Source organism: Actinomadura sp. 1N219, from assembly GCF_044326405.1.
Taxonomy (GTDB): domain Bacteria; phylum Actinomycetota; class Actinomycetes; order Streptosporangiales; family Streptosporangiaceae; genus Spirillospora.
Genome location: NZ_JBIRAY010000005.1, coordinates 447,622 through 503,101, shown reverse-complemented (window position 1 = coordinate 503,101; position 55,480 = coordinate 447,622). Strand labels below are relative to the sequence as shown.

The 55,480-nt window shown below is 72.6% G+C and carries 53 protein-coding genes and 3 tRNA genes (2 of these 56 running past the window's edge); 24 read left to right on the top strand and 32 right to left on the bottom strand.

Features of this window, described 5'->3' with window-relative positions; genetic code table 11:
- The 5 genes from ACH35V_RS19770 to ACH35V_RS19750 form a co-directional block, all read right to left on the bottom strand.
- Nucleotides 1-307, bottom strand: partial view of a TetR/AcrR family transcriptional regulator gene (locus ACH35V_RS19770; protein ID WP_395974138.1) — the beginning only. Its footprint begins 308 nt before the window's first position; only the first 307 of its 615 coding nucleotides appear in the window; it begins with the start codon at nt 305-307; its stop codon lies off the left edge, out of view.
- Between the two features lie 4 nt (nt 308-311).
- The gene (locus tag ACH35V_RS19765) at nt 312-1,094 is read right to left on the bottom strand and encodes a fatty acid desaturase family protein (protein ID WP_395974136.1); all 783 of its coding nucleotides are present in this window, start codon (nt 1,092-1,094) and stop codon (nt 312-314) included.
- Nucleotides 1,091-2,617 (bottom strand): phytoene desaturase family protein, encoded by a 1,527-nt coding sequence (locus tag ACH35V_RS19760; protein WP_395974134.1) that lies wholly within the window; start codon nt 2,615-2,617, stop codon nt 1,091-1,093. Before ACH35V_RS19760 ends, ACH35V_RS19765 begins: the two co-directional genes overlap by 4 nt.
- Nucleotides 2,618-2,759: 142 nt before the next feature.
- Complete coding sequence (locus tag ACH35V_RS19755; RefSeq protein WP_395974132.1) at nt 2,760-3,431, bottom strand: DUF998 domain-containing protein; 672 nt, start codon at nt 3,429-3,431, stop codon at nt 2,760-2,762.
- Between the two features lie 26 nt (nt 3,432-3,457).
- Complete coding sequence (locus ACH35V_RS19750; protein WP_395974131.1) at nt 3,458-4,267, bottom strand: metalloregulator ArsR/SmtB family transcription factor; 810 nt, start codon at nt 4,265-4,267, stop codon at nt 3,458-3,460.
- Between the two features lie 86 nt (nt 4,268-4,353).
- Between ACH35V_RS19750 and ACH35V_RS19745 the strand changes: the two genes are divergently transcribed.
- Entirely contained in the window at nt 4,354-4,773 is a 420-nt protein-coding gene (locus ACH35V_RS19745) for an SAM-dependent methyltransferase (protein WP_395974128.1), read from the top strand.
- 782 nt (nt 4,774-5,555) lie between these two features.
- Here ACH35V_RS19745 and ACH35V_RS19740 read toward each other — a convergent pair.
- The 5 genes from ACH35V_RS19740 to ACH35V_RS19720 form a co-directional block, all read right to left on the bottom strand.
- Nucleotides 5,556-6,164, bottom strand: coding sequence for a TetR/AcrR family transcriptional regulator (locus ACH35V_RS19740; protein WP_395974126.1), 609 nt, complete (start codon nt 6,162-6,164; stop codon nt 5,556-5,558).
- A 90-nt stretch (nt 6,165-6,254) separates the two neighbouring features.
- Nucleotides 6,255-6,461 (bottom strand): hypothetical protein, encoded by a 207-nt coding sequence (locus ACH35V_RS19735; protein WP_395974125.1) that lies wholly within the window; start codon nt 6,459-6,461, stop codon nt 6,255-6,257.
- A 475-nt stretch (nt 6,462-6,936) separates the two neighbouring features.
- Nucleotides 6,937-7,296 carry a hypothetical protein gene (locus ACH35V_RS19730; RefSeq protein ID WP_395974123.1) on the bottom strand — a complete coding sequence of 120 codons (360 nt, stop codon included), beginning with the start codon at nt 7,294-7,296 and terminating at the stop codon, nt 6,937-6,939.
- Nucleotides 7,293-7,565 (bottom strand): hypothetical protein, encoded by a 273-nt coding sequence (locus tag ACH35V_RS19725; protein ID WP_395974122.1) that lies wholly within the window; start codon nt 7,563-7,565, stop codon nt 7,293-7,295. Before ACH35V_RS19725 ends, ACH35V_RS19730 begins: the two co-directional genes overlap by 4 nt.
- Nucleotides 7,566-7,627: 62 nt before the next feature.
- Entirely contained in the window at nt 7,628-7,993 is a 366-nt protein-coding gene (locus tag ACH35V_RS19720; RefSeq protein ID WP_395974121.1) for a hypothetical protein, read from the bottom strand.
- Between the two features lie 311 nt (nt 7,994-8,304).
- Between ACH35V_RS19720 and ACH35V_RS19715 the strand changes: the two genes are divergently transcribed.
- From ACH35V_RS19715 to ACH35V_RS19685, 7 genes are all read left to right on the top strand, one after another.
- Nucleotides 8,305-9,192, top strand: a complete 888-nt coding sequence (locus ACH35V_RS19715) for a helix-turn-helix domain-containing protein (RefSeq protein ID WP_395974120.1) — start codon at nt 8,305-8,307, stop codon at nt 9,190-9,192.
- Nucleotides 9,189-9,452 carry a DUF397 domain-containing protein gene (locus ACH35V_RS19710; protein ID WP_395974119.1) on the top strand — a complete coding sequence of 88 codons (264 nt, stop codon included), beginning with the start codon at nt 9,189-9,191 and terminating at the stop codon, nt 9,450-9,452. The genes ACH35V_RS19715 and ACH35V_RS19710 overlap by 4 nt, the downstream gene beginning before the upstream one ends.
- A gap of 111 nt (nt 9,453-9,563) precedes the next feature.
- Nucleotides 9,564-11,279, top strand: a complete 1,716-nt coding sequence (locus tag ACH35V_RS19705) for an acyclic terpene utilization AtuA family protein (protein WP_395974118.1) — start codon at nt 9,564-9,566, stop codon at nt 11,277-11,279.
- A gap of 56 nt (nt 11,280-11,335) precedes the next feature.
- Nucleotides 11,336-12,874: an acyl-CoA carboxylase subunit beta gene (locus tag ACH35V_RS19700; protein ID WP_395974164.1), complete on the top strand. Its 1,539-nt coding sequence runs from the start codon at nt 11,336-11,338 to the stop codon at nt 12,872-12,874.
- A 35-nt stretch (nt 12,875-12,909) separates the two neighbouring features.
- Nucleotides 12,910-14,910: a biotin carboxylase N-terminal domain-containing protein gene (locus ACH35V_RS19695; RefSeq protein WP_395974163.1), complete on the top strand. Its 2,001-nt coding sequence runs from the start codon at nt 12,910-12,912 to the stop codon at nt 14,908-14,910.
- Nucleotides 14,907-16,061, top strand: coding sequence for an acyl-CoA dehydrogenase family protein (locus tag ACH35V_RS19690; RefSeq protein ID WP_395974117.1), 1,155 nt, complete (start codon nt 14,907-14,909; stop codon nt 16,059-16,061). Before ACH35V_RS19695 ends, ACH35V_RS19690 begins: the two co-directional genes overlap by 4 nt.
- 85 nt (nt 16,062-16,146) lie before the next feature.
- Entirely contained in the window at nt 16,147-17,436 is a 1,290-nt protein-coding gene (locus ACH35V_RS19685; RefSeq protein ID WP_395974116.1) for an RDD family protein, read from the top strand.
- Nucleotides 17,437-17,441: 5 nt separating this feature from the next.
- Here the strand turns inward: ACH35V_RS19685 and ACH35V_RS19680 are convergent, their stop codons facing one another.
- The 6 genes from ACH35V_RS19680 to ACH35V_RS19655 all read right to left on the bottom strand — a co-directional run bounded on the left by ACH35V_RS19680 (nt 17,442) and on the right by ACH35V_RS19655 (nt 24,353).
- On the bottom strand, nt 17,442-18,032 hold the full coding sequence (locus ACH35V_RS19680; protein ID WP_395974115.1) for an AAA family ATPase: 591 nt from the start codon (nt 18,030-18,032) through the stop codon (nt 17,442-17,444).
- Nucleotides 18,029-19,099, bottom strand: coding sequence for an enolase C-terminal domain-like protein (locus ACH35V_RS19675; protein WP_395974113.1), 1,071 nt, complete (start codon nt 19,097-19,099; stop codon nt 18,029-18,031). The genes ACH35V_RS19680 and ACH35V_RS19675 overlap by 4 nt, the downstream gene beginning before the upstream one ends.
- Before the next feature lie 31 nt (nt 19,100-19,130).
- Nucleotides 19,131-19,613 (bottom strand): hypothetical protein, encoded by a 483-nt coding sequence (locus ACH35V_RS19670; RefSeq protein WP_395974111.1) that lies wholly within the window; start codon nt 19,611-19,613, stop codon nt 19,131-19,133.
- Between the two features lie 39 nt (nt 19,614-19,652).
- Nucleotides 19,653-21,137 (bottom strand): LCP family protein, encoded by a 1,485-nt coding sequence (locus ACH35V_RS19665; RefSeq protein ID WP_395974109.1) that lies wholly within the window; start codon nt 21,135-21,137, stop codon nt 19,653-19,655.
- Nucleotides 21,138-21,246: 109 nt separating this feature from the next.
- The gene (locus tag ACH35V_RS19660) at nt 21,247-22,788 is read right to left on the bottom strand and encodes an LCP family protein (protein ID WP_395974107.1); all 1,542 of its coding nucleotides are present in this window, start codon (nt 22,786-22,788) and stop codon (nt 21,247-21,249) included.
- 128 nt (nt 22,789-22,916) lie between these two features.
- A complete protein-coding gene (locus ACH35V_RS19655) occupies nt 22,917-24,353 on the bottom strand; it encodes a GuaB1 family IMP dehydrogenase-related protein (protein ID WP_395974105.1) in 1,437 nt (478 codons plus the stop codon).
- A gap of 635 nt (nt 24,354-24,988) precedes the next feature.
- Here ACH35V_RS19655 and ACH35V_RS19650 point away from each other — a divergent pair.
- Complete coding sequence (locus tag ACH35V_RS19650) at nt 24,989-25,903, top strand: Lrp/AsnC family transcriptional regulator (RefSeq protein ID WP_395974103.1); 915 nt, start codon at nt 24,989-24,991, stop codon at nt 25,901-25,903.
- An 84-nt stretch (nt 25,904-25,987) separates the two neighbouring features.
- Here the strand turns inward: ACH35V_RS19650 and ACH35V_RS19645 are convergent, their stop codons facing one another.
- The 5 genes from ACH35V_RS19645 to ACH35V_RS19625 all read right to left on the bottom strand — a co-directional run bounded on the left by ACH35V_RS19645 (nt 25,988) and on the right by ACH35V_RS19625 (nt 31,531).
- Nucleotides 25,988-27,583, bottom strand: coding sequence for a Na+/H+ antiporter (locus ACH35V_RS19645; RefSeq protein WP_395974102.1), 1,596 nt, complete (start codon nt 27,581-27,583; stop codon nt 25,988-25,990).
- A 35-nt stretch (nt 27,584-27,618) separates the two neighbouring features.
- Nucleotides 27,619-28,491, bottom strand: a complete 873-nt coding sequence (locus tag ACH35V_RS19640; RefSeq protein WP_395974101.1) for a LysR family transcriptional regulator — start codon at nt 28,489-28,491, stop codon at nt 27,619-27,621.
- Nucleotides 28,492-28,574: 83 nt separating this feature from the next.
- Nucleotides 28,575-30,149 carry an MFS transporter gene (locus ACH35V_RS19635; RefSeq protein WP_395974099.1) on the bottom strand — a complete coding sequence of 525 codons (1,575 nt, stop codon included), beginning with the start codon at nt 30,147-30,149 and terminating at the stop codon, nt 28,575-28,577.
- Nucleotides 30,149-30,412 carry a ubiquitin carboxyl-terminal hydrolase 14 gene (locus tag ACH35V_RS19630; RefSeq protein ID WP_395974098.1) on the bottom strand — a complete coding sequence of 88 codons (264 nt, stop codon included), beginning with the start codon at nt 30,410-30,412 and terminating at the stop codon, nt 30,149-30,151. The genes ACH35V_RS19635 and ACH35V_RS19630 overlap by 1 nt, the downstream gene beginning before the upstream one ends.
- A gap of 84 nt (nt 30,413-30,496) precedes the next feature.
- Entirely contained in the window at nt 30,497-31,531 is a 1,035-nt protein-coding gene (locus ACH35V_RS19625; protein WP_395974161.1) for a GDP-mannose 4,6-dehydratase, read from the bottom strand.
- A 171-nt stretch (nt 31,532-31,702) separates the two neighbouring features.
- Here ACH35V_RS19625 and folP point away from each other — a divergent pair, with 171 nt between their 5' ends.
- On the top strand, nt 31,703-32,539 hold the full coding sequence (folP, locus tag ACH35V_RS19620) for a dihydropteroate synthase (protein WP_395974096.1): 837 nt from the start codon (nt 31,703-31,705) through the stop codon (nt 32,537-32,539).
- 5 nt (nt 32,540-32,544) lie between these two features.
- On the opposite strand, the gene ACH35V_RS19615 is transcribed toward folP, so the two are convergent.
- Nucleotides 32,545-33,102 carry a CGNR zinc finger domain-containing protein gene (locus ACH35V_RS19615; protein WP_395974094.1) on the bottom strand — a complete coding sequence of 186 codons (558 nt, stop codon included), beginning with the start codon at nt 33,100-33,102 and terminating at the stop codon, nt 32,545-32,547.
- A 258-nt stretch (nt 33,103-33,360) separates the two neighbouring features.
- Nucleotides 33,361-33,933 carry a hypothetical protein gene (locus tag ACH35V_RS19610; protein ID WP_395974093.1) on the bottom strand — a complete coding sequence of 191 codons (573 nt, stop codon included), beginning with the start codon at nt 33,931-33,933 and terminating at the stop codon, nt 33,361-33,363.
- 297 nt (nt 33,934-34,230) lie between these two features.
- On the opposite strand from ACH35V_RS19610, the gene ACH35V_RS19605 reads away from it, so the two are divergent.
- The 3 genes from ACH35V_RS19605 to ACH35V_RS19595 all read left to right on the top strand — a co-directional run bounded on the left by ACH35V_RS19605 (nt 34,231) and on the right by ACH35V_RS19595 (nt 34,526).
- Nucleotides 34,231-34,302 (top strand) — tRNA-Trp (locus tag ACH35V_RS19605).
- Between the two features lie 15 nt (nt 34,303-34,317).
- Nucleotides 34,318-34,388, top strand: a tRNA-Ala gene (locus tag ACH35V_RS19600).
- Between the two features lie 53 nt (nt 34,389-34,441).
- A tRNA-Ser gene (locus ACH35V_RS19595) sits at nt 34,442-34,526 on the top strand.
- 53 nt (nt 34,527-34,579) lie between these two features.
- Here ACH35V_RS19595 and ACH35V_RS19590 read toward each other — a convergent pair.
- Nucleotides 34,580-35,917 carry a pyridoxal phosphate-dependent aminotransferase gene (locus ACH35V_RS19590; RefSeq protein ID WP_395974092.1) on the bottom strand — a complete coding sequence of 446 codons (1,338 nt, stop codon included), beginning with the start codon at nt 35,915-35,917 and terminating at the stop codon, nt 34,580-34,582.
- A gap of 139 nt (nt 35,918-36,056) precedes the next feature.
- Between ACH35V_RS19590 and ACH35V_RS19585 the strand changes: the two genes are divergently transcribed.
- From ACH35V_RS19585 to ACH35V_RS19565, 5 genes are all read left to right on the top strand, one after another.
- On the top strand, nt 36,057-36,986 hold the full coding sequence (locus tag ACH35V_RS19585; RefSeq protein ID WP_395974090.1) for a LysR family transcriptional regulator: 930 nt from the start codon (nt 36,057-36,059) through the stop codon (nt 36,984-36,986).
- 231 nt (nt 36,987-37,217) lie between these two features.
- A complete protein-coding gene (locus ACH35V_RS19580; RefSeq protein ID WP_395974088.1) occupies nt 37,218-38,018 on the top strand; it encodes a VC0807 family protein in 801 nt (266 codons plus the stop codon).
- A gap of 146 nt (nt 38,019-38,164) precedes the next feature.
- Nucleotides 38,165-39,316 carry an Ig-like domain-containing protein gene (locus tag ACH35V_RS19575; protein ID WP_395974086.1) on the top strand — a complete coding sequence of 384 codons (1,152 nt, stop codon included), beginning with the start codon at nt 38,165-38,167 and terminating at the stop codon, nt 39,314-39,316.
- Nucleotides 39,317-39,489: 173 nt separating this feature from the next.
- Nucleotides 39,490-40,683 (top strand): Ig-like domain-containing protein, encoded by a 1,194-nt coding sequence (locus ACH35V_RS19570; protein ID WP_395974084.1) that lies wholly within the window; start codon nt 39,490-39,492, stop codon nt 40,681-40,683.
- 138 nt (nt 40,684-40,821) lie between these two features.
- Nucleotides 40,822-42,111, top strand: coding sequence for a glycosyltransferase family 4 protein (locus tag ACH35V_RS19565; protein ID WP_395974083.1), 1,290 nt, complete (start codon nt 40,822-40,824; stop codon nt 42,109-42,111).
- 18 nt (nt 42,112-42,129) lie between these two features.
- Here the strand turns inward: ACH35V_RS19565 and ACH35V_RS19560 are convergent, their stop codons facing one another.
- The 3 genes from ACH35V_RS19560 to ACH35V_RS19550 are packed head-to-tail and all read right to left on the bottom strand — an operon-like array spanning nt 42,130 to nt 44,559.
- Nucleotides 42,130-42,639: a DUF664 domain-containing protein gene (locus ACH35V_RS19560; RefSeq protein WP_395974081.1), complete on the bottom strand. Its 510-nt coding sequence runs from the start codon at nt 42,637-42,639 to the stop codon at nt 42,130-42,132.
- A gap of 10 nt (nt 42,640-42,649) precedes the next feature.
- Entirely contained in the window at nt 42,650-43,906 is a 1,257-nt protein-coding gene (locus ACH35V_RS19555) for a sensor histidine kinase (protein WP_395974079.1), read from the bottom strand.
- On the bottom strand, nt 43,903-44,559 hold the full coding sequence (locus ACH35V_RS19550; protein ID WP_395974077.1) for a response regulator transcription factor: 657 nt from the start codon (nt 44,557-44,559) through the stop codon (nt 43,903-43,905). The genes ACH35V_RS19555 and ACH35V_RS19550 overlap by 4 nt, the downstream gene beginning before the upstream one ends.
- A 179-nt stretch (nt 44,560-44,738) precedes the next feature.
- On the opposite strand from ACH35V_RS19550, the gene ACH35V_RS19545 reads away from it, so the two are divergent.
- From ACH35V_RS19545 to ACH35V_RS19530, 4 genes are read left to right on the top strand one after another with little or no spacing between them, the layout of a single operon-like run.
- Nucleotides 44,739-45,290: a hypothetical protein gene (locus ACH35V_RS19545; protein ID WP_395974076.1), complete on the top strand. Its 552-nt coding sequence runs from the start codon at nt 44,739-44,741 to the stop codon at nt 45,288-45,290.
- Nucleotides 45,290-46,336: a peptidoglycan-binding protein gene (locus ACH35V_RS19540; RefSeq protein ID WP_395974075.1), complete on the top strand. Its 1,047-nt coding sequence runs from the start codon at nt 45,290-45,292 to the stop codon at nt 46,334-46,336. The genes ACH35V_RS19545 and ACH35V_RS19540 overlap by 1 nt, the downstream gene beginning before the upstream one ends.
- Before the next feature lie 5 nt (nt 46,337-46,341).
- Complete coding sequence (locus ACH35V_RS19535) at nt 46,342-47,022, top strand: ABC transporter ATP-binding protein (RefSeq protein WP_395974159.1); 681 nt, start codon at nt 46,342-46,344, stop codon at nt 47,020-47,022.
- Nucleotides 47,019-48,230, top strand: coding sequence for an ABC transporter permease (locus ACH35V_RS19530; protein WP_395974074.1), 1,212 nt, complete (start codon nt 47,019-47,021; stop codon nt 48,228-48,230). The genes ACH35V_RS19535 and ACH35V_RS19530 overlap by 4 nt, the downstream gene beginning before the upstream one ends.
- Here ACH35V_RS19530 and xylA read toward each other — a convergent pair.
- The gene (gene xylA, locus ACH35V_RS19525; RefSeq protein WP_395974073.1) at nt 48,223-49,380 is read right to left on the bottom strand and encodes a xylose isomerase; all 1,158 of its coding nucleotides are present in this window, start codon (nt 49,378-49,380) and stop codon (nt 48,223-48,225) included. The genes ACH35V_RS19530 and xylA overlap by 8 nt on opposite strands.
- On the bottom strand, nt 49,377-50,786 hold the full coding sequence (xylB, locus tag ACH35V_RS19520; RefSeq protein WP_395974072.1) for a xylulokinase: 1,410 nt from the start codon (nt 50,784-50,786) through the stop codon (nt 49,377-49,379). Before xylB ends, xylA begins: the two co-directional genes overlap by 4 nt.
- An 85-nt stretch (nt 50,787-50,871) precedes the next feature.
- On the opposite strand from xylB, the gene dinB reads away from it, so the two are divergent.
- Entirely contained in the window at nt 50,872-52,047 is a 1,176-nt protein-coding gene (dinB, locus tag ACH35V_RS19515) for a DNA polymerase IV (protein WP_395974071.1), read from the top strand.
- On the opposite strand, the gene ACH35V_RS19510 is transcribed toward dinB, so the two are convergent.
- Complete coding sequence (locus ACH35V_RS19510; RefSeq protein WP_395974070.1) at nt 51,986-52,822, bottom strand: SDR family NAD(P)-dependent oxidoreductase; 837 nt, start codon at nt 52,820-52,822, stop codon at nt 51,986-51,988. The two genes, dinB and ACH35V_RS19510, sit on opposite strands and share 62 nt — an antisense overlap.
- Nucleotides 52,823-52,905: 83 nt before the next feature.
- Between ACH35V_RS19510 and ACH35V_RS19505 the strand changes: the two genes are divergently transcribed.
- Nucleotides 52,906-53,535: a TetR/AcrR family transcriptional regulator gene (locus ACH35V_RS19505; RefSeq protein WP_395974069.1), complete on the top strand. Its 630-nt coding sequence runs from the start codon at nt 52,906-52,908 to the stop codon at nt 53,533-53,535.
- On the opposite strand, the gene hpaD is transcribed toward ACH35V_RS19505, so the two are convergent.
- Together hpaD and hpaE are read right to left on the bottom strand one after the other, a co-directional pair.
- Nucleotides 53,536-54,552 (bottom strand): 3,4-dihydroxyphenylacetate 2,3-dioxygenase, encoded by a 1,017-nt coding sequence (gene hpaD, locus ACH35V_RS19500; RefSeq protein ID WP_395974068.1) that lies wholly within the window; start codon nt 54,550-54,552, stop codon nt 53,536-53,538.
- A protein-coding gene (gene hpaE / locus ACH35V_RS19495) for a 5-carboxymethyl-2-hydroxymuconate semialdehyde dehydrogenase (protein ID WP_395974067.1) crosses the window boundary here: on the bottom strand, nt 54,549-55,480 show its 3' portion. The gene runs 577 nt beyond the window's last position; only the last 932 of its 1,509 coding nucleotides appear in the window; its start codon lies beyond the right edge, outside the window; the stop codon is at nt 54,549-54,551. Before hpaE ends, hpaD begins: the two co-directional genes overlap by 4 nt.

Sequence of the window (55,480 nt, the reverse complement as noted above, 5' to 3'; positions counted from 1 at the left end):
CGGCGTCGATGTGCCCCTTGTCCTCCATGTCCTCGGCGTACAGGGTGCGGAGGCGGGTGATCAGGTCGGCGGCGTCCGTGCAGGAGCCGAGGGCCTCCTCGTAACGCGCCATCCGGGCCCGGCTCGTGTGCCGGAGCGCCGTGACGAGAAGGGCCTCCAGGTCGTCGAAGTGGTAGTAGATGACGCCCGGCGCGACGCCGCCCGTGCGGGCGATGGAGCGGGCGGTCGTGCCGCCGTATCCCTCGACGGCGAGCGTCCGGATGGCCGCTTCGAGGAGGCGGTTCCTGGTCTCCGCCCGTGGCGCCATGCGCTCAGATCACTTTCCAGGGCTTCACGCCCGCCTCGTCCAGGACGGGGTCGAGGCGGCGGGCGAGCCGCGCGAGATGGTGGCTCGGCACCTGCGGGTACAGATGGTGCTCCAAGTGGTACGTCAACTCCAGGAACAGGGCGGGGACGACGCGTCCGCGCAGCGTGCGGGTCTGCGTGAGCGGCGTGTCCCCGTAGTGCCGGTGCGGCAGGTGGACGGTCAGCAGCGGATACACCCAGCTTCCCACGATCATCATGGCGGCGTACACGAGCAGCCCGCGCGACCACGCGACTCCGGCCGCGACCGCCGCGAACGGGAGAGCCCCCTCTGCCAGCAGCCACAGCCGCTGGCCCGTCCGGCTGCGCCCATAGGCCCACCACCACAGGCGGGCGAGGAAGACCGGGCCGTAGAGGATCGCGCCGAGCGCGGACAGGTCGGCAGGATATCCTTCCGGGTCCTCGTCGCTGGGGAACGTCCGGTGGTGTTGCAGGTGCGTGGTGCGGTAGGCGTGGCCGCTTTCCAGCAGCACGGCGCCCAGCAGGAACAGGGCCCATTCCGTCGTCCGCCTGCCGAGGCCCAGGGAGCGGTGGACGACGTCGTGCGTCGCCGTCACCACCGCCACGAAGATCCCGAACGCGATCAGCGGCGTCGCCCACCACCATCCGGCGAGCCACGCCGCGACGAACAGGGCGATGCCCAGATACGGCAGGGACAGTGTGAGGACGCGGCGCGGGCGCGTCGTGACGAGAAGGTCGGGGCCGAGGTCGGACAGTTTCGGCAAGGTCATCGGGCCACCGCCGTCCGCCCCGCCGCCTTGAGCGCGTCGTCCGCGACGATCCTGCTGCCCAGCGCGCATGCGACCGTGCCGAGGCCGGGCCAGGTGGAGTCGCCGACGAGCCACAGCCCCGGCACGCCCAGCGAATGCGGGACGGCGTTCTGGTTGGCGTTGCCCGGCGACTGGCGCGGTCCGCCTACCGCGCCGCCCGGCCGGAACGCGAAACGCTCGTACGAGCGGGGCGTCCCGACCTCCCAGACGCGTGCCCGCTCGCCCAGGTTGGGATGGACGCGGCGCGCCAGGCCGACGAGCCGTTCGCCGATCGCCTGTTTGCGGGCCTCGTAGTCGGCGTCCGAAAGGTCCTGCCAGCCGGCGAGCCCGGTGTGCGTGGAGATCATGACGGCGCGTTCGCCGGGCGGCGCGCTTTCGGTGTCGCCCGGCGCGGACACCGACACGAACATGTTGTTGCCGTCGCCGAGCGGCCGATCGTAGTCGTCGAGTAGCTGGTGGTGCGTGAATTCCTGCCCGGCGACCTCGTCGTCCGGGACGCCGAGGAACACGACTATCGCGCCGCCCAGGTCGTTCTCGTCCCTCTCAAGGTAGGGGCGGAGCGGGCCCGCGAGGTCTGGGGCGACGCGCGCGGTCGTGGCGGCGGGCAGTGCGCTCACCACCTGCCGTGCGTGGACGAGGCCGTGCCCAGTGCGGACGGTGAACGCTCCGGCCCGTCCGGACACCCGCTCGACGCGGCAGCCGACGCGGAGCCGTCCGCCCATCGTGCGGTAGTGAGCGGTGAAGCGCCGCCAGAATCCGCGCATGCCGCCGTCCGCCCGGGTGAGTCCCGCGCCGCGGATCGTGACGCCGAGCGCCGCGTTGATGAGCGGGGCCCGGTCGACGGTGCTGTGCACCGTGTCCTCCACCAGCATCGACAGCAGCCCGACCAGTGGCGCGTCCCCGCGCAGCCCGTGCCGGACGAGGACGTCCCCGAGCGTGGTGTTCAGGTGGCGGGTGAGCGGCAGGCCGCGCGGGCCGAGCGCCCGCAGGTTGTGCACCGCGTCCGCAGGGCCGCGCATCGGGAGCCGGGCGCCGGAGCGGCTCGCGTCCCAGAAGACGTGGGCGATGCGGTCGAGCCGCAACCAGAAAGCCCGATGCCGGGCGCTGCCGCCCAGCGCCCGCAGCCGTTCGCGATGCCATGCCTGTGTGTCGCGGTAGAGGGTGACCTTTCGGTCCGGCAGCCAGGCGACGTATCCGGGCAGCGCCTCACCGGGGACCGCGTCCATCCCGATGCTGTCGAGCAGCTCCGCGCCGACCCCGCCTGGCTCGAAGTCGACCATCGTCGTCGCGCCCACGTCGAAGGAGAAGCCGCGCCGCCGGTAGTAACCGGCGCAGCCGCCGACATGGCCGTGCGCCTCGATCACGAGCGTGGACAGCCCGGCCGCCTGGAGCCGCGCCGCCGTCGCCATCCCGGCGAGCCCGCCGCCGAGCACGGCCACGTCGCACGACGCCGGGAACCGCGCCGCTCGCAGTGGACGATCCATCTGAACACTTGTTCTGAACATGTGTTCAGAGTGCGTCCGGTGCGGCGTTCCGTCAATGCGCGGAGACGGGACTGGCCGGACGCGGTCCCGCTCATCGGGTGAGCGAGCCTGCCTCCGGCCAGGGCAAACAGCGGAGAACGCGTCAGGTGCGGTCGCCGGACTCGATCAGGAACTTGATCGAGAGCAGTGCGGCCCACGTCCAGATGGCGGCGCCTCCGGCGAGCATCAGCCGGAACTCGCCTGCCGGGAACGCGGCCAGTCCCAGGATTAGGTAAACGGCCACCGCGGCGACGCTGTAGATCGTCCAGCCGCGGCGTCCTTCGCGGGCGAAGCGGCGGGCGAACACCAGGCACGCCGCGCTGAGCGCGAGGCCCATCCCGACCGGCGCGAGGTTGTGGAGCATGCCGTGCCAGCTGACCTGGCCCGCGCCGGCGGGCGTCCCGGCCGGGAAGCCGTCCGCCGGGTCGGTGGGGAACACGCCCGCCCAGACCAGGCTCGCGCCGTAGACGGTGATGAGGGCCGTGCCCCAGGTGCGGCCCGTGGTCCCCGGCGCCAGGACGCGGCGCAGTCCGGCGGCGGAGGCCAGCACGAGCGCGCCGCTGACCAGGAAATTGACGGTCTGGATCCAGCCGTGCTCGCCGAGGCTCAGCATGCTCAGCGGGTGGCGTGCGGCTTCGAAACCGTCGCGTGTCATGGCCTGCGCGACGATCAGCAGGACGAACAGCGGCCCCGCGACCGCCCCGCCGCCGAGCAGCACGCGGGTGGGAACCGCCGCGCGGGGCATGGTGGCGGAGTTCATCGTGTCGGTGCTCATGGCGGCCTCCGTAGCCGTCGAAATCGTCAGGTGTAGAGGGCCTCGCCCGTCTCCAGCAGGGTCTTCAGGTCGCTGAGCGTCTGGCTCCAGCCGCCGCCGGCGCCCGGAAGCTCGCCGTTGCACTGCGCCGCGGTCTGCGGCGCGCCGGTGACGTCGTGGGTGACGGTCAGGCGCGAGATGCCTTGCTCGTCGTCCTCGATCTCGTAGGTGAGCCGGGTGGCGGGCTCGTCGAGGAAGAGGGCCCGCCACGTCTGGACGAGCCTGCGCGGCGGGTCCGCCTCGATGACCTCGCCGTCGATCACCACGTCCGGGGCGCCGTGCTCCTTCATCGCGTCGCTGGCGAGCCCGCGGAACTCGCCGCCGGGACGCAGGTCGTACTCCACCGGCGCCTGGTAGCCGTACTTCACGGCCCACTCCGGCTTGGTGATGGCGTCCCAGATGGCCTGCGGGGTGGCCTTGATGTACACGCGGTACACGTGGACGGTCCGGCCTGCACCGGTGCTCGTCTCGGTCGTCGTCATATCGGACTCCAGTTCTCGTTTGAGGTCGGCGAGCGCCGCGGCAGGCCGCTCGGTGTACTTGCCGATCCACCGGTCGTGGATCAGCCGGATCGGCACCGGGTTGAGGAAGTGCAGCTTCTCCCTGCCCGAGCGGCGCGCGACCACCAGCCCGGCGTCCTCCAGCACCCGCAGGTGCTTGGCGACCCCGAACCGGGTCATCTCGACCTCCGACTCCAGCTCGCCGAGCGTCCGCCCGTCCCGGGCGAACAGCAGGTCGAGCAGGAACCGGCGGGTCGGATCCGCCAGCGCCTTGAACGCCAGATCGTCGTCCTTCACACCTGGAAAATAGGTGACCAAAAGGTCACATGTCAACCGTCCTTCAGGAACCGGTGGCGGGTCGCATGGTTCGCTATCGTCGGCCCATGCCGCTCTCTCCTCGCCTGGCGAAGATCGTGGACGCACTGCCGCTCGAACCCGGCATGCGCGTTCTGGAGATCGGCTGCGGCCCCGGCGCGGCCGCCCGGGCCGTCGCGGCCCGGCTCGACACCGGCCACATCCTCGCGATCGACCGGTCCGCCAAGGCCGTCGCGCAGGCGGAGGCCACCGGGGCGGACGAGATCGCGTCGGGACGCATGAGCGTCCGGCAGGCAGCGATCGAGGACTTCGCGCTGGAGCCGGGTGAAGCGCCGTTCGACCTGGTGTTCGCAGTGCGGGTAGGCGCACTCGACGGCCGCCACCCGGAAGCCGGCCGCGAGGCGATGCGCCGCATCGCCGCCGCCCTGGCACCGGGCGGCCGCCTGCTCATCGACGGCGGCGACCCACTACGAGAGTTGCCCGTCTGACCCCAGCGGGCAACGAGCCCCCCGCAGGTCGGCGGAACCCGAAGTCAACGGCCCCGGGATGAGCGGGAGCGCGGTCGGCGGGACTGCGGGGTTGGCGACGTCGCAGGTCGGCGGGACCGAGGGCGGCAGCGGGACCGCGGGTTGGCGTGGCTGGTCAGCGAGCCTCGAGGTGAGTAGGACCGTGATGTTGACGGGAGCGCGGGTTAGTGCGATCGCGGGGCTGTGAGAGCGGGGTAGCAGAATCGGGATAGGGGCAGGTCGGCGTGGTTCGGGGTCGGCGTGGCTGGGTTAGCGAGCCCCGAGGTGAGCGGGAGCGCGGCGTTTGCGGGACCTGGGGCGGGGTGGAGCGGGGTAGCAGGACCGGGGCGGTGGCGGGTCAGTGTGACTCCGGGCCGGCGGAGCTGGGGGTCAGAACCCCGAGGTGAGCAGGAGGGCGGTTGGCGGGAGCGTGGGGCGGCGGTGCCGGGGGCAGCAGGGATTGGGGTGGTGGTGGCTCGGGGTCGGTGGGGCTGGAATCAGCGAACCCCGAGGTGCGCGGGAGCGCGTTGGCGGGACCCGGGGGCAAGCAGGGGGGGTGGTGGGTTGGCGTGGCTGGATCAGCGAGCCCGGAGTGAGCGAAATCGCGGGTTGGAAGACCGTGGAGCGGCGGGGTCGGGACCGCAGGATCGGGGCAGTGGCGGGGTCGGCGTGGGCGGGGGTTAGCGAGCGGGAGCGGGGATTGCGGGGCGTGGTCGGTGGGAGCGTGAGGGTAGCGGGGGCATGGTCGTTGTGGAGGGGGCGGGTTAGCGGGATAGGGCCGTGTCGAGGGTGGTGGCCCATTGGTGTAGGAGGCGGGTGCGGCGGGTGGAGTCGTCGGTGAGGAGGTCGGCGAGGCCTAGGCCGCGGACGAGGTCGAGTGTCGCCTGGACCGTTTCGCGGACGCCGGGGACGCTCTCGTCCGCGCCGAGGGCCTCGACGGTGAGACGGTGCGCCTCGCGTCCGACCCGGGCCTCCAGCGGGAGGACCCGTGCGCGGAGTAGCTCGTCGGAGCTGGCGGCGACCCAGAGTTGCAGCGCGGCGCGGAACAGCGGGGTCGTGTACATCTCGCCGAGCATCATGACCACGTCCAGGGTGGACGGACGCTGTCCCGGCGGCACGTCCAGGCGCTCGCGCATCTGCGCCACCCGCACCTCGGACCCGTACTCGACCGCCGCCGTCACCAGCTCCTCGCGCGTCCGGAAGTGGTGCTGGGCGGCGCCCCGGGAGACGCCGGCGCGCTCGGCGACCACCGCGACGGTCGTTCCCGCCCAGCCCGCGGAGGCGAGGCAGTCGACGGCGGCCTCAAGGAGGCGCCGCCGGGTGGCGCGGCTGCGGTCCTGCCGCGGTTCGCGGGGGAGTGCCTGCGTGGTCATGGGGTCCTCGGCTCGGTGGCCTCCCAGTCAACCAAATGAATCCAGCGAGAAACAAGCATGCGCGCTTGATTCTTCATCCGGGCCGACCGACTATGTGCAGACCCTGCCTGCTTCGTCGAGCTTTTCCTTCTTAACCCAACCGGTGACGCTCTCTGAGGTGCCGGGGTTGACGGTTCCAAAGTAGCGATAGCTCAGAGCACGCGTGGGTGGTTTCTTGGAGGGGTCTCGAAGAAATTCATCTCCGGCTGTTACGTCGCCGATGTCCCTTTCCGCATCGTTGTGGACTTCGCCTTTCATGGTCACAAAGTATTGAATACGGCAGCCGGTCGGTTTCGGGGCGGGAGACCGAGGGGGTGGTGGGTCTGGATGTCGGTATGGGCTGTGGGGCGGGGGGCTCTGGGGCGGCTTCTTCTTGGTGGGCGACGCGGGCGACGCGGGCGGCGTGGTCGGGCTGGACGTGCTTGGGGCAGTCGTTGATGTCGTCGATTCTGGTGTGGCACCGCCAGGCCCTGAAGAATCGTCGGGCGGTATGAACCTGGCGCCCGCGACAATCATGGCCGCGACGATACCGGCGAGGGCGGTGATGATGGCTGCCCGGATTTGGCCATTGTCCCGTTTTCTGCACCGACCTAAAGGCCGGGAGATTCTTCCCCTGGGTTCGCCTGTACGCCGGGTGTGCTTTCTTCTATGAGGAGCCACGCGTCGAAGTGTAATCAGGCGACCCTGAGTGGGTGTCGGGTTTCTTTGGAAACACCTATTGCCTTTAATCGGGTCAATTGATGTAAATGGGTGGCCGTGAGGCGCTTCGTCCGCTGGACGGTAGTGGCGGCCGGGGTCGGCGGCTCTCTTGTGAAACCGGCTGCGCGCGTATCTGCCAGCTCGTGCCGGTGAGGTCGTGGCATGGGCGGAGCGGGTCGCCGGTTGAGGTGACGAACCACGGCACGCCGTCCACGCCGTCCTTGACGCGGATGGTCGTCGCGGGCCGCGCCGAGTCCGGCGGGATCGCGTGCAGCCGGTCCGGGTCCTCAAGGTGAGCCGACCAGCCGGTGGCGGCGAGTTCGGCGGCGAGGGCGTGGAGGGCGTGGAGGGGATGGAGGGGGTGGACGGCGTCGAGGTGGTGGGCGGGGTTCACGCGTCCCGCCACAGGACCGCGCCGGTGGCCTCGTCCAGCCACGCCTCGGCGACGACGTTCAGCCGGACGTACCGGACGCGCCCGAGCGGGTCGAGTGCGACGCGGTGGATCGTCCCGCGCCCGCCGGGTCCGCTGTCGCGGAGCACCTGGTGCACGTGCCGCATCGCGGTGTTGCGATCGTCCGTGACTCCGCTCCATCCCCGGTCCCCGGCCCGGGCGTCCCAGGTGAAGATTTTGCGAGCGCCCGGACGCCGGCCCATTCCGCTCATGACCCAGCTGACTCCACGGTGTGCGGCAACGCCTCCCGGCGTGTCCGCGATCATCGGCTCCGTCATCGCGCCGCCCTCCTCATGGCCGTTGTGATGTGGTGCGCGGCCGCGTCCAGCTCGTTCGCAGGGCAGATCGGCGCGTCGGTGCGGACGTTGTAGAACCACCATTGCCCGTCGCGGTAGCAGCACCCGATCGTGGCCGCGCGTCCGGAGATCTGGTGCGGGATCACGTTGAGGACCAGGTAGCCGTCGACCGAGGTGAAGGCCGTCAGCAGCCCCGTGTTCAGGACGAACCTCTCGGAGAGGCGAACCAGGAAAGTGATCCGCTCCCGCTGCGGCATCGGCGTTCCCGGACGGCGTGCGACCTCTGGTTCCGGCGGGGGCGGCGGCAGGACGCGGCCCCCGGACCGCCGCTCGTGCGCTCCCATCGGTCACGCTCCGAGGATCCGGCGGGTGGAATGGGCGATTTTCATGATCCTCCTCCGACCTTTACATTCGGACATTTTTCATCTCTGGGGCTAATTGGGCAGCAGAAGATGATCGAATTCTTTGTTCGATGGACAAATGTTCGAAGTCATCACCGCGGCGAGGTCGAGTAGAGCATCATGGAGAAGTGAGCTGCAAGGCTTCAGCCGGATTATCGGCTGAAATCTTCGCAGGTCAGAGCACCATTGCAGATCGAACTGGCCGACCCTTTCACTTCGGGTGAAAGACGGCCCCGGAATGAGGTGGTGACGAAATGCCGGCGACCCCGACCGGCTCGACCGTTCCGCGCAGGCAGCTCGGCCGACATTTGCGCCGACTACGGACAGATGCGCGCATGACGGTGATAGGGGCCGCGAAAGCGCTCGAATGGTCCGAGACGAAGATATGGCGCATCGAGACCGGGCAGACGTCGCTGCGGTCCCACGACGTGGAGCTGATGTGCCACGTGTACGGAGCGCGCCGCGACCTGAAGGCCGCCCTGATGGGCCTCGCCAAGGAGACCAAGCAGAAGGGATGGTGGCACGCCTACGGCGACGTGATCCCGGACAGCTTCGACCTCTTCATCGGCCTAGAGGAGGCGGCCGAGACGCTGGAGGAGTACTCGCCCGAGCTGATTCCGGGCCTGCTCCAGACGCCGGACTACTACCGCGCCCTGCTCGACAGGAACAGGCCGGGACTCCGCGACGAGGAGGTCGAACTCAAGGCCCAGCTGCGGGTCAAGCGTCAGATCCTCATCACCCGAACCGTCGCGCCACCCACGCTGAGGGCTGTCCTCAACGAAGCCGTCGTCCGCCGCGCTGTCGGCGGAGCAGAGGTCATGGTGCCGCAGCTGCACCGCCTGGCTGAACTCAACGAGCTCCCCCATGTCGCCCTCCGCGTCCTGCCGTTCTCCGTCGGAGCACACCAGGGATTCGACACCGGATCATTCAAACTGATGCGGTTCCTGACCACGGGAGAGGGCCACGGCCACGAGCCGCCCACGGTGTACGTGCAAGGCTTCACCGGGGCGCTGTACCTTGACAAAGCCAACGAAATCGACCGCTACGCCGACGCGTTCGCGGCGATCTGGGACGACGCTCTGCCGGAGGACGAGAGCTCGTCGCTGTTCCGGCGGGCAGCGAGGGAGATGGACGGACGATGAGTGCCGGCTTCACGGCTGCGACCTGGCGCAAGAGCAGCCGCAGTAACTCCGACCAGGCATGCGTGGAGGTAGCGCGGGGCGTGGTCTGGCGCAAGAGCAGCCGCAGTAATTCTGACCAGGACTGCGTGGAAGTCGCGCAGGTATCGGCCGCCGTCGGCATTCGGGACAGCAAGGACCCGGAGAGCGGCCACCTCACCCTCGACCGCGCCGCCTTCGGTGCCCTGCTGGCCGAGGCCAAGACGGGCGCCCTCGATCTCTGACCCCCCTTCGACGACCCCGGCGGTTTTCCGCCGGGGTCGTCGTGTGCCTGCGGGCGCAAGAACAATCACGCGTGATTGATTTTCTGTTTCGGGGCTGGCAAGGTTCGGGCCATGAGGCAACCGTTGCGGGTCGGCAACGCCTCGGGCTTCTATGGCGACCGGTTCTCCGCGGTGCGGGAGATGCTGGAGGGCGGGCCGCTGGACGTCCTCACCGGCGACTACCTCGCCGAGCTGACGATGCTGATCCTGGGGCGCGGCAAGCTGAAGGACCCGGAGGCGGGGTACGCGACGACGTTCCTTCGGCAGATGGAGGAGTGCCTCGGGCTCGCCGTGGAGCGGGGTGTCAGCATCGTCGCGAATGCCGGAGGGCTCAACCCGCGCGGGCTTGCCGAACGGCTGCGCGCCCTCGCCGAACGGCTCGGCATTGAGGTGCAGGTCGCCCATGTGGAAGGCGATGACCTGCTGCCGCATGCTGAGGAACTGGGCTTCCGGCATGAGCTGTACGGAGCGCCGCTGACCGCGAACGCCTACCTGGGTGCCTGGGGAGTAGCCGAGTGTCTGCGGGACGGTGCCAATGTCGTGGTGACCGGTCGCGTCACGGACGCCTCGCTGGTCGTGGGGCCGGCCGCCGCACACTTCGGGTGGGCGCGGGACGACTGGGACGCGCTGGCCGGTGCGACCGTCGCGGGGCACGTCCTCGAATGCGGGGCGCAGGCCACGGGCGGCAACTACGCCTTCTTCGAAGAGATCTACAACGTAAAGGCACCGGGCTTTCCGGTCGCCGAGATCCACGCGGACGGCTCCAGCGTCATCGCCAAACACGACGGCACGGGCGGTGCAGTGACCGTCGAGACCGTCACGGCGCAGCTTCTCTACGAGATCGGCGGGCCGATCTACGCCGGGCCGGACGTGACGACGCGTTTCGACACGATCGAGCTGGCGCAGGACGGGCCCGATCGGGTGCAGATCAGCGGCGTCCGGGGGCTCCCGCCGCCGCCGTCCACCAAGGTGTGCCTCAACCACCTCGGCGGACACCGCAATGAGATGACGTTCGTCCTCACAGGTCTCGGCATTGAAGCGAAGGCGGAGCTCGTCAAGGCGCAGATGGAAGCCGCGTTCGGTGGAGCCCCGCCCAGGCGCGTCGAGTGGACGCTCATCGGGACCGCCAAGCCCGACCCTGCGACGCAAGGGGAGGCGACCGCGCTGCTCCGTTGCGCCGTCCTCGACCCTGATCCGGAGAAGGTCGGACGGGCGTTCAGCAGTGCGGCGGTGGAACTGGCCCTCGCGGGCTATCCCGGATTCACGATGACGTCCCCGCCTGGCAAGGCGAGCCCTTACGGCGTTTACGCCCCGGCGTTCGTCCCGAACGAGGCGGTCGCACATGTCGCCGTGAGCCACGACGGCCGCCGCATCCCCATTTCACCCCCGCCGACCACGATGGACTCCTCGACCGGGGACGGCGCGGCCGGGGCGGGTGAACGAGTGGATAGCAGGCCCAGGATTCGTGTTCCGCTGGGGCGCGTGGTCGGGGCGCGGAGTGGGGACAAGGGTGGGGACGCCAACGTCGGCGTGTGGGCCCGGACGGACGAACAATGGCGCTGGCTTGAGTCCTTCCTCAGTGTTGAAAGGTTCCGGGAACTGCTGCCTGAGACCCGGGAGCATGTTGTCCGGCGGTATGTGCTGGCCAATCTCCGTGCGGTGAATTTCGTTGTTGAGGGGCTGTTGCAGGAAGGCGTCTCGGCCTCGACTCGGTTCGATCCGCAGGGGAAGGCGCTGGGGGAGTGGCTGCGGTCACGTCTCGTCGACATTCCGGAGGCTGTCCTTTGACGCTGAAGAGCACCCTTGACACGCGCGGACCCGAATACCGGGAGCGGCGGCGCGTCATGCTGGAGAAGCTGGCGGCCCTTGATGCCGAGCAGGCGAAGGCGTTGGAGGGAGGGGGCGAGAAATATGTGGTGAGGCATCGCAAGCGCGGGAAGATGCTGGCTCGGGAGCGCATCGAGCTGCTGCTCGACCCCGACTCGCCGTTCCTGGAGCTGAGCCCGCTCGCCGCGTGGGGCAGCGACTTTCCTGTCGGCGCTAGCGTCGTCACCGGGATCGGCGTGGTCGAGGGCGTCGAGTGCATGATCGTGGCGAACGATCCGACGGTGCGGGGCGGGTCGAGCAATCCGTGGACGGTGAAGAAGAGCTTCCGGGCGTCCGACATCGCGCTGGAGAACCGGCTGCCCGTCCTCAATCTTGTGGAGTCGGGCGGTGCCGATCTGCCCACCCAGAAGGAGATCTTCATTCCGGGCGGGCGGATGTTCCGCGACCTCACGCGATTGTCGGCGGCCGGGATCCCGACGATCGCGCTGGTGTTCGGGAATTCGACGGCGGGCGGCGCGTACATCCCGGGAATGTGCGACTACGTCGTCATGGTCAAGGAGCGGGCGAAAGTGTTCCTCGGCGGGCCGCCGCTGGTGAAGATGGCGACCGGGGAGGAGGCCGGCGACGAGGAACTCGGCGGCGCGGAAATGCATGCGCGGACGTCCGGCCTCGCCGATTACATGGCCGTGGACGAGGCCGATGCCCTCCGGCTGGGACGGCACATCGTCAAGAACCTCAACCATCGCAAACTCGGTCCGCCGCCCGGCCCCGGTCCGGTCGAGGAACCGCTGTACGACGCCGACGAGCTTGCTGGGATCGTCCCCGAGGATTTGAAGGTGCCGTTCGACCCGCGCGAGGTCATCGCCCGGATCGCGGACGGGTCCCGGTTCGACGAGTTCAAGCCGCTGTACGGGACGAGCCTCGTCACCGGCTGGACGCGCGTCCACGGCTACCCGATCGGTGTCCTGGCCAACGCGCAGGGCGTGCTGTTCAGCGAGGAGGCGCAGAAGGCGGCGCAGTTCATCCAGCTCGCCAACCAGAGCGACACGCCGCTGCTGTTCCTGCACAACACGACTGGATACATGGTCGGCAAGGAGTACGAGCAGGCCGGGATCATCAAGCACGGCGCGCTGATGATCAACGCGGTGGCGAACAGCAAAGTCCCGCATATCTCGATCGTGATGGGCGCGTCGTACGGGGCGGGCAACTACGGCATGTGCGGCCGGGCGTACGACCCCCGGTTCCTGTTCACGTGGCCGTCCGCGAAGTCGGCGGTGATGGGGCCGCAGCAGCTCGCGGGCGTCCTGTCGATCGTGGCGCGGCAGGCCGCCGAAGCGCGCGGGCAGGCCTACGACGATGAGCAGGACCGCGCTATGCGGGAGATGGTCGAGGCGCAGATCGAGGCGGAGTCGCTGCCGTTCTTCCTGTCGGGACGGCTGTACGACGACGGCGTCATCGATCCGCGCGACACCCGTACCGTGCTCGGGCTGTGCCTGTCGGTCGTCCACAACGCGCCCGTGCGCGGGGCCGACGGCTTCGGCGTCTTCCGGATGTGAGCGATGTGAGCGACGTGAGCCGACGTGAGCGAGAAATGATCAAGAACGTGCTGGTCGCGAACCGGGGCGAGATCGCGCGCCGGGTGCTGCGGGCCTGCCGGGAGCTCGGCATCGGGACGGTCGCCGTCCACTCCGACCCGGACGCGGGCGCGCCGCACGTCCGGGAGGCGGACGTGGCGGGACGGCTCCCCGGCGCGACCCCGGCGGAGACGTACCTGTCGTCCGAGCGGCTCCTGGCCGTGGCGAAGAGCGCCGGGGCCGACGCCGTCCACCCGGGCTACGGGTTCCTGTCGGAGAACGCCGACTTCGCGCGGGCCGTCGCCGACGCGGGCCTGACCTGGATCGGTCCGCCTCCGGCGGCGATCGCGGCGATGGGTTCCAAGATCGAGGCGAAGAAGCTGATGGCCGCCGCGGACGTTCCCGTCCTGCCGGAACTCGACCCGGCCGAAGCGAGTGACGCCGACTTTCCGCTGCTGGTGAAGGCGTCCGCGGGCGGCGGCGGGCGCGGCATGCGGATCGTGCGTGCGCCCGGTGAGCTGGACGACGCCGTCGCCGCGGCGCGCCGCGAGGCGGAGTCGGCGTTCGGCGACCCGACCGTGTTCTGCGAGCCGCTGCTCGAAGGCGCCCGGCACATCGAGGTGCAGATCCTCGCCGACGCGCACGGGACGGTCTGGACCCTCGGCGAGCGCGAATGCTCGATCCAGCGCCGCCACCAGAAGATCGTCGAAGAGGCGCCGTCGCCGGCGGTCGGGTCCGAGCTGCGCGCCGAGCTGTGCGGCGCGGCGGCGAGCGCGGCCCGTGCCATCGGGTACGTCGGCGCGGGGACGGTCGAGTTCATGCTGGCGCGGGACGGCCGGTTCTTCTTCCTGGAGGTCAACACGCGCCTCCAGGTCGAGCATCCGGTCACCGAATGCGTGTACGGGGTGGACCTCGTCCGGCTGCAGATCGAGATCGCCGAGGGCGCCCCGCTGCCCGAGGAGGTGCCGGAGCCGCGTGGCCATGCCATCGAAGTCCGTCTGTATGCCGAGGATCCGGCGAACGAGTGGCGTCCGGCGAGCGGTGTGCTGCACACCTTCGAGGTGCCGGGCGTGGACGTCGAGTTCGCCGTTCCCGCGTCGCCGGGGCCGGGGCTGCGGCTCGACAGCGGTGTGGAGAGCGGCGGCGAGGTCGGCGTCCACTACGACCCGATGCTCGCCAAGGTGATCGCGTGGGCGCCGACCCGCGCCGCCGCGGCCCGGCGGCTGGCGGGCGGACTGCGCGGCGCCCGCGTCCACGGGCTGACGACCAACCGCGACCTGCTCGTCCGGATCCTGGAGGAACCCGGCTTCCTGGACGGCGACACCGACACCGGCTACCTCGACCGCATCGGCCTGGACCGGCTCGCCGTGCCGCTCGCCGGAGAGGCCGCCGTCCGGGTGTCCGCGCTGGCCGCCGCGCTCGCGCAGGCGGCGGCGAACCGGGGCGGGGTGCTCGGCGGGCTGCCGTCCGGGTGGCGCAACGTCCGGTCGCAGCCGCAGCGCAGGACGTTCGAGGGCCCGTCCGGACAGGTCGTCGTCGACTACTACCTGCACAGGGACGGGCTGGTCTCCGAACTGTGCCCCGGCACGTCGCTGGTGAGCGTCACGCCGGAGCGGGTCGTCCTGGAGCAGGACGGCCTGCGCGAGACGTTCGCGGTGACCGTCGCCGGGGGCGCGGTGCACGTCGACTCCCGCTTCGGCTCGGTGGCGCTCCGGCCGGTGCCGCGCTTCGCCGACCCGAGCGGCCGGATCGCCCCCGGCTCCCTCCTCGCGCCCATGCCCGGGTCGGTCGTCCGCGTCGAGACCGAACCCGGCGCGGACGTCGCCGACGGGCAGACCCTCGTCGTCCTGGAGGCGATGAAGATGGAGCACCGCATCGCCGCACCGTCCGCCGGGACGGTCGCGGAACTCAACGTCGCGCCGGGACAGCAGGTCGAATCCGGCGCCGTCCTCGCCGTCATCGAGGCCCCCGCGAGCGACACCGCGACCGAGGCCGTCACTGAAAGGACCCCGGAATGAGCTTCGTCGAGAGCGAGGAGCGGCGGGCCCTGCGCGCGGCCGTCGCCGAAATGGGCGCGAAATACGGCCCGTCGTACTACGTGGAGAAGGCCAAGAGCGGGCAGAAGACCGAGGAGCTGTGGGCCGAGGCCGGACGGCTCGGCTACCTCGGCGTCAACGTTCCCGAGGAGTACGGCGGGGGAGGCGGCGGCATCGGCGACCTCGCCGCCGTGTGCGAGGAACTCGCCGCGGCGGGCTGCCCGCTGCTGCTCATGGTCGTCTCCCCGGCGATCTGCGCCACGATCATCGCGCGCTCGGGCACCGCCGACCAGAAGAAGGAATGGCTCCCGCGGTTCGCGGACGGCTCCGTCACGATGGCGTTCGCGATCACCGAGCCCGACGCCGGATCCAACTCCCACCGCATCACGACCACCGCGCGGCAGGACGGCGACGGGTGGGTGCTGAGCGGGCAGAAGACGTTCATCTCCGGGGTGGACGAGGCGGACGCCGTCCTGTTCGTCGCCCGCTCGCACGACCAGAAGGGGAACCTGCGGCCGTCGCTGTTCATCGTCCCCACGGACGCGCCCGGCTTCACCTGGACGCCGATCAGTATGGAGATCGTGTCGCCGGAGAAGCAGTTCATCTGCCATCTGGACGACGTCCGGCTGCCCTACGACGCGCTCGTCGGCGACGAGGACGGCGGGCTCCTGCAGCTGTTCGCCGGCCTCAACCCCGAGCGGATCATGGCCGCCGCGATGGGCGCCGGGATCGGCCGCCTGGCCCTCGGCAAGGCCGTCGCCTACGCCAACGACCGGCAGGTCTTCCGGACGCCGATCGGCGCGCACCAGGGCCTCGCGCACCCGCTCGCCACCGCCAAGATCGAGCTGGAGCTGGCGCGGCTGATGGCGCAGAAGGCCGCCTGGCTCTACGACGAGGGCGACGACGCGGGCGCGGGGGAGGCCGCGAACATGGCCAAGTACGCCACCGCGGAGGCCGCGATCCACTGCGTCGACCAGGCCATCCAGACCCACGGCGGCAACGGGCTCACGACCGAGTACGGCGTCGGGATGCTGGCCGGGGTCGTCCGGCTGATGCGGATCGCGCCGGTCAGCCGCGAGATGATCCTCAACTTCGTCGCGCAGCACTCCCTGGGGCTTCCCAAGTCCTATTGACCGGCGGCTGGCACGGGGCCGCGGGGGCGTCCTAGACTCCTGCCCGTCCGGTGATCAGAAGTCGCCGAAACGGATAGAGGTCCTTGTGCACGGTCCTTACTCCGTCCCCTCGCCTCCCGCCCTCCCGCCGCCCGCCGCCGAGGAGCCCGCGGCTGCGCCCGGCCGGCGGCTCGCCGCCTGGGGGATCGACGCCGCCGCCGTCGCCGTCGCGGCCTTCTTCCTCGGCGTCATGACCTGGGGACGGCTGAACAGCATCCTCAAGGACGGCCTGTGGGACGAGGTCCTCGGCTCGATCTGGGGGCTCCTGCTGTCCGGCGGCGACATCGAGCGCGCCGTCGAGGAGTTCGGCGCGAGCGTCTGGGGGTCGGTCGTCGGCGCCGTCCAGCAGGCGCTGATCCTGCTGGTGCTGATCGAGTTCGCGCACCAGTTCGCCGGGCAGGCCCTCGCCGGACGCACCCTCGGCAAGACCGTCCTCGACCTGCGCGTGGAGAACGCCCGGCCCGCGACGAAGGCGAAGGCCAGTGTGCCGCTGGTCCTGCGCCGCGCCGCGGTCACCACGGCGGGCGGCACCGGCCTGTACTGCATCGCCTGGATCTTCCTCCTGCACGGCGTGTTCGTCGTCGCCGTCCTGACCTGGATGCTCGCCGTCGCGATCTTCGTGGCCAACAGCGTGCCCGCCCTGTTCGGTGACCGGCGCACCCTCGCCGACCAGGCCGCGGGCACGGTCGTGCGGCCCGCCCAAAGCGTCCGCCGCGCCGCCGAGATGGCCCGCCACGGCGCCGGACGCGCCTGGGCCGGAACCCAGTCGGCGGGACAGGCCGCCGGGCACGCCGTCCGCGACCAGACCGCCCGCCTGAACGCCGACGACCGCATGCGCCGCGCCATGGAATCCGACCGCGCCCGCCAGGCCCAGGAACGCGCCCGGCAGGCGCAGGAACACGCTCAGGAGTTGAGCCGACGATCCGCCGCCAAAATGCGCGACGCCGTCCAGGGCGAACGGGCCCGGCAACTCCAGGACAAGGGCAAACGCCTCGGCGGACGACTCAAGAACGCCTACACCGTCCGGCGAGCGGCGGGCCAGGATCCCACGCCGCCGCCCTCCACACCACCACCGGCCATCCCGCCGCCCGCGCCCTACTACGACCCGTACACGCAGCCCGAACCGTCCACGCAACCCGACTCGTACACACAACGCGAGCCGTCTACGCAGCCCGACTCATACACGCAGCCCGGCCGATACAAGCAGCCCGAGCCGTACACGCAGCCCGGCCCGCCTGCGCAGGCTGAGCCGCAGGCGCAGCCTGGGCAGGATGCACGGCGAGTGGATCCGTATCGGCGTTCGGATGTGCCGCCGTCCGGTGGGAACAACGGGTGAGTGGGTCAGGCTAGGAGATCGTCCAGTTGGGCGGGCAGGGATCGTCCGGCCGTCAGGCGGTTGTCTACGGCGGTGTGCGGGACGGGTGGCGGCTCGTCCGGGCGCATCCGGGCGGTGAACGCTTCGAACGCGGTCAGCTTTCCGGTGTCGCGGGGTGAGCCGCGCCGTTCCAGCCGGTGGCGGAGTGTGGCGGCGTCCGTCCTGATCCAGACGAGGCGGACGGGCGGGCCGCCGAGGTCGCGGGTCCAGTCCGTCCAGCGGGACGGCGAGCGGATCTGGCCGGTGAACGGGCCGCTCAGCAGCACCGGGCAGCCGTGCGCGCGGACCTCCCGCGCCGTCGCCGTCAGCCCCGCGTACTCGTGCCGCTTGACGTGCTCGTCGTACCAGGGGCCCTCGCGCTCGCCCGGGTCGCGGCCGGACGCCGCGAGGACCGCCTCGACGAACGGCCCGTAGACGGTGTCCTTGTCGAGCAGCGCGGGGACGGGACGCAGCCGCGCCAGCAACAGCTCCGCCACGGTCGTCTTCCCGCAGCCGGGCGGCCCCGCCACCACCCACACCGGAGCGGGCGTCTCGGCGGCGGCCGCGCCGGGCGTCATGCCGACAGGCGCATCCGGCGGGTCGCCAGCCGCTCGATGCGCTCCTCGTCGATCTCGTGGCCGAGGCCCGGCTGGGTGAGCGGCACGCCGACGACGCCGCCGGACGAGCGGACGGGCGGCGTCACGAACACCGGGCCGCCCGCCGGGTCGGACACGTCGCTCGGCAGCGTGCAGCCCGGCAGCGACGCCAGCGCGACCGCCGCGGCCTGGCCGATGCCGAACGCGCCCGAACCGCTGCACCACACGTCCCACCCGGCCGCGTACGCGAGGTCGTGGGCGCTGCGGGCCGCGGTCAGCCCGCCGAGGCGGTCGAGGCGCAGGTGCAGCGCGCGGCCCGCGTCCAGCGACAGCGCCGCGTCGAGGGTCTCCAGGTCGCCGACGGCGGGCGCGACGGCGGTGCCGACGCGGAGCTGCAGCCGGGCGTGCGCGGCGAGGTCGCCGGCGGCGAACGGACGCTCGACCGCCGCCAGCCCGTAGGAGTCCAGCCCTTCCAGGACCTCCAGGTGCTCCGGCGACTCGGTGTAGGCGTGGCCCGCGTCCGCGACGAGCGCGAGCGCAGGGTACGCCTGCCGGATCGTCCGGACGGGCTCGATGTCCCAGCCGGGACGGATGTCCAGCGTGACGCGGGTATGGCCCGCTCCAACGGCCTGGTTGACGCGGCCCGCGATCGTGTCCAGGGTCGCCTCCGGCGAGATCCGCGCGCCGGTCACGATGGACGTGCGGGTGCCGCCGAGCGCGTGCGCGAGCGGCAGACCCCGCGTCCGGCACCACAGGTCCCAGCAGGCGGTGTCGATCGCGGCGGCGGCCTCGCGGGCGCCGAGGTCTGCGGCGGCGGACACGTCCTCCGGGCGCTCCCAGTCGAGCCCGATGAGCGCGGGGCCCATGCGCTCCTCGATGTCGGCCCACGCCCCGCCCGAGCCGCCGCCGGGGTTCGCCGGGCCCGCCGGGACGGCCATCTCGCCCCATCCGATCGTGTCGCCGCAGATCAGGCGGACGAGGATGCTCTCGGGCCGCCGTCCGCGCGGCATCGCCACGCGGTAGGCGTCGCAGCCATGGATCTGGGGCACCCGCACCCGCCTTTCGAGGAAGTCGTCCTCCCTAATTCTCCCCCCGCCGCAGAGCGCGCAGGTACGGGCGCAGCGGGCGCCGCTCGTAGCCGCCGTCGTCCAGGCCCGCGAGGCGCTCGAAGGGGTTGTAGGACGCCCAGTCCCCGCACAGCAGCATCGAAACGCCCGCGCACACCCCGTACAGCGGGATCATGACGGGACCCAGGCACCAGGCGTACTGCGTCGCGTGGCGCCCCTCGTGCCGCAGCAGCCGCGACCCGCCCGCCGATCCGCCCGCCGGGCAGGACGTGCCGGCCAGGCGGGACGCGTCGCCGCGCATGAGGACGACGTTGCCGACCGTGAACGCTGGCGCGATCGGGAACGGCAGCCGGTACCCGCCCGCCAGCAGCAGCCCGTCCGGGCCCCGCCGGACGCCGCGGGATCCGCGCGCGCCGGTCGCGGCCAGCAGCAGCCCGAGGCCCGTCGAGAGGTTGACCACGTTGACGACCTGGCGAACCCGCTGAGCCCTGTTCACCTCACCAGTGTCCACCGCGGCGGCCCGGCGGGGCAGGGGTTACGACGGGCAGCTCGAATCGAGGGACACCGGCTTGCTGGGGACCTTCGGCGTCCCGCCGTCGCCGCCGCCGTCAGGCTCGCCCGTCTCGGACGGCGACGCGCCTGGCGACGCGCTCGCGGACGTGCTCGGATGGCTGCTCACCTGGCGCGGGTCGCTGGTGATGGCCTCGGACGTCAGCTTGCGGATCAGGTCGAGGTCCGGGCTCCCCGTGTAGATCAGCGGCGGCACGAACTGCAGGCTGTTGATCTTCGCGCCGTCCTTGACCTTGTTGGACAGCTTCATCAGCGCGGGCAGCAGCTCCTGCGGGATGTCGGTCGACAGGGTCCGCTTGGCGGCGGCGGCCAGCTTGTCGAAGCTGGTCAGGACGGTCTGCGGGTCGGCCTGCTCGGCGATCGCCCGCATCAGGCACTTCTGCCGCCCCATCCGGACGTAGTCGCTGCTGTTGGTGCGGGACCGCCCGTACCAGAGGGCCTCCTTGCCCGACAGCGTCCGGTAGCCGGGCTCCAGGACGGCGCCCTCCAGCCCGTACGGGATGGGCTGGTCGACCTTCATCCGGACGCCGCCCATCGCGTCGACGATGTCGGCGAAGCCGAACATGTCGACGAGGATGTAGTAGTCGACGCGCAGGCCGAGGACGCCCGCGATGGTGGCCTTCAGCAGCTCGGGGCCGCGCTGCTTCTTGGGGACGCCGGGCACCACGTCCGGGTGCTCCTCGGCGTACTGGTACACCTCGTTCAGCAGGCCCGGCGTCCCCGCGCCGTCGCCGGTGAAGCCGTACGGGAAGCGGTCGCGGGCCGGGCCCGCCGGGAACGGGACGTTCTCCAGGTTGCGGGGCAGGCTCAGCAGCACCGTGTCGCCGGTCTCGGTGTCGACGCTGGCCACCGTCATGCTGTCGGTGCGCACCCCGGTGCGGTTCTCGGCGGCGTCGCCGCCGATGAGCAGGATGTTGACGCGCGGCTGCCCGTCGAACGGGTCGTCGGTGTCGACGTGCCTGCCGTTCTCGTTGCCGGTGCGGAAGATGCTGGTCAGCGCGTCCCTGGCGACATAGCTCTTGTGCGCCGACCAGGCCGCCGGGACGGCGACGGCGAGGCACATCACGGCCACCGCCGCCGCGCCCAGCGACTGCGCGCCGCCCCTCATGCTGACCGGGCGCAGCACCAGGTAGGACCAGACGACGACGAACATCCACAGCACGCCGAGCGCGACGAGCGCCGCGGTCAGCCGCTGCAGCATGTCCGGCTGGACGGCGAGCGTCGGCAGCTCGGAGCGGTAGAGCGTGGCGGCGCCCGCGAGGGCCGCGGCGACCACGAGGTACAGGGCCAGCAGCACGCCGCCGGCCACGCGGCGTCCGGCGACGAAGTGCGCCACGCCCCAGACCAGGGCGGACGCGAGCGTCAGCGCCAGCGCACGGGGGAGCCCCTCGCCGCCGGACGGACGCTCAACGTCGCTCCCCCGGGCATGCCGCCTCGCCGATCGCCCCATGTACGCTCCGATTCCCACCCACACTGGAATAAGCCCTGGCTCACAATAAGGACGCTCGGAACCGGGCAAAGGTTGCGTAGGAGACGACCTCGGACGGGCGAACGGGGCGTCAGGTGCAGCTGTCGCCCAGGAGATGCGGCCCGTCCGCGCTCTGCGCGCCCGCGGCCGAGTCCCGGACGGCACGCGCCGCCATCCTCCTGATCTCGGCATAGTCCGGGCGGCCGGTCGTGACGGCCGGCGGCACGAACTGCAGGCTGGAGATCTCGGCGTTCCTGATCTTGGCGGCGAGGCCGACGAGCGGCGGGAGCAGCCGCCGCGGCAGGTCGGTGCTGACGGAGTACTTGAAGACCTCGGTGAGGCGCTGGAAGCTGCGCAGCACGGTCAGCGGCCCGGCCTGGCGGGTCAGCGCCCACATCAGGCATTTCTGGCGGCTCATGCGGGCGTAGTCGCTGCTGCCCGTGCGGGACCGCCCGTACCAGAGGGCCTCCCGTCCGGTGAGCTTGCGGCAGCCCGGCTTCAGCACCCCCGCCGGCACCTGCTGCTTCGGGACGGGCACGGCGTCGCCCACGCAGACCCGGACGCCGCCGACCGCGTCCACGATCTGCCGGAAGCTCCGCATGTCGACCATCGCGTAGTACGGGACGGGGCGGCCGAGGATGTGCGAGACCGTCCGTTTCAGCAGCTCGGCGCCGGGATTGCGGACGCGTCCGCCGCCCGCCAGCAGACCGGGATCCCGGGTGCCGGTCTCGTACACTTCGTTCAGCAACTCCTTCGGCGGGTACGGGACGCGCTTCGCGCCCGACCACACCGGCACGTGCTGCAGGTTGCGCGGCAGGCTCATCAGCAGCGTGTTCCCGGTCGCCGTGTCGATGCTGGCCAGCGTCATGCTGTCGGTGCGGACGCCGGGTCGGCCCACGTCGGCGTCGCCGCCGATGAGGAGGATGTCGAGGCGCGGCGTGCCCGCCCACGGGTCGGCGGCGCCCGCCGCCGGGGCGTTCGCCCGCGCGACCGGCGCCGCCCCCTCGGCGAACAGGCTGTCGACCAGGTCGCGCTGCAGGTAGCCGTAGTGGGCGACGGTCAGCGGCGGGACGATGACGAGCAGGCACAGCACCGACACGGACGTCCCGCCGGCGAGCCGCCACAGCGGCGACAGGCCGTCCGGGACGAGCACGGCGTAGGAGTGGACGATCAGCGCGGTCCACAGCCCCGCCAGCACGACCGCGCCGACGGCCACGGCCAGCAGCCAGCCGGGCCGCACCGACAGCTCCAGGAACAGCGACTGCCCCTCGCCCACGGCGGCCGCGGCGCCGGTGAGCAGCAGCGCCTGCGCGAACACCAGCGCCCCGCCGAGCCGGACTCGTCCGGCCCGCAGGTGCGCGATGCCCGGCAGCGCCGGGGACGCCGCGGCGATCAGCAGCGCCTGGACCAGCCCCCGCAGCGCCGCGTCCCGCCCGTGCGCCTGGTCCCGCCCGTGCGTGTGCGCCTGGTCCCGCCCGTGCGTGTGCGTCTGGTCCGGCCCGTGCGTGTCGTTCCGTTCGTGCGTGCCGTTGCGTTCGGGCCGGACGTCCCGTCCGCCGTCGTCCTCGCCCGCCGGCCGCGGCGGGCCGTCCGGCAGCAGCCGCGTCCCGTCGCCGATCGGCCCGTCGACCATGCTCCGCCCCCTTCGGGGACGAAGACCCCCTTCTCCGCCCCTCTACCAGAAGCGTGCAGGTCAGAGCGGGGAAAGATCAGCGGCGGAAGCGGCGTGTCGCGAATGCCACGCTGATCATGGAGAAGACTTCACCAACTGCTGGACAGCGGCATGCCTTCGACGAACCCCGAGGAGCCCTGGACCCCGACGGTCGCCCGCTCGTGGAACTCCTCCAGCGTCCGGGCGCCCGCGTAGGTGCAGGAGCTGCGCAGCCCCGCCACGATCGAGTCGATCAGGTCCTCCACGCCGGGGCGGTGCGGGTCCAGGAACATCCGGGACGTGGAGATGCCCTCCTCGAACAGCGCCTTGCGGGCCCGGTCGAACGGCGAGTCCTCGGCGGTGCGCAGCCGCACGGCCCGCGCGGACGCCATCCCGAAGCTCTCCTTGTAGGGCCGCCCGTCCGCGGTCCGCTGCAGGTCGCCCGGCGACTCGTAGGTCCCGGCGAACCAGGACCCGACCATCACGTTCGCCGCGCCCGCCGCGAGCGCCAGCGCCACGTCGCGGGGGTGCCGGACGCCGCCGTCCGCCCACACGTGCCGCCCCAGCCGGCGGGCCTCGGCGGCGCACTCCAGGACGGCGGAGAACTGCGGCCGCCCGACCCCGGTCATCATCCGGGTCGTGCACATCGCGCCGGGCCCCACGCCGACCTTGACGATGTCGGCCCCGGCCTCGATCAGGTCGCGGGTGCCCTCGGCGGTCACCACGTTCCCGGCGACGACCGGGACGGCGGGGGCCAGCGCCCGGACGGCGGCCAGCGCGCTGATCATCTTGTCCTGGTGGCCGTGCGCGGTGTCGACGACGATCAGGTCGGCGCCCGCCTCCAGCAGCGCCTTCGCCTTGCCCGCGACGTCGCCATTCACGCCGACGGCCGCGCCGATGCGCAGGCGTCCGGCGCCGTCGACGGCGGGCTTGTAGAGGGTGGCGCGCAGCGCGCCGGTGCGGGTGAGGACGCCCGCGAGCCGCCCGGACGCGTCCACGACGGGCGCGAGGCGGTGCCCGCGCTCGTGCAGCCGGTCGAACGCCTCGCGCGGGTCGACGCCGTCCGGCACCGTGACCAGGTCGCGGGACATGATGTCGCGGAGCTGCGCGAACCGGTCGACGCCCTGGCAGTCGGCCTCGGTGACGACGCCGACGGGACGGTCGTCCTCGACGACGATCACGGCGTTGTGGGCGCGCTTGGGCAGCAGCGCGAGCGCGTCCCCGGCCGTGCTGGACGGCCCGAGCCGGATCGCGGTGTCGACGACCAGGTCGCGTGCCTTGACCCAGCCGATCACCTCGGCGACCACCTCCACCGGGATGTCCTGCGGGAGCACGGCGAGCGCGCCGCGCCGCGCGACGGTCTCGGCCATCCGGCGGCCGGAGACGGCGGTCATGTTGGCCACGACGAGGGGGATGGTCGTCCCGCTCCCGTCCACGGTGGACAGGTCGACCTCCAGGCGGGACCCGACCGACGAGCGGCGCGGGACCATGAAGACGTCGTTATAGGTGAGGTCGTGAGCGGAATGCTCACCGTTCAGCAGGCGCACGGCTGTACTACACACCAATCGCGGGTCAGGGTGGCTGGGCCACCGTACATTGTCGGCCATACCCGGCCGTGCCCCGAACACGCCGCGGACGGGCCCGCCCCCGGCCCTCTGACCGAAGCTAACGTCGCGACGTGGTGAAAACGGTGCAACGTGAGGCTTGGCTCTCTGTAAAGTTACCTCTTGACGTAACTGCGCCCTCGATGCACTTTTCTTACATGTGCCTCACGCGGACGGCGGAACCGCCGTAGGGGGCGTGACAGCAGAACACCGGGAGAAGCGCATGCAGGTCACGCACTTGGACCCGGTCAGCCGCGCTCGTCCGCGCCGCGGGCCGTCCTGGCCGCGCGGCGGTCATCGCAGTGATCAACGGAGCGATCCTTGCCACCGTGCGCGCCCGCCGCCGCCCCTCCGCCGTTCCCGGTGCGCGTTGTGAGCCGGCCGCGTTGTGCTTTCGGACGGGATTATCCGGCGCCGGAAACGTCGCCGCGCGCAACCCGCCGCAGACGCTTCGACGGCCGCCGGGCGCGGTGAACACGAGCAAGATCAATATTTGACGTCATACCGTCCTGAAATGGAATGATCTTGCAGTTGTCGACAAACCGATTCATCTCCATCACATGTCGAGGAGGACAGCCGTGCTGGATGCGGTCGACGCCGTGCTCGTCCGCGAGCTCCAGCGGGATGGCAGGGCGACGTTCCAGGCGCTCGCCGACCGCGTCGGGCTTTCCCGCACGGCCGTGCGGGCACGGGTGCAGCACCTTCTCGAAACGCAGGTCGTCCGCGTCGTCGGCATCGTGCACGCCGCCGTCGTCGGCGCCGAGGCGATCGGGCACCTCTCGGTCACCGTGGACGGCTCGGCGCGGAAGGTGGCCGCTGCCGTCGCCGAGCGGCCAGCCGTCTGCTTCGCCGCCCTGACCGCCGGCCCGTACGACCTGGTCGCGCAGGTGCGGACCCGCGACGACGCCGCGCTCGCCGCCGAGGTGGACCAGATCAGGTCCGTCCCCGGCGTCCGCGCGGCGGAGGTGTTCCGGTCGGTGGCCACCGTGCGCGACACGCACGCGGTGGTGCGCGAGCTCGGCGAGGTCACCCTCGACGGCATCGACTGGCGGCTCCTGCAGGAGCTGCAGCGCGACGGGCGCGCCCCCTACACCCGTCTCGCGCACATCATCGGCCTGTCGCAGGCCGCCACCCGGGCCCGGGTGGTCAGGCTGATGCGCTCGGGCGTCATCCAGGTCACCGGCCTGGCCGACCCGCTGGCCCTCGGCGCCGCCGAGCTCGGCGGGTTCGGGCTGGTGGTCACCGGCGGGCTGCGGAAGGCGGCCGACGCGGTCGCCGCGCAGGACGGCATCCGCTACCTGGCGACCGGCTTCGGCCGCTACGACATCGTCGGGCAGGCCGAGGCGGCCTCGCGCAGCGAGCTGGTCGCCGTGCTGGACGCCATCCGCGCCGTGCCCGGCGTGACGGTCAAGGAGTCCTGGCACCACCTGGACGTGGTGAAGGAGTCCTACACCGTCGAGCTGCCCGACCAGCCCCTCAACGGGTCGTCCTGACCCCGCAGCCGCACCCGGCCGCCCCGGCTACGGCGCCCAGCCGTGGCCGGGGCACGGCCCTGCCCGCGGTTGAGGCCCGCGGGCCTACTCGCGGTTGAGGGCGGCCTCCTCCAGGTCCAGCTCGTGCATAACGCGGGTCAGCACCTCGTCGTCGATGCGGCGCTCGTCCCGCATCCGGACGAACACCCGCCGCTCCGCCGCGAGCATCTCCCGCCGCAGCCGCCGGTACACCGCCGTCGGCACCTCCTCGCCCTCCGGGCCCGTCCCGCCGCCGAGCCGCTCCCAGGCGCGCAGCTGCCGGTGCTCGGCGAGCTGCCGGAGCCGCTCCACGACCGCGGCGTCCATCTCCTCCTCGGCGGTCAGCTCCTCCAGGCGCTCCAGCGCCGCCCGGGCGGCGGCGTGCTGCGCGCCCGCCTCCGCGACGGTGTCGGCGTAGCGCTCGCGGTCGCCGCCGACGCCGAGCGCGCGGATCAGCGCCGGGAACGTCAGCCCCTGCACCAGCAGCGTCCCGAGGACGGTCGTGAACGTCAGGAACAGGATCAGGTCGCGGCCGGGGAACGGCTCGCCCGCGGACGTGGTGAACGGGACCGCGAACGCGGCCGCCAGCGACACCACTCCGCGCATGCCCGCCCACGACGCGATCGTCCGGCCGCGCCACCCCGGGTCCTCGCGCTCCCGCTGCCGCTCCGACAGCAGCCGCGGGACGTAGGAGGCCGGGAACACCCACACGAACCGCGCGACGACCGTGACCGTGAAGACCGCCAGCGCCCACCAGGCCAGCTCCGGCGTGCTCCGCCCCGACAGCCCGTCGATCACCGGCGGCAGCTGCAGGCCGATGAGCAGGAACACCACCGACTCCAGGACGAAGACCATGACCTTCCAGAACGACTGCCCGATCAGCCGGGTCACGGCCGTCGACTCGGTCGCCCGGTGCCCCAGGTACAGCCCGCTGACCACCACCGCGATGACCCCGGACGCGTGCACGCTCTCGGCGATCAGGTACGCGCCGAACGGCGTCACGACCGCGACAGCGTTCTCCACCAGCGGATCGTTCAGCCGCGTCCGCAGCCAGTGCAGCGGCGGCCCGAGCAGCAGCCCGACGGCCGCCCCGACGGCGGCGGCGAACAGGAAGCGCCACACGCCGTCCAGGAGCGTGAAGCCCGCGCCGGTCGCCGCGATCAGCGCGACGCGGAACGCCGTCAGCGCCGTCGCGTCGTTGAACAGGCTCTCGCCGACCAGGATCGTCACCGTCCGGCGCGGCAGGCCGAGGCGCTGCGCGACGCTCACCGCCGCGACCGCGTCCGGCGGCGCCACGATCGCGCCGAGCACGAACGCCGCCGGCAGCGGCAGGCCCGGGACCAGCAGGTACGCCGCGTACCCGACGGCGAACGCGGTGAACAGCACCAGCCCGACCGACAGGAACCCGATCGACCAGGCGTTCTCGCGCAGGCCCGCGTAGGAGCTCTTCCAGGCCGCCGCGAACAGCAGCGGCGGCAGGAACACGTACAGCGCGATCTCCGGGTCGAGCTCGAACTCCGGCACCCCCGGGACGAACGAGACGGCCAGCCCCGCGATCACCAGGACCAGCGGCGCCGAGAGCCCGGCCCGCCGCGCGCCCGCGGCCACGATCAGGGCGGTGACCGGAACGGCCAGCAGCCAGAGTGCGTGCGTCGTCCCCACTCACCAGATGATCGCACGCGCCCGCGCCGGACCGGCTAATGGGCGTCGCGGGCCGTGTCCTTGGCGAACGTGAGGAAGTCGCGGGCGGCGGGCGGCAGCTTGCGGTGCGCGTGGACGATCCCCGTCATCCGGGTGATCGGCGGCATGAACGACCGGACGGTCACGCCCTCGGTGTCGTCGAGCTGGTTGCGGTACCACAGCAGCGAGCCCATCCCGGCGCGGACCCAGCCGATCCAGGCGCCGCGCTCGTCGGACTCCACCGCGGCGACCGGGGTGGCGCCGACCCGCCGCAGCACGGTGTCGATCTCGGCGCGGCGGGCGCCGCCGCGGGCGGGCAGCACGAGGCGCATCCCGTCCAGCGCGTGCACCGGCACCGGCTCGCGCATCTTCAGCGCCGGCGGCGAGATCAGCACGACCTCCCGCTGCTCGAACGGGTGCGCGGTCATGTCGCCGGGCACGGGCAGGTCGGTCAGCGCGAGGTCGGCGCGGCCCGCGCGCAGCGCCGCCGCGACGCGGTCGCGGTCCTCGCAGCGGATCACCCGGACGCGGACGGCCGGCTGGTCGCGGGCGAAGCGGGGGAGGAGCCGTCCGGTCAGCTCCGGCTCCAGCGTCGAGGTGACGGCGATGCGCAGGTCGGCGCCGCGCCCGTTGGACCGGGTCACCGCCAGGCCCTCGATCGCGTCGACGGCGTCCAGCGCGACCCTGGCCTGCCGGACCACCTGCTCGCCGACCGGCGTGAGGACGACGCCGCGGCCGGACCGGGCGAACAGCTCGACGCCGAGCTCGCGCTCCAGCTCGCGGACGGCCCGCGAGAGCGCGGGCTGGGCCACGTAGAGAGCCTGGGCCGCCGACGTCATCGTGCCGTGGTCGGCGGTCGCCACGACGTAGCGCAGCTGCCGCAGATTCATGCACTGACCGTATGCCAATGAACCCATTCGGTCTTGGACATAGCCGGAATCGGACCGAGATTGAACCCGCCCCGACCTGGTGATCAAGGCGCCGGGCCCCCCGCGGCCTTGGCCGGGACGGGCTCCGGCTCCGGCTGCAACTGCGGCGCGCCGACCCCGCAGTGGCTCCTGCACTCCGGCTCGACCGCCTCGCCGGACGGGGCGCGCAGCGCGTCGTCGTCGACCGTGAAGAAGGTCAGCACCGCACCGGCGGCGAGCATCGCGGCGCACGCGACCATCGCGATCCCGAACCCGCGCGAGAACGCGGACGGGTCGTCGTAGGCGTCGCCGGTCAGCCCGGCCAGCGGCGGGATCGCCGCCACCGTCAGCAGCCCCGCGGCCCGCGCCACCGCGTTGTTGACGCCGCTGGCCACGCCCGCGTGGTTGACGTCCGCGGTGGCGAGGACGGTCGCGGTGAGCGGCGCGACCACCGCCGCCAGGCCCAGCCCGAACACGATCACGGCGGGCAGGACGTCCCACACGTAGGACGAGTCCGCGTCGATCCGGCCGACCAGCAGCATGCCGGCCGCCGCCACCACCAGCCCGGCCGTCATCGGGATCCGCGGGCCGATCTTCTGCGCGAGCGCGCCCGCCCGCGCGGACAGCAGCAGCATCAGCACCGTGACGGGCAGCAGCGCCGTGCCCGCCGCGACCGGCGAGAAGCCGCCGACGACCTGGAGGTTCAGCACGAACAGGAAGAACATCACGCCCATCCCGCCGTACATGATGAACGTGACGACGTTGATGGCGGTGAACTGCCGGGAGGCGAACACGTCCAGCGGCAGCATCGGGCGCGGCGCCTCGCGTCCGGCCCGTCCGGCGGCCTTCGCGCGTCCCCTGCCGCTTCTGCCGCCTCTGCCGCGGATCTTCTCGACCAGCACGAACGCGACGGCCGCGGCGACGCCGGTCCCGGCCGTGGCCGCGATGACCAGCGGGGGCGCGTTCCCGCCCGGCGCCTCGGTCAGCGCGTACGTCGTCCCGGCCAGCGCGAGCGCCGCCAGCGCCGCGCCGAGCACGTCGAAGCGTCCGCGCGCCTCCGGGTCGACGCTCTCCGGGACGTGCCGGACCGCGACCAGCACCACCACGGCGGTCAGCGGCACGTTCAGCAGGAACACCCACCGCCAGCCCGCCGCCTCCACCAGCCAGCCGCCCGCGAACGGCCCGATCGCGCCCGCCACCCCGGCGAACCCCGACCAGGCCCCGACCGCGCGCGGCCGGTCGCCGGCGGTGAACGACGCCTGGATGATCGCCAGCGAGCCCGGGGTGAGCAGCGCCCCGCCCATGCCCTGCAGCGCCCGCGACACGATCAGCATCTCGATGTTCAGCGCCAGCCCGCACAGCACCGAAGCGATCGCGAACCACACGACGCCGATGAGGAAGATCCGCCGCCGCCCGAACCGGTCGCCGAGGGAGCCGCCGAGCAGGATGAACCCGGCGAGCGTCAGCGTGTAGGCGTTGACCGTCCACTGCAGGCCGGCCATGTCGGCGTCCAGGTCGCGGGCCAGCCTGGGCAGCGCGACGTTCACGACCGTGGAGTCGAGCATCGCCACGCTCGACCCCAGCACCGTCGCGAGCAGGATCCAGCGGCCCGGCCCGGTGCCCAGCCGGACGTCCGGCATCAGACGATCAGTTCATCGACGAAGCACCAGCGCCAGTCCTCGCCCGGCTCGAAGGACCGGACGATCGGGTGCCCCTCCTTCTCGAAGTGCGCCGTGGCGTGCCTCATGGGCGAGGAGTCGCAGCAGCCCACGTGCCCGCAGCCCAGGCAGAGCCGCAGATGGACCCACCTGATGCCCTCCGCCAGGCACTCCTCGCACCCCTGCGGCGTCTTGGGCGACGGGTCCTGCGCCGGAATGCTCCGCACATGTTCGCAAGTGGCCATATCTGAATCGTGCCACGGCCCGGGTCACAGGATCACCAATGGCCGCGTCGACCGACGGCCGCGTCGCGGATCACCGGACGGCCGCTACCAATGGTCGGGGCTGAACGGCTCGTCCTCGGGGCGCGCCGACTCCGACAGCAGCCGCAGGTCCGACTCGACCATCATCGTGACGAGCTCCTCGAACGTGATCTGCGGCTCCCAGCCGAGCTGCTCGCGCGCCTTCTTCGGGTCGGCGCACAGCAGGTCGACCTCCGCGGGGCGGGTGTACTTCGCGTCCAGGACGACGTGGTCCTCCCAGTTCAGGCCCGCCGTGCGGAACGAGAACTCCACCAGCTCCCGCACCGACTGGGTGTGGCCCGTCCCGATGACGAAGTCCTCCGGGGCGTCCTGCGCCAGCATCAGCCGCATCGCGCGGGCGTAGTCGCCCGCGAAGCCCCAGTCGCGGCGCGCGTCGAGGTTGCCCAGCCGCAGCTCGGTGGCCAGGCCCAGCTTGATGCGGGCCGCGCCGAGCGACACCTTCCGGGTGACGAACTCGGCGCCCCGGCGCGGCGACTCGTGGTTGAACAGGATCCCGCTGACCGCGAACATCCCGTACGACTCGCGGTAGTTCTGCGTGATGTAGTGCCCGTAGCTCTTCGCCACCCCGTACGGGCTGCGCGGGTGGAACGGCGTCGCCTCGTTCTGCGGCGTCTCCCGGACCATCCCGAACATCTCCGACGACGACGCCTGGTAGAAGCGGATCTGCTCGCGGCCCGGCGTCCGGGACGGGCTGATGCCCGACACCACCCGGATCGCCTCCAGCATCCGCAGCACGCCCATGCCGGTGACCTCGGCGGTCAGCTCGGCCTGCTGCCACGACATCGGCACGTAGGAGATCGCGCCGAGGTTGTAGACCTCGTCCGGCCGGACGTGCTCCACCGCCGAGATCAGGCTGCCCTGGTCGAGCAGGTCGCCGGTGGTGATCTGCACGTCGCCGATGTGCTTGCGCAGCCGCGACACGTGGGGGTTCGCCTGCCCCCGCACCAGGCCCCAGACCTCATACCCCAGCGCGAGCAGATGCTCGGCCAGGTACGAGCCGTCCTGTCCGGTGATGCCGGTGATGAGTGCTCGCCTGGACAGCGGATCCTCCACTGATTAGGTCCGATGCTGGCCCACCACGGGTGGACCCGCGACGAGCGTGAAATATGAGGTTAGCGACCCTGCCGCGATGCTGACGAGGGAGGGCGGCCTTTGAACCGAATTCCCTTCTGTTCCCCGTCCCGGGCTCCGATGTGCCACGGTGAGACCATCATGAGCCCTCCAGAGACGCCACTGCGGCTGAACGGGCGCGAACTCGGCCCGCACGCGATCATGGCCGTGGTGAACCGGACGCCCGACTCGTTCTTCGACAAGGGCGCCACCTACGGCTTCGACGCCGCGCTCGCCGCCGTGGACCGCGCGGTCGCCGAGGGCGCCGACATCGTCGACATCGGCGGCGTGAAGGCCGGTCCCGGCGAGGACGTCGGCGTCGCCGAGGAGCTGCGCCGCGTCGTCGGGCTCGTCGCCGCCGTCCGCGCGCGGCATCCCGGCGTCGTGATCAGCGTCGACACCTGGCGGGCCGAGGTCGGCGAGGCGGTCGCGCGGGCGGGCGCCGACCTGCTGAACGACACCTGGGGCGGGCCCGACCGGCGGCTGGCCGAGGTCGCCGCCGACCACGGCATCGGCCTCGTGTGCGCGCACGCCGGCGCCCTCGCGCCCCGCACCCGCCCGCACCGCGTCGCCTACGACGACGTCGTGACCGACGTCGTCGCCCACGTGACGACCGAGGCGAAGCGCGCGGCGGCGCTGGGCGTCCGCCGGGACGCGATCCTCATCGACCCCGCCCACGACTTCGGCAAGAACACCCGCCAGTCACTGGAGATCACCCGCCGGCTCGGCGAGCTGACCGCCACCGGCTGGCCGGTACTGGTCGCGGTGTCCAACAAGGACTTCATCGGGGAGACGCTCGGCCGCCCCGTCGACAAGCGCGGCGTCGGCACCCTGGCCGTCCTCGGCGTCTCCGCCCTGCTCGGCGCCCGCGTGTTCCGCGTCCACGACGTCAAGGCCGCCCGCCAGGCCCTCACCGCCGTGACCGCCCTGCGGGACTGAACGCTCTACAGCGCCGCCTCGCGCTGGCGGGCGCGGTAGGCGGCGACGTGCATGCGGTTGCCGCAGGTGCGGCTGTCGCAGTAGCGGCGGCAGCGGTTGCGCGACAGGTCCACCAGGACGCGTGAGCAGTCCGGCGCCTCGCAGGTGCGCAGCCGGTCCAGCTCGCCCGCCGCCACCACGTACGCCAGCGCCATCCCGCAGTCGGCGGCCAGGTGCTCGCCGACCGGCGCGCCCGGCGCGAAGTAGTGCACGTGCCAGTCGTAGCCGTCGTGGTCGGTCAGGTGCGGGGTGGTGCGCACCTCGCCGACGATCTCGTTGATCTTCTGGACGGCGGCCGGGACGTCCCCGGCGCGGAACACGGCGTGGAACCGCTCGCGCAGGTCGACGACGCGGGCGAGGTCGGCGCCGCCCAGCTCGCCGATGTCGCTGATCGCGTTGCGGTCCACGAACGCGTGCAGGCCGGGCATCCCGGCGAGCTCCTCGGCCCCGGACGCCGCCGGGCCGGTGTTGATCAGGTCGACGACGACGGCGAGCGCGTGCTCGGTGTCATGAGTGAAGATCACGATGGCTCCAGTCTCGGGGACCCGGGGCGGTCGTGTGCCCGGCCCGCCCTTTGCAGGAACGCGTGCTGCCGGGGCCGGGGACGCGGCCCGTGGTGCACAACCATATGACGAGAATCCGGCACGTCCATGCGCACCCCGTGATGCGGCGCGTACAGTTCCGCATTCCGGACAGGGTCACAACCGGGGAAGAGGACAGGCTCCGACGCCCGGAAGCTCCGACGCCCGGAAGCTCCGGCGGGCGGTGGATCGCGCGGCCGGTCAGCGCTCGTAGTTCGGGTCGGCGACGACCGGGTAGTAGGCGTCGGAGTGCTGGACGCGCATCGTGACGGCCGTCCCCTCCAGCGTGTAGTCCGCCTTCACCTGGCGGAACATCGAGTCGCTCGCCCACGGGTTGTAGAGGCGTCCCACGGTCGCGCCGTACCGCAGGTGGACGACGTCGTACCCGCCCGACGGCATCGACTCCAGCGCCAGGCCGTCGGCGAGGGACACCGAGAACCGGAACTCCGAGGGGGCGTCCGGGCCGTGGATCACCGTCAGCAGCCGCACCCCGCCCGCGGTCGTCTGCGCGACGATGTCGGTGTCGACGTCCACGCCCACGTACACCCGCAGGCTGGGGCGCAGCACCTGCGCGACGGTGTCGGCCGCGGCCACGTCGATGCCGAGGTGGATGCGCTGCCCGTCCTTGGTCGGCACCCACACGCCGTCGCGGGCGCGCTGGCCCCAGGCGACGTCCGGGTTCTCCATCTCCTGGGGCTCGTTCTTGCCCCGCGCGACGAGAATCCTGGAGGCGGCGCTCATCGCCGCGGCAGCGCCGTCCCGTGCATGCCTCATGGCGGGCCCCCTCGCCCTCTTCATCACTCGCGTGACTTCGTGCCTGTCTCGGGTTTACCACGGGCAGGCCGGACCGGGCGTCCGTTGGCCTGTCCCCGGTCGATTCGTGCCGTTCGCCCCGTGCGTCGTTGGACCTTACACCACGCTTATAGGCGCGGGACGGCTCGGGTGGCGCCCATCCGCGCACCATCACGGGGTGATGACGGTGCGCATCCGAGCCTTTACGGAGAAAATACTTTGTGCGCGTCCTGGAACCTCCGCATCATTGAACACATCGAACGAATGCGAAAAGCACGAAGGGGTGAGCCACCGGTTAGGCGGCCGGTCTCCAAATCCGGCGGAAAGTGGGTTCGACTCCTACCGCCCCTGCTGAGCACGGACGACGGGCTTGTGGTGTAACGGAAGCACACCTCCTTTGCACGGAGGCGATCAGGGTTCGACTCCCTGCTGGTCCACCGGCGCCAGGCGCCGCGGGCCGTCTCGCGGCAGACGGCCCGCGGCGTGTCCCGGAGGGTTGGCCGAACGGTAAGGCAGCAGTTTCGAAAACTGACGTCGAGGTGACACTCGAAGGGGTTCGACTCCCTTACCCTCCGCAATTCCCAGCGCAATTCAGGCGTGGGCCCGCTCCCGTGGGGCCCCGCTCCGCTCAGGCGGGGACCGGCTCGCCCGCGGTGACCGTCTCGGAGAGGTCGGCGAGCACGTCGCTCAGGCGGTCCAGGGCGTCCGCGATCCACGGCAGGTCCGCCGGGGCGGGCGAGGCGAGGGCCGCGAGGCGCTGCTCGTCGTCGTCGCCGTAGAGCTGGCTGGGCGCCACCCGCATCCGCAGGGCGGACGGGGCGTCCCCGAACGAGCTGCCAGGCAGGACGCCGACTCCGTAACGTTCCAATAGCAGGTCTGTGAGGTCGGCGGCCGTCCGGACGCCGTGGTTCGCGCACAGCGCGTCCCGCATCGGCCCGAAGTCCGGGTAGACGTAGAACGCCGCCTCCGGGCGGGTGACGCGGGCCCCCGCCGCGGCGAACCGGTCCGCGACCGCCCCCGTGACCGCGGCGTGCAGCCGCCTGCTGCGGTCGACGTGCTCCACCAGCTCGGGCGGCTCGGCGAACGCGTACGCGGCGGCGTGCTGCATCGGCGCGGGCGCGCTGGACCACATCTCGCTCGCCACGCCCAGCAGGCTGTCGCGCAGCGCGCGGCCGAACGGGCCGTCCGGCAGCCGCGCCACGCCCAGCCGCCACCCGCCCGCCGCCAGGTTCTTGCTCAGCGCGGTCGTCACGACGGTCCGCTCCGGCGCGTACCGGGCCGGGCTCGGCACCCGCCGTCCGGGCGCGTGCACCAGGTCGCGGTAGATCTCGTCCGAGATGATCACCAGGCCGTGCTCGCGCGCCACCGCGCACAGCCGCCGGACGGTCTCCTCGGACGCGAGCGTCCCCGTCGGGTTGTCCGGAAGCGTCACCACGACGGCCCGCACCTCGCGCCCCCGCCCGCGGGCCCGCACCACGGCGTCGGCCAGCAGCGCCGGGCTCGGCACGCCGCCCTCGCCGCGCGGCGTGGCGACGCGGATCGGCTCGGCGCCCACCAGCGACGCCTGGGCGGCGTAGCTCACCCAGCTCGGCGACGCGACGACGACGTCGCCGCCGATCGAGGTCAGCAGGGCGTACAGCAGCGGCTTGCTGCCGGGCCCGGCGACGATCATGGACGGGTCGGTGGGCAGCCCGCGCCGGGACCAGTACCCGGCCGCGGCGGCGCGCAGCGCGGCCGACCCGGCGACCGGCCCGTAGCCGCCCCGCCCCGCGGCGGCGCCGAGCTCGCGGGTCAGCGCGGGGTGGATGGGTATCCCGGCCTCCCCGAAGCCGAGCGGTAGGACGCGGACGCCCTCCCTGCGCTTGCGGGCGATCGCCTCGTTCACCGCGAGCGTCGCCGACAGGGCGACGGGACGCGGCGCGAACGGTAGCGGCCGGACGGGTTCGGACTCTTTCTGGGCAGGCATGAACTCTCCAAGGGCATGCGTGATTACGGTGGGTGAGAGCGGAATCCCCCTGTGCGACCCGGCCGGGTTCGATTCATACTTTCCCGCTTTTAGCATCATCACAAGCGAGTCTCATCGATGCCGACCGTAAGCTGGACTGATGCTTGAGCTTCGCCGCCTGCGGCTTCTCGCGGAGTTCGGCCGCCGCGGCAGCATCGCCGCGACCGCCGCCGCCCTCGGCTACACCCCGTCCGCCGTCTCCCAGCAGCTCGCCGCGCTCGAACGCGAGGCCGGCGGCGTGCCGCTGCTGGACCGCACCGCCCGCAGCGCCGAGCTGACCGACGCCGGGCGCCGCCTCGCCGACCGCGCCGAGGAGATCCTCAGCCTCGTGGAGACCGCGGAGGCCGAACTGTCGGCGCACTCCGACACGCCCATGGGCCGGGTCGTGGTGACCGCGTTCCCCACCGCCGCCGTCGCGTTCGCGCCCGCGCTGGCGCAGAGCCTCGGCGAGCATCCCGACCTGACGTTCGTCCTGCGGCAGACCCGGCCGGGCGACGGCATCCGGCAGGTGCAGAACGGCGAGGTCGACATCGCGCTCATCGACGACTGGACGGGCAAGGTCCCCGAGCAGTCGCCCGCCGCGCTGGAGTTCTTCCACCTGCGCCGCGACCCGCTGGTGCTGGTCGTCCCGGCCACGCACCCCATGTCCGAGCCCGGACGGCGGGTCGACCTGCAGCAGCTCAGGGACGAGCCGTGGATGGCCGCGCCGCCCGGGGAGCCGTCCCGGCAGGCGCTGGAACGGCTCATGGACACCGTCGGCGGGGCCCGTCCCGTCCCGTGGGAGTTCGAGGGCCTGCACACGATCCTGAGCCTGGTGGCGCGCGGCATCGGCATCACCGCCGTGCCCGCGCTGGCGCTCGCCGCCGGCGACCAGGACGTGGCCGTCCGGCGCATCCCCGAGTGCACGCTGGCCCGCGAGGTCTACGCCGTGACCAGGGCCGCGAGCGTGCGCCGGCCGTCGGTGGCGGTGACGCTCAGGGCCATCTACGCGGCGGCTCGCGACGTCCAGCCCGCCCCGCCGGAGCGGTGAGCGGGGCACCCGCTACTGTCGGAAGTGAGGCCTGGGTCACACGGTTCAACTCTGGCCGGATCCGGCCGCCGCCCGCACTGGACGCACGGCGAATCCGAACCAATGGGGGACCGAGGGCGCGCGGACCGGATCACTCGAAAACGGACAGACGCGTGCCGATCATCACGTACGGTGGGGCGAATCGTGACCACAACCGACTCCATGGACACCGATCGGGGAGCACAGCGCTCGATGGATCGACCGGCGAAAACTCCCGCCGCGCCCTCCCGGGCGGCGGAGACCCCCACGCCGACGGCGCAGGCCGGCGAGGCGCGGGGCGGCGCGCACGCCGCCTTCGAGGAGCGCCCCGCCTCCGAAGGGCACCACGGCTTCGAACTGCCCCGGGTCACCGCGCTGCTGATGCACGCGCTCCCGCGCTTCATCGAAGGGGTCATCGCCCCCGTCGCGGTCTTCTACGCCGCGCTGACGCTGCTCGGGCTGAACGGCGCGCTCGTCGCCGCCGTCGCCTGGGTGTACGGCGGCATCATCTACCGGTTCGTGCGCGGCCACCCGGTGTCGGGGATGCTGCTGCTGGCCGCGGTCGGCGTGACCGTCCGCGCGGTCACGGCCGCCGCGACGCACAGCGCGGTCGTCTACTTCCTGCAGCCGACGCTCGGCACGCTGATCATCAGCCTGTCGTTCCTCGCCTCCGTCCCGCTCGGACGGCCCCTCGCCATGAAGCTGGCCAGGGACATGGCGCCGATCCCGGAGGCGTTCCTCAAGCACGCCAGGGTGCACCAGTTCTTCCTGCGCATCTCGCTGCTGTGGTCGATGGTCCTGTTCACGAACGTGGCCGTCAGCCTGTGGATGCTGTTCAACGAGTCGATCGGCATGTACCTGTGGTTCCGCACCGGCATCGTCGCGGGGCTGGGCGCGATCGGCGTCGCCGTCTCGGTGTGGGGCTTCAAGCGCGTCGTCCGCCACGTCAACCGCGAGCCGGCGACCACCTGGCCGGTTCCTCCCGGACGGTCCCGCCTGACCGGTTCCGTGTGATCCGTACCGCCTGAGCAGCGATTCTCCCGCCCGGCGGGCCGAACTTCCGGCCGGTCCGCGGCGTCTCCCTTCTTTAGAACATTCACCAACTTGGGGTGAAATCACGGGGTTTGGGGGAGTTTGTTGTGATTCACGGTGGGCGGGGCATGCGGGTGGCGCTGACGGGCGGCGCGGGCGCGATCGCCATGCTCGCGGCCGGCTGCACGGCCGGCGAGGAGGGGAGCCTGGCCTCGGGGAACTCGGCCGACGCCGTGACGATCACGCCGGCCAACGGGACCGCCCAGGTCAAGCCGGACGGGACGATCGAGGTCAAGGCCGGGGACGGCAAGCTGCAGAAGGTCACCGTCCAGGGCGCGGGCGCCACGATCACCGGCGCGTTCGGCGGTGGGCACAAGACCTGGCGCTCCAACCGGACGATGACGCCCGGCACGTCCTACACCGTCACCGCGCAGGCCAGTGACGACGGCAAGACCCGCACCGTGACCAGCGCGTTCACCACCCTCAAGGCGGAGAAGACGCTCTCGATCGTGGACGTCACCCCGAACCTCAAGGGCGAGAAGGTCGGCGTCGGCATGCCGATCATGGTCCGGTTCGACCGTCCGGTCACCGACAAGGCCGCCGTGGAGCGGACGCTGCGCGTCACGCCGGACAAGCCGGTCGAGGGCGCGTGGCGCTGGGTCGCCGCCGACCAGGCCGTCTACCGGACGAAGACGTACTGGCAGCCGCACCAGACCGTCCGGTTCCACGCGAGCCTCGCCGGGGTGAACGCGGGCGGCGGCGTCTACGGTGCCGAGGACGAGCAGGCCACCCTCACCGTCGGCGCCACGCAGATCACCAAGGGCGACGTCGGCGACCACCACATGACGGTCACCCGCGACGGCAAGAAGCTGCGGACCATCCCGTTCAGCGCCGGGAACGGCCAGACGCGCGAGTTCACCACCACCAGCGGCGTCCACCTGCTGATGGAGAAGGGCAACCCCGTCACGATGACGGCGCCCGGCCGCCAGCCGGGCGACCCCGGCTACTACAAGACGGTCGTCAACTACGCGGTCCGCTTCTCCAACAGCGGCGAGTACGTGCACTCGGCGCCGTGGTCGGTCGGCTCGCAGGGGTCGGCGAACGTCAGCCACGGGTGCCTGAACGTCAGCCCCGCCAACGCCAAGTGGTACTACGACACCATGCAGCGCGGCGACGTCATCGAGCTGACCGGCACCGACCGCGAGGTCGAGCCGATGAACGGCTGGAGCTTCTGGCAGCTGCCGTTCGACCAGTGGCGGCAGGGGAGCGCCCTGCGGTGAGACCTTCCCCTCCCGGCCCGCGGCGTGCAACGCTTTGATCTCGGACGCCTGCCAAAACCCCGGGTCATGACATGATCCTCTGTTTTTGTCGTTATTGTCTCCCTGGTAGACGGCGGGTTCGGGAGGTCGCAGTGCAGCGGAGGATTTCCGCAGGTGTTCGGGCTGGTGCGGGGATGGCGGGGGTCGTGCTGCTGCTCACGACGGCGTGCAGCGGGGGAGAGAAGGAGGGCGGTGTCACGGTCGGCGAGAAGGCCGACGCGGGCGTCCCGCAGGTGACGATCAATCCGGGGAACGGCAACACCAAGGCCGAGCCGGAGGACGGCGTCGTGGTCTCCGCCGCGGGCGGCACCCTCGAACAGGTCACGGTCATGCTCAAGGGCAAGCCGGTCGACGGCGAGATGGCGGCCGACAAGGCCAGCTGGAAGTCGCGGACGCTCCGTCCCGGCTCCAAGTACCAGGTCACGGCCGTCGCCAGGAGCCCGCAGGGCAAGACGGCCACGGTCAACGCGGCCTTCGCCACGCTCAAGGCGGCCAAGGAACTCGACATCCTCGACGTCACCCCGAGCAACAACGAGAAGGTCGGCGTCGGCATGCCGATCCAGGTCACCTTCAACCGCGGGGTCGACGACAAGAAGGCCGTCGAGAAGGCCCTGGACGTCAAGTCGGCCAAGCCCGCCACCGGCGCCTGGCACTGGGTGAACGACACCACGGCCATCTTCCGGACGAAGAACGGCCAGTACTGGCAGCCCAACCAGAAGGTCACGTTCTCGGCCAAGTTGTCCGGCGTGAAGTCGGGCAAGAAGACCTACGGCGTGGACGACTTCTCCCGCAAGTTCCGCATCGGCGACTCGCACATCGTCACCATCAGCACCAAGAAGAAGAAGGCCGTCGTCAAGAAGAACGGCCGGACGGTCCGGACCTGGCCGGTCAGCACGGGCAAGGGCGGCCGCGTCGTCAACGGCGTCGACACCTACCTGACCACCAGCGGCGTCCACCTCACCATGGGCAAGGAAAACCCGGCGATCATGACGTCGGAGTGGATGGGCGTCGACCCGAAGGACAAGAAGAACGGCGGCTACCGGGAGGTCGTCCCGTTCGCGGTGCGGATCTCCAACAGCGGCGAGTACATCCACTCGATGGCCTCCACCGTCTGGGCGCAGGGCCGGCAGAACGTCAGCCACGGCTGCGTCAACTCGCCGCCCAAGGACGCCCAGTGGTTCTACCGCTGGTCCTACCGCGGCGACCCGGTCATCATCACCGGCAGCAAGCGCGGGCTCGACCCGTTCAACGGCTGGAGCTACTACGAGATGTCGTGGAGCCGCTGGGTCAAGGGAAGCGCCCTCGACCGTTCCGTGACCACCGGGTGACGTTGACCGGGCCCATCAAGGGGAACAAGCCGGACACGGCCGACATCCGCGATGGGGGACCCGGTGAACGCTCCGGTCAACGACTCAGGGCGCCGTCCGCCGAAACTCAGGCGCCGCCTCCGCCGTGCGGTGCATCGCATGATGCGCCGCACGGCGCTCTGGTTCCTGCGCCCGCTGCGCTGGAGGCGCCGGCGCCGCGTCCCGGCGCCCGGTGAGCGGCTCCGCGTGCGCGTCCTGCTCCAGAACGCGCACGGGACGGGCGGGACGATCCGCACCGTCCTGAACCTGTGCGGGTACCTCACCGGCGACCACGACGTCGAGATCGTCAGCGCGCTGCGGCGCAGCAGGCGGCCGTTCTTCGCGATCCCGCTCGGCGCGACCGTGACGTACGCGGACGACCGCTTCGCGTCCAAGGGCAGGACGGCCCGGCTCCTGTCCCGGCTGCCGAGCGTCCTGACGCCGGTGGACGAGGCGTCCTTCCGCCTCATGAGCATGTGGACGGACGTGTGCCTCCTCCGCGCCCTGCACCGCACGCCGGCCGACGTCGTCATCGGCACCCGCCCGTCGCTGAACCTGCTCGCGGCCGAGCTCGCGCCCCGCGGCGCGGTGACGATCGGGCAGGACCACATGAGCCTGGACTCCTATCAGCCCGCCCTGCACCGGCAGGTCGTCCGCGCGTACCGGCGGCTGACCGTCGTCACCGCCCTGACCGAGGCCGCCCGCGCCGGGTACGAGCGGGCGCTCGCCGGATCCGGCGTCCGGGTCGTGCGGATCCCGAACGCCGCGCCGCCGCTGCCGGGACGCCCGTCCCGGCGCGAGGACAAGGTCGTGCTGGCCGCCGGGCGGCTCGTCGCCAACAAGCGCTTCGACCTGCTCATCCGCGCGTTCGCGCCGATCGCCGCCGAGCACCCCGACTGGACGCTGCGGATCTTCGGGCGGGGCGTGCGCCGCGACCGGCTCGACGCGCTGATCACCGAGCTGGGCCTCACCGGACGGGTCGAGCTGCGTCCCATCACCCGCGACCTGCACGGCGAGATGGCCCGCGCGTCGATCTACGCGCTGTCGTCGCGCCGCGAGGGCATGCCGATGGTGATCATCGAGGCGATGGGGATGGGGCTGGCGGTCGTGTCGTTCGACTGCCCGCACGGTCCCGCCGAGCTGATCGACCACGGCCGCGACGGGCTGCTCGTGCCCAACGGCGACGCGGGCGCGCTGACCGCCGCGCTGCGCGAGCTGATCGCGGACCGTGATCTCCGCGACCGGCTCGGGGAGCAGGCGGCGCTGTCCGCGCGCGCCCACGACCTGGAGCACATCGGGCCGCAGTGGTCGCGGCTCCTGTCCGGCTTCCATCCGTCCGCCGAAGCGTCCCAGGACGCCGAGCCGGTCGCGGGCGGGACCGGCCTGAGCGTCTCCGGCCGCGACCGCTGACGGCCCGCTCAGGCCCGCTCAGGCGCGCTGGAGGACGCCGCGGACGAACGCCGCCTGGCCCGCGTGCTCCAGGCAGTCGGAGATCACGCTGACCAGCCGCACGCCCAGCGTGACCGGCGGGTCCCAGGAGCGGTCGACGACGCGTCCCAGATCGCCGTCTCTCACCGTGCCCACGTACTCGACGGTGGCGGCGTGCACGGCGTCGTGGTAGCCGATGAGCAGGTCAGGCGACTCGACCCGGACCGCCGCGACCTGGCCGGAGCCGTGGCCGTAGCCGGTGTCGGACGGGTCGAGCGGCAGGCCGAATCGGTCGGCCCAGCCGGCGTCCGTCCACGCCTGGGCGGTGCCGGCGACGTCGGAGACGTGGTCGTCCTGGACGCGGGTGAGATGCCAGAGGAGCCACGCGATCGAGTTGGCGTCGGCGTCGACGCGGTAGGCGAGCTGGTCCGGCGTGAGCCCGCCGGCCGTCTGGCGGACCTGGTCCCGGATCCGGTCGAACGCGTCGATGAGCAGGAGCGCACTGGTCATTGATCAGACGCTACCCGGATCCGGCCTCCGAACTCACGGCCGGCGCGGCGAGTCCCGCCGCGGGGGCGAGGGTCGCGTGCGGCGCGCGGGCCGGGAGGCGGACGGTGACGTCGAGGCCGCCGCCGTGGCGCGGCACGGCGGTCACCGTCCCGCCGTGGACGTCCGCCGTGGCGCGGACGATCGACAGCCCCAGCCCCGACCCGCGGTCCGACCGCAGCCGGTCGTTGCCGAGCCGCCGGAACGGCTCGAAGATCGTCTCGACCTCGTAGGCGGGCACGACCGGCCCGGTGTTGGACACGGCGACCTCCGCCCAGCCGTCCCTGCTCCGCGTCGTCACCGACAGCTCGCCGCCCTCGCGGTTGTGCCGGACCGCGTTCTCGACCAGGTTCTGCACCAGCCGCTCGACGAGCACGGGATCGCCGGAGGTGACGGCCGGGCCCAGGGCGCGGCGGGACGTCACCCCGCGCGCCCGCGCCTCGGGGGCCGCCTGGTCCAGGACGTGGCCCGCGACGTCCGCCAGGTCGAGCGGGCCCGCGTCCACCGCGACGCCCTCGGTGCCCGCGAGGGTGAGGAGCCCGTCGATCAGTCGCTCGTGCCTGCCGTTGACCACCAGCAGCGACTCGCCGAGGCGCTTGACGTCGCCGGTGGCGTCGGGGCGGCGCACCGCCACGTCGATGAGCGTCCGGTTGATGGCGAGCGGCGTGCGCAGCTCGTGCGAGGCGTTCGCGACGAACCGCCGCTGCCCGTCGAACGCCCGCGCCAGCCGGCCGAGCATCGTGTCGAACGTGTCGGCCAGCTCCTTGACGTCGTCGCGGGCCCCCTCGTACCCGATGCGCTCGGTTAGGTCGTGGCTGCGCGCGACCCGTCCCGCCGTCTCGGTGATCTTGTGGACGGGCCGCAGCGCCCGGTCGGCGAGCAGCCAGCCGAACCCGAGCCCCGCCGCGCCCACCAGCCCGAGGGCGATGCCGCCCTGGGTCAGCAGGGCGCTGAGCGTCTCGCGCTGGTAGTCCTCCCGGACCCGGACCAGCGCCCCCTCGAACCTCCGCTCCGTGAGCTGCGCGGGCTTCCCCGACAGCGGCGTGGGCTCCCCCTCCGAGGTGGCGGAGACCACCCCGCCCGCCTTCGGGACGGCCTGGTTGTCGAGGTTGTTCTTCACCAGGAAGTAGGTCAGGCCCAGCAGGAGGACGCCGGCGCCCAGGAACAGCCCCGTGTACAGCAGCGTGAGCCGCATCCTGATCGTGGGCCGCAGCCGCTCGCTGAACGTCATGGGATCCGGTACCCCGTTCCTGGGACGGTCTCGATGACCGGCGGGTCGCCGAGCTTGCGGCGCAGCTTCATCAGCGTCACCCGGACCGTGTTGGTGAACGGGTCGGTGTGCTCGTCCCACACCTTCTCCAGCAGCAGCTCCGCCGACACGATCGCCCCGTCCGCGCGGAGCAGCTCGGCGAGCAGCCCGAACTCCTTGCGCGCCAGGTGCACGAAGCGGCCGTCCCGGAGCACCTCCCGGCGGGACGGGTCGAGGCGGATCCCGGCGCGCTCCAGCGTCGGCGGGGCGGCCGGGCGGGCGCGGCGGCCGAGCGCCTGGACCCGCGCCACCAGCTCCTCGAACGCGAACGGCTTGGTCAGGTAGTCGTCCGCGCCGAGCCGCAGCCCGTCGACCCGGGCCGGGACGGTGACGGCCGCGGTGAGCATCAGCACCCGGACGAGCGCGCCCGACCCCACCACCGCGCGGCACACGTCGTCGCCGTGCACGACGGGCAGGTCGCGGTCGAGGATCAGCACGTCGTAGTCGTTCACGCCGAGCCGCTCCAGCGCGGCGTCGCCGTCGTAGACCACGTCCACGGCCAGCGCCTCGGACCTGAGCCCGTCGGCGATCGAGTCCGCGAGCATCCGCTCGTCCTCGGCGATCAGTACCCGCACCCCTGCCGCCCCCTTGCCGTCCACCGAAGCGCGTCCCCGCGCGTCCTGCCGCCCCAGCATCGGGCAGCGGGCGTAACGCCGGCGTAACGCGAACCGGTTACGGCGGGGTTATCGGCCTCCGGCTGGACTGGCGGACGCCGCCGGCGCACCGTCCGGTGGGGACGACAGGAGACCGACCGATGCGACGACGGACATTCGCGGCGCTGGCCCTCGTCCCGGCTCTCGCCCTCGGCCTGCAGGGCTGCGGGAACGAGGGCACGGGCGCGGGGTCCACGGGCACCGCCAAGGCCGCGAGCGACCAGCAGAAGATGCGCGACTTCGCCAAGTGCATGCGCGACAACGGCGTGGACATGGACGACCCGACCGGCGACGGCAAGATCACGATGCGGCACAGCGAGCCGCCCGGGGATGCCGGCGGCCCCCGGAAGAGGGACGTCCAGTCCGAAGAGGCGCAGAAGAAGTGCCGGCATCTGATGCCGAACGGCGGCAAGCCGGACAAGCCCAAGCCCGAGGAGATCGCCAAGATGCGCGCGTTCGCGAAGTGCATGCGCGACAACGGCATCGGCAAGTTCCCCGATCCCAAGCCCGACGGCAGCATGCTGATCAAGGCGGGGAAGGGCACCGGGCTGGACCCGCAGAGCCAGGAGTTCAAGGACGCGCAGAAGGCCTGCGCCAAGTTCCAGCCCGAGGGCGAGAAGGGCGGCCCGTCCGTCGGCGAGGGCAAGGACTGATGGCGGGCAGGCGCGCCGCCGTCCTCGGCGCGGCGGGGGTCGTGGTGGCCGGCGGCGCGGGCCTCGCGACCGCCGGCCTGGGCGGCGGCGCCGGCGAACCGGCCGCGGCGCACAGCTCCCTGCCGCCCGCGACCGCGACGATCGAGCGGACGACGCTGGTCGAGACCCAGGACGTGGACGGCGCCCTCGGCTACGGCGGCACCCGGACGGCGGTCGGCGCCGGGAACGGCACGCTCACCTGGCTGGCCTCCGCCGGGTCGGTGATCTCTCGCGGACGCCCGGTCTACCGGGTCGACGACAAGCCGGTGCCGCTGCTGTACGGGAGGCTCCCGCTGTACCGGACGCTCTCCACCGGAACCGAGGGCGACGACGTCGAGCAGTTCGAGAAGAACCTCCGGGCCCTCGGGTACACCGGCTTCACCGTCGACGAGACCTACGGCGCCGCCACGGCCGCGGCGGTGAAGCGCTGGCAGGACGACCTCGGCGTCGCGGAGACCGGCCGGATGGAGCCGGGATCGGCCGTGACGGCGTCCGGCCGGATCCGGGTCGCGGAGCGCAAGGCGGCCGTGGGCGACCGGATCGGCGGGGCCGTCCTCACCTACACCGGCACGACCCGTGTCGTGAGCGTCGACCTGGACGTGCGGTACCAGCGGCTCGCCCGGAAGGGCGCGGCGGTGGAGATCGAGCTGCCGTCCGGCGACACCACGAAGGGGAAGATCACGTCGGTCGGGAAGGTGGCCACGGAGGGCGGCGAGGAGAAGCCGACGACGATCGAGGTCACGATCGCGGTCGGCGTGCAGAAGGAGCTCGGCTCCTTCGACAAGGCGCCCGTCGAGGTGCGGCTCACCGCGAACCGGCACGGCGGCGTCCTCGCGGTGCCGGTCGGCGCGCTGCTCGCGCAGGGGGACGGCGGGTACGCGGTCCAGGTCGTCCAGGACGGGCGCGTCCGCACCGTGCCCGTGGAGACGGGCGTGTTCAGCGAGGGGCGGGTCGAGGTCTCGGGGGCCGGCCTGGCCGAAGGCATGAAGGTGGGGATTCCCAAGTGAGCGCGGTGGTGGAGCTGCGGGACGTCTCCAAGACGTATCCGGGCGGGGTGACCGCGCTGGACGGCGTGTCGCTGACGGTCGCGGCGGGCGAGCTCGTCGCGATCGTCGGGCCGTCCGGGTCGGGCAAGTCGACGATGCTGCACCTGCTCGGCACACTCGACCGGCCGAGCGCCGGCACCGTCCTCGTGGAAGGCACGGACGTGTCCCGGCTGACGGACCGGCGGCTGTCGGCGCTGCGCGCCCGCCGGATCGGGTTCGTGTTCCAGCAGTTCCACCTCGCCGCCGGGGTCAGCGCACTGGACAACGTCGCGGACGGCCTGCTGTACGGGGGAGCGCCCCAGGCGGAGCGCCGCCGCCGCGCCCGCCGTGCGCTGGAGCGGGTCGGGCTCGGGCACCGGCTCGGGCACCGTCCGCACCAGCTGTCCGGCGGCGAGCGGCAGCGGGTCGCGATCGCCCGCGCGGTGGTGGGGGAGCCGGCGCTGCTGCTGGCCGACGAGCCGACCGGCGCGCTGGACTCCGCCTCGGGCGCGGGCGTCCTCGACCTGCTCCGCGAGCTGTCCGGCGGCGGGACGACCGTCGTCCTGATCACCCACGACCGGGACATCGCCGCGCTGCTGCCCCGCCAGGTGCGGATGCGCGACGGGCGGATCGTCCACGACGACGCGATGGCGGAGGCCGCACGATGAAACACACGGACACGAATCACCGGGACGCGCCCGCGCGGCTCGGCCCGGCGGACGTGCTGCGCGTCGGCGCCGCCGGGCTGCGCACCCGCCCCCTCCGGGTCTTCCTGTCCGCGCTGGGCATCGCGATCGGCATCGCCGCGATGATCGGCGTGGTCGGGATCTCGACGTCCAGCCGCGCCGAGCTGCAGGCCACCCTCGACCGGCTCGGCACCAACCTGCTCACGGTCGGTCCGGGCCAGGACTTCTTCGGCGAGGCCGCCAAGCTGCCGAAGGAGTCGGTCGGCATGGTGGGACGGATGCCGGACGTCGAGTCCGCGTCCGCCACGGCGACGCTCGACGACGTCCACGCCTACCGCAACGACCGCATCCCGGAGGGGGAGAGCGGCGGCATCGGCGTCCGCGCGGCCCGCCTCGACCTGCCCCGGACGACCGGCCTCACCATGGCCGCCGGCGCCTGGCTCAACGCCGGAACGGCCAAGTACCCGGCGGTCGTCCTCGGGTCGGAGACGGCGGAGCGGCTCGGGGTCGCGACGCCGAACGTCCAGGTGTGGGTGGGTTCGCAGTGGTTCACGGTCGTCGGGATCCTGAACCCGAACCGGCTCGCGCCCGAACTGGACTCAGCGGCCCTCGTCGGCTGGGAGGCCGCGGCGGCCCGGCTCGGCTTCGACGGCCACCCGACCACCGTCTACACCCGGGCCCGCAAGGACGCGGTCGAGAAGGTGCAGAACCTGCTCGCCGCGACCGCGAACCCGCAGGCCCCGAACGAGGTGGAGGTCAGCCGCCCGTCCGACGCGCTCGCCGCGCAGGACGCCACCGACCGGGCCTTCACCGGCCTGCTCCTCGGCCTCGGCGGCGTCGCGCTGCTGGTCGGCGGCGTCGGCGTCGCCAACACGATGGTGATCTCGGTCCTGGAGCGGCGCGCCGAGATCGGCCTGCGGCGCTCGCTCGGCGCGACCCGCGGGCAGATCAGGCTGCAGTTCCTCACCGAGTCGCAGCTCCTCGCCGCGCTCGGCGGCGTCGGCGGCGTCGCGCTCGGCATCGCCGTCACCGCGGTCTTCGCCGTGACGCAGGATTGGCCGACCGTCGTCCCCGCCTGGGCGATGGCGGGCGGGATCCTCGCGACCCTGCTCATCGGCGGAGTCGCCGGGCTGTACCCCGCCATCCGCGCCGCCCGCCTCCCCCCGACCGAGGCCCTCGCGGCTACCTGACGCCGTAGAGGTGTTCGAGGGCGAGCTGGTCGAGGTGCTCGAAGGCGGTGCGGCGGACGGAGAGCGCCTCGATGTCGGGGGACGCGTCGCGGACGTCGCGCCAGTCCTCGCCGTCGGCGAGGGTGGGGCGGGCGAGCTCGTCCAGCTTGGCCTCGGTCAGGGCGTCCTGGACGGCGGGGTCGGCGCGGAACGCGCGGACCTTCTCGCGCAGGATCAGCCAGTTGCGCATGCACGCCGCCGCCGACTCCCACACGCCCTCGTCGTCCTCGGTGCGCGGCGGCTTGAAGTCGAAGTGGATCGGGCCGTCGTAGTCGCTGTCCTCGATGAGGTCGACGACCCAGAACGCGCCGCGCGCGTTCCCGGCGCCGAACCGGAGGTCCTGGTCGTAGCGGGGGCCGTGCTGCCCGTTCAGGTCGATGTGGAACAGCTTGCCCTGCCACAGCGCCTGCGCCAGCCCGTGCGCGTAGTTCAGCCCGGCCATCTCCTCGTGCCCGACCTCGGGATTCAGGCCGACGTCGTCAGGACGTTCCAGCGTCTGGATGAAGGCGAGGGCGTGGCCGATCGTGGGCAGCAGGATGTCGCCGCGCGGCTCGTTCGGCTTCGGCTCGATCGCGAAGCGCAGGTCGTAGCCCTGGTCGGCGACGTACGCGCCGAGGACGTCGAACGCCTCCTTGTAGCGGTCCAGAGCGGCGCGGACGTCCTTGGCGGCGCCCGACTCGGCGCCCTCCCGCCCGCCCCAGCACACGTACGTGCGCGCGCCCAGCTCGGCGGCCAGGTCCAGGTTGTCCATGACCTTGCGCAGCGCGAACCGGCGGACGTCGCGGTCGTTGGCGGTGAACGCGCCGTCCTTGAAGACCGGATGCGAGAACAGGTTCGTGGTCGCGGTGGTGACGACGAGGCCGGTCTCGTCCAGCGCCTTGCGGAACGCGTCGACGCTCCCCAGCCGGTCGGCGGGCGTGGCGTCGAACGCGAACACGTCGTTGTCGTGGAAGTTCACGCCGTAGGCGCCGATCTCGGCGAGCTCGCGGACGGCCCGGTCCGCGGGCATCGGCGGGCGGGTGCCGGGGCCGAACACGTCGGCGCCCTGCCAGCCGACCGTCCAGACGCCGAACGAGAACCGGTCCTCGGGTACGGGCGTGTAGTCGCTCATGGAGTGCTCCCTCGGATCTGCGGCGCGGAGTCGCGCAGCGCGGCGTACCGTCCGCGGATCTCCGCGGCGGCACCGGCCTGGCCGGCGGTGTGCCCGGTGGCGGGCGGGGCGGGCCAGGCGGGCGGTCCGGGCGTCCCGGCGAGCGCCCACGCGGCCTGGCGGGCGGCGCCGAGCGCGACGTACTCGGCGGGCTCGGGGACGGTCACCGGCGTCCCGAGGATCGCCGGTGCCAGCGCCCGGACGGCCGCGGACCGGGCGCCGCCGCCGATCAGCAGCGTCCGGCGCGGCCGGACCCCGCCCCGCGCGGCGAGATGGTCGACGGCGTCGGCGAGCGAGCACAGCAGCGCCTCCACCGCCGCCCGCGCCACGTTCTCCCGCGTCGCGTTGGACGTGGTCAGCCCGGCGAGCACGCCCGTCGCGCCCGGACGGTCGGGTGTGCGCTCACCGTCGAGGTAGGGGAGCAGCGTCACGCCGCCCGCGCCCGGCTCGGCGGCGAGCGCGAGCGCGGACAGCTCGTCCAGCGCGGCCCCGGTCATCGCGGCGGCGGCGGACAGGATGCGCGCGGCGTTCAGTGTGCAGACGAGCGGGAGGAAGCGGCCGGTGGCGTCGGCGAACCCGGCGACCAGCCCGGACGGGTCGGCGGCGGGCTCGTCCGCGACCGCGAACACCGTCCCGGACGTGCCGATCGACACCACGACGTCGCCGGGCCCCAGCCCGAGCCCGAGCGCCGCGCCCATGTTGTCGCCGGTGCCGGGCCCGAGCGCCGCGCCCCAGGCGGTCTCGCCGACGCGTTCGCCTGGCGCGGCGACCCGCGGCGGCTCCGCGTCATGGCCGAGCGCGGCCCGCAGCAGGTCGGGCAGGTAGGCGCCGGTCGCGGGGGACCAGTAGCCCGTCCCGGACGCGTCGCCCCGGTCGGTGACGGGCTCCCGCGCGCCGAGCCGCAGCGTCAGCCAGTCGTGCGGCAGCATCACGCGCTCGGTGCGCCGCGCGTTCTCCGGCTCGTGCTCGGCCAGCCAGCGCAGCTTCGTCACGGTGAAGGACGCGAGCGGCACGCTGCCGGTCAGTTCCGCCCAGCGCCGCGGGCCGCCGAACTCCGCCACGAGCGCGCGTGCCTGCGGCGCCGAGCGCGTGTCGTTCCACAGCAGGGCCGGGCGGACGACCCGTCCGGCGCCGTCGAGCGCGACCATCCCGTGCTGCTGGGCGGCGACGGCGACCGCGTCGGCCCGTCCGAGCAGCTCCCGGACCCGCGACAGCGCGTCCCACCAGCGGTCGGGATGGCATTCGGCGCCGTCGGGGTGCGGCGCGGACGCCTCGGCCACCACGGCGCCGTCCGCGGCCCGGCACAGGACGGCCTTCGTCGACTGCGTCGAGGAATCGACGCCCGCGACCAGGGGGGACTCGGCCATCCGCCTTCACCTTCCGTCGAAACCCGAGACTAATTCATCGGCGCCCGGCATCGCCGCCGCGAGCCGCGTATGCGAACATATGTTCGTGTCCGGTGACGCCACGATCCTGCATGCCGACCTGGACGCGTTCTACGCGTCGGTCGAGCAGCGCGACGATCCCGGCCTGCGGGGGCGGCCGGTGATCGTCGGGGGCGGCGTGGTGCTGGCGGCCAGCTACGAGGCCAAGGCGTACGGGGTCCGGACGGCGATGGGCGGCGGGCAGGCGCGGCGGCTCTGCCCGCGCGCGGTCGTCGTCCCGCCGCGGATGAGCGCCTACAGCGCGGCGAGCAAGGCTGTGTTCGCGGTCTTCCGCGCCACGACGCCGCTGGTGGAGGGCCTGTCGATCGACGAGGCGTTCCTCGACGTGCACGGGCTGCGCCGCTCCCCGGTGGACGTCGCCGTCCGGCTGAGGCGGGCGGTCGCCGAGGAGATCGGGCTGCCGATCACCGTCGGGGTGGCGCGCACCAAGTTCCTCGCCAAGGTCGCCAGCGGTGTCGCCAAGCCCGACGGGCTGCTGGTGGTGCCGCCGGACGGCGAGCTGGAGTTCCTGCGCCCGCTGCCGGTGCGGCGGCTGTGGGGCGTCGGGCGGGCCACCGCCGAGAAGCTCGCGCGCTTCGGCGTCACGACGGTCGGGGACGTGGCGGACATGCCGGAGTCCACGCTGGTGACGCTGCTCGGCCCCGGCGCCGGCCGCCACCTGCACGCGCTGGCCCGCAATCGCGACCCGCGCCCGGTCCGCACCGGCGTGCGCCGCCGCTCGATGGGCTCGCAGCGCGCGCTGGGCCGCCGCCGCCGCTCGCCCGCGGAGCTGGACGCCATGCTCGTCGGGATCGCCGACCGGCTCGGCGGGCGGCTGCGCAAGGCCCGGCGGGTGTGCCGGACGGTCACGCTCCGCCTGCGCTTCGAGGACTTCGCCCGCGCCACGCGCTCGCACACGCTGCCGCAGGCCACCGCCGACACCGAGCGGATCCTGGAGACGGCCCGAGACCTCCTCGCCGCCGCCGCGCCGCTGATCCAGAGCCGGGGGCTGACGCTGATCGGCCTCTCGCTCGCCAACCTCCACGACGACCGGGCGGTTCAGCTCGCGCTGCCGTTCGACCAGGCCATGGCGGTGGACGGCGCCGTCGACGGGGTCCGGGAGCGGTTCGGGTCGTCGGCGATCACCCGCGCGGTCCTGCTGGGCCGCGACCAGGGGATGTCCGTCCCGCTGCTGCCGGACTGAGGCTGAGTCGCCGGGTCACGAGCGCGGCGAAGAGGCGTCCGATCGCGGGGGATTCCAGGGGCAGCAGCGACGGGAACGGGTGGACCCGGCGCCGCTCGCCGCGTTCGATCGCGCGGACGATCGCCCGCGCGGCCGACTCGGGGGAGACCGGCGGCGGCATCCGCATCGGCCGGTCCCGCCAGGGGAGCAGCCCGACGTCGCGGGCGGCGGTGTCGGTGGCGCCCGGCACGACCTCCAGGACGGTGATCCCGGTGCCGCGCAGCTCGTTGCGCAGCGTCCGCGTCGCATGTGCGAGGGCCGCCTTGGACGCGCCGTAATGCCCGAGCACCGGGACGGGAAGGGCCTGCACGGTCGAGGTGACGTTCACGACCGCGCCGTCGCGCATCGTCGGAAGCAGCGCCCGGGTGAGCGCGAGCGGCGACCAGAAGTTCGTCTCGAACAGGGCCCGCGCCGCGTCGCCGTCGCCCGCCTCGCCCTGCGCGGCGACCAGGGCGGCGCCGGCGTTGTTGATCAGGATCCGCACCGGGCCGAGCGCGTCGAGCGCGCGCCCGGCGAGTTCTCCGGCGGCGCCGGGACGGGACAGGTCGGCCTCCAGGACCAGCGGCCGGACGGGGCCGGGCGCGGCGTCGGCGACGTCGTCCAGCGCGTCCTTGCGGCGGGCGGCGATCGCCAGCAGGGCGCCGCGCCCGGCCAGCTCGATCGCCAGCGCGCGGCCGATGCCGCTGGACGCGCCGGTCAGCAGGACCGGCGCCCCGGCCAGGGATATCCGCGTCATGCGTTCCTCCCGAGTTGACTGATTATCAGTCAACTTGGGACGCTAGCCCCGCCCGTTCCGGACGTCAACCCGAAGGAGTGCCGATGGCCCGCCCCGCCCATGGGCCCGACCGCCGCGCGCTGCTGACCGAGGCCGCCGCGGAGCTGTTCACCGAGCGCGCCTACGACGAGGTCACCACCACCGAGATCGCCCGGCGGGCCGGTGTCGCCTACGGGCTGATCGCGCATCACTTCGGCAGCAAGCGCGGCCTCTACCTGGCGACCCTGCGCGCCGCCGCCGACCGGCTCCGCGCCGTCCACGAGACGGCGCCGCGGGGCGGCGCCCCGGGCGAGCGGCTCCGCGACGCGCTCGGCGGGCACATCGCCTTCATGGAGGACAACGCCGCCGGATTCCTGGCGGTCATGCGCGGCGGCAGCGGCTCGGACCCCGAGGTCCGCGAGATCGTCGAGGAGCTGCGCTGGCAGGGCGCCCGGCGGCTGCTGGACGCCCTGGGCGCGCCGGCGTCCGTCCGGCCCGTGCTGCGCACCGCGATGCGCGGCTGGGTGGGCTTCCTGGACGAGATCGTCATCGACCGGCTGCGGCACGGGGACGTCCCGCGCGGCCAGCTGGTCTCCCTGACCGCCGCGACCCTCGCCGCCGCGCTCCGCGCGGCCGCCGCCGAGGACCCGGAGTGCGGGCTCGACGCGGCCGTCCTCGACCGGCTCGACCGCTAGTCAGGAGGGTTCGATGATCCCGAGGCCGTCCGCGCCGACCTTGACGGCCGACTCGTCCAGCGCCGACTCGGAGACCGGCTGGACGCGCCCGTCGAGGTCCAGGACGGGGCTCGCCTCCTTGTACCAGGACTCGATCACCGCGTTGCCCCAGAAGTCGCGGCGGCGGTCGTCGTGGACGTTCCACCGGTACGTCTCGTGGTCGGGGTCGCCGGTGTAGTAGTCGGACGTGTAGATCTCCACCCGGTGCCCGTCGGGGTCGCGGAGGTAGACGTAGAAGGCGTTGGACACGCCGTGCCGTCCTGGCCCGCGCTCGATGTGGTGCTCCTTGCGCAGCGACCCGAAGATGTCGGCCGTGCGCAGGACCTGGTGGGACTCGTGCGTCGCCACCCCGAGGTGGTGCAGGCGCGGCCCGGCGCCGCCGGTGAACGCGACGTCGTGGACGGTCTGCTTCCGGTACATCCACGCCGCGTACAGCTCGTGCTCGTCGCCCTCGATCGTCTCCGAGCAGCCGAACCCGAGCGAGGTGTAGTGGTCGTAGGCGGCGGGGATGTCGGGCGTGCAGATGTTGAAGTGGTCGAGCCGCGCGATCTGCGCGCCGCGGTGCAGGTCGTAGCGCTGGATGAGGCGCTCGCCTCGGTCGATGTCGTGGAAGAACTCCACGGTGAACCCGAGCGGGTCGACCGCGCGCACCGCGTCGCCCACGCCATACGTGCCCTTCCCCGCGGGAATCCGCCGGACGGGACGGCCCAGCTCGGCGAAGAACCGCTCGGCCCGATCGACGTCGTCCGGCGTCCGGACCCGGTAGGCGAGGTGGTCGAGGGCCGCGACCGGGCCCGCGCGCAGCACCAGCGAATGGTGGGTCAGCTCGTCGGTGCCCCGCAGGTAGAGGGCGTCGGCCTCCTCATGCTGGACGTGCAGCCCGAGCATGTCGACCCAGAACCACCGGGCCGCGCCCAGGTCGGTGACGGCCAGCTGCGCGTACGCGGAGCGGACGACGTCGGGGGGAGGGGAGCTCATCGGTTCTCCTGAACGCCGAAGCGGGGCGTGTGCACCTCGCCGAGCATCACATGGACGATCTTGGACTCGGAGAAGAAGTCGATGCTGTGCGCGCCGCCCTCCCGGCCGACCCCCGAGTCCTTCATGCCGCCGAAGGGAGTGCGCAGGTCACGGACGTTGTGCGAGTTGACCCAGACCATACCCGAGGCCACGCCGTGGGCGATCCGGTGGCCGCGGCGCAGGTCGCTCGTCCACACGTAGGCGGCCAGGCCGTACCGGGTGGCGTTGGCGAGCTCGACCGCCTCGTCCTCGTCGTCGAACGGGGCGAGCGCCACCACCGGGCCGAAGATCTCCTCCTGGAAGATCCGGGCGTCGCGGGGGACATCGGTGAACACGGCGGGCTGCAGGTAGTTCCCCTCGGGCAGGTGCGCCGGCCGCCCGCCGCCCGCGACGAGCTTGGCCTCCCGCTGCCCGATCTCCACGTACTCCAGGACGCGGGCGTAGTGCTCGGGGTGGACGAGCGCGCCGACCTCGGTGCCGGGGTCGGACGGCAGCCCGACCCTGACCCGCTCGGCCCGCTCGGCGATCCGCCGCGAGAACTCCTCGTAGACCGGCCGTTCCACCAGCACGCGGGACCCGGCCGTGCAGCGCTCTCCGTTCAGGGAGAAGACGCCGAAGACGACCGAGTCGAGGGCCGCGTCGAGGTCGGCGTCGGCGAACACGACGACGGGCGACTTGCCGCCCAGCTCCATCGACAGCGCCTTCAGGCCGTCCGCGGAGCAGCGCATGATGTGCCGGCCGGTGTCGGTGGAGCCGGTGAACGACAGGACCGGCACGTCCGGGTGGTCGACCAGGGCCTGGCCCGCGACCTCGCCGATGCCGTGCACGATGTTGACCACCCCGGCGGGCACCCCCGCGTCGGCGAAGATCTCGGCCCACAGGGTCGCGG

Excerpts from the sequence above, each read along its gene's own strand:
- ACH35V_RS19765 (WP_395974136.1), bottom strand. The coding sequence starts at position 1,094 with ATGACCTTGCCGAAACTGTCCGACCTCGGCCCCGACCTTCTCGTCACG.
- ACH35V_RS19760 (WP_395974134.1), bottom strand. The coding sequence starts at position 2,617 with ATGGATCGTCCACTGCGAGCGGCGCGGTTCCCGGCGTCGTGCGACGTG.
- ACH35V_RS19755 (WP_395974132.1), bottom strand. The coding sequence starts at position 3,431 with ATGAGCACCGACACGATGAACTCCGCCACCATGCCCCGCGCGGCGGTT.
- ACH35V_RS19745 (WP_395974128.1), top strand. The coding sequence starts at position 4,354 with ATGCCGCTCTCTCCTCGCCTGGCGAAGATCGTGGACGCACTGCCGCTC.
- ACH35V_RS19740 (WP_395974126.1), bottom strand. The coding sequence starts at position 6,164 with ATGACCACGCAGGCACTCCCCCGCGAACCGCGGCAGGACCGCAGCCGC.
- ACH35V_RS19735 (WP_395974125.1), bottom strand. The coding sequence starts at position 6,461 with ATGAAAGGCGAAGTCCACAACGATGCGGAAAGGGACATCGGCGACGTA.
- ACH35V_RS19725 (WP_395974122.1), bottom strand. The coding sequence starts at position 7,565 with ATGAGCGGAATGGGCCGGCGTCCGGGCGCTCGCAAAATCTTCACCTGG.
- ACH35V_RS19720 (WP_395974121.1), bottom strand. The coding sequence starts at position 7,993 with ATGGGAGCGCACGAGCGGCGGTCCGGGGGCCGCGTCCTGCCGCCGCCC.
- ACH35V_RS19715 (WP_395974120.1), top strand. The coding sequence starts at position 8,305 with ATGCCGGCGACCCCGACCGGCTCGACCGTTCCGCGCAGGCAGCTCGGC.
- ACH35V_RS19710 (WP_395974119.1), top strand. The coding sequence starts at position 9,189 with ATGAGTGCCGGCTTCACGGCTGCGACCTGGCGCAAGAGCAGCCGCAGT.
- ACH35V_RS19705 (WP_395974118.1), top strand. The coding sequence starts at position 9,564 with ATGAGGCAACCGTTGCGGGTCGGCAACGCCTCGGGCTTCTATGGCGAC.
- ACH35V_RS19700 (WP_395974164.1), top strand. The coding sequence starts at position 11,336 with ATGCTGGAGAAGCTGGCGGCCCTTGATGCCGAGCAGGCGAAGGCGTTG.
- ACH35V_RS19695 (WP_395974163.1), top strand. The coding sequence starts at position 12,910 with ATGATCAAGAACGTGCTGGTCGCGAACCGGGGCGAGATCGCGCGCCGG.
- ACH35V_RS19690 (WP_395974117.1), top strand. The coding sequence starts at position 14,907 with ATGAGCTTCGTCGAGAGCGAGGAGCGGCGGGCCCTGCGCGCGGCCGTC.
- ACH35V_RS19680 (WP_395974115.1), bottom strand. The coding sequence starts at position 18,032 with ATGACGCCCGGCGCGGCCGCCGCCGAGACGCCCGCTCCGGTGTGGGTG.
- ACH35V_RS19665 (WP_395974109.1), bottom strand. The coding sequence starts at position 21,137 with ATGGGGCGATCGGCGAGGCGGCATGCCCGGGGGAGCGACGTTGAGCGT.
- ACH35V_RS19660 (WP_395974107.1), bottom strand. The coding sequence starts at position 22,788 with ATGGTCGACGGGCCGATCGGCGACGGGACGCGGCTGCTGCCGGACGGC.
- ACH35V_RS19640 (WP_395974101.1), bottom strand. The coding sequence starts at position 28,491 with ATGAATCTGCGGCAGCTGCGCTACGTCGTGGCGACCGCCGACCACGGC.
- ACH35V_RS19635 (WP_395974099.1), bottom strand. The coding sequence starts at position 30,149 with ATGCCGGACGTCCGGCTGGGCACCGGGCCGGGCCGCTGGATCCTGCTC.
- ACH35V_RS19630 (WP_395974098.1), bottom strand. The coding sequence starts at position 30,412 with ATGGCCACTTGCGAACATGTGCGGAGCATTCCGGCGCAGGACCCGTCG.
- folP (WP_395974096.1), top strand. The coding sequence starts at position 31,703 with ATGAGCCCTCCAGAGACGCCACTGCGGCTGAACGGGCGCGAACTCGGC.
- ACH35V_RS19610 (WP_395974093.1), bottom strand. The coding sequence starts at position 33,933 with ATGAGGCATGCACGGGACGGCGCTGCCGCGGCGATGAGCGCCGCCTCC.
- ACH35V_RS19590 (WP_395974092.1), bottom strand. The coding sequence starts at position 35,917 with ATGCCTGCCCAGAAAGAGTCCGAACCCGTCCGGCCGCTACCGTTCGCG.
- ACH35V_RS19585 (WP_395974090.1), top strand. The coding sequence starts at position 36,057 with ATGCTTGAGCTTCGCCGCCTGCGGCTTCTCGCGGAGTTCGGCCGCCGC.
- ACH35V_RS19580 (WP_395974088.1), top strand. The coding sequence starts at position 37,218 with ATGGATCGACCGGCGAAAACTCCCGCCGCGCCCTCCCGGGCGGCGGAG.
- ACH35V_RS19575 (WP_395974086.1), top strand. The coding sequence starts at position 38,165 with ATGCGGGTGGCGCTGACGGGCGGCGCGGGCGCGATCGCCATGCTCGCG.
- ACH35V_RS19570 (WP_395974084.1), top strand. The coding sequence starts at position 39,490 with ATGGCGGGGGTCGTGCTGCTGCTCACGACGGCGTGCAGCGGGGGAGAG.
- ACH35V_RS19565 (WP_395974083.1), top strand. The coding sequence starts at position 40,822 with ATGATGCGCCGCACGGCGCTCTGGTTCCTGCGCCCGCTGCGCTGGAGG.
- ACH35V_RS19560 (WP_395974081.1), bottom strand. The coding sequence starts at position 42,639 with ATGACCAGTGCGCTCCTGCTCATCGACGCGTTCGACCGGATCCGGGAC.
- ACH35V_RS19555 (WP_395974079.1), bottom strand. The coding sequence starts at position 43,906 with ATGACGTTCAGCGAGCGGCTGCGGCCCACGATCAGGATGCGGCTCACG.
- ACH35V_RS19545 (WP_395974076.1), top strand. The coding sequence starts at position 44,739 with ATGCGACGACGGACATTCGCGGCGCTGGCCCTCGTCCCGGCTCTCGCC.
- ACH35V_RS19540 (WP_395974075.1), top strand. The coding sequence starts at position 45,290 with ATGGCGGGCAGGCGCGCCGCCGTCCTCGGCGCGGCGGGGGTCGTGGTG.
- ACH35V_RS19530 (WP_395974074.1), top strand. The coding sequence starts at position 47,019 with ATGAAACACACGGACACGAATCACCGGGACGCGCCCGCGCGGCTCGGC.
- xylA (WP_395974073.1), bottom strand. The coding sequence starts at position 49,380 with ATGAGCGACTACACGCCCGTACCCGAGGACCGGTTCTCGTTCGGCGTC.
- xylB (WP_395974072.1), bottom strand. The coding sequence starts at position 50,786 with ATGGCCGAGTCCCCCCTGGTCGCGGGCGTCGATTCCTCGACGCAGTCG.
- ACH35V_RS19510 (WP_395974070.1), bottom strand. The coding sequence starts at position 52,822 with ATGACGCGGATATCCCTGGCCGGGGCGCCGGTCCTGCTGACCGGCGCG.
- ACH35V_RS19505 (WP_395974069.1), top strand. The coding sequence starts at position 52,906 with ATGGCCCGCCCCGCCCATGGGCCCGACCGCCGCGCGCTGCTGACCGAG.
- hpaD (WP_395974068.1), bottom strand. The coding sequence starts at position 54,552 with ATGAGCTCCCCTCCCCCCGACGTCGTCCGCTCCGCGTACGCGCAGCTG.